General features: G+C 49.3%; 51 protein-coding genes, 3 tRNA genes and 1 pseudogene (1 of these 55 running past the window's edge). 49 read left to right on the plus strand and 6 right to left on the minus strand.

Annotated features, from left to right (window positions below; genetic code table 11):
- Positions 1-159: 159 nt before the first annotated feature.
- Positions 160-372: a hypothetical protein gene (locus tag PUQ60_RS04920; protein WP_273417120.1), complete on the minus strand. Its 213-nt coding sequence runs from the start codon at positions 370-372 to the stop codon at positions 160-162.
- 126 nt (positions 373-498) lie between these two features.
- On the opposite strand from PUQ60_RS04920, the gene PUQ60_RS04925 reads away from it, so the two are divergent.
- Positions 499-789 carry a phage holin family protein gene (locus PUQ60_RS04925; RefSeq protein WP_022359091.1) on the plus strand — a complete coding sequence of 97 codons (291 nt, stop codon included), beginning with the start codon at positions 499-501 and terminating at the stop codon, positions 787-789.
- Positions 790-1,171: 382 nt separating this feature from the next.
- Entirely contained in the window at positions 1,172-2,014 is an 843-nt protein-coding gene (locus PUQ60_RS04930) for a M15 family metallopeptidase (protein WP_273417121.1), read from the plus strand.
- Positions 2,015-2,095: 81 nt separating this feature from the next.
- On the opposite strand, the gene PUQ60_RS04935 is transcribed toward PUQ60_RS04930, so the two are convergent.
- Positions 2,096-2,166 (minus strand) — tRNA-Gly (locus PUQ60_RS04935).
- 328 nt (positions 2,167-2,494) lie between these two features.
- Here PUQ60_RS04935 and trkA point away from each other — a divergent pair.
- The 4 genes from trkA to PUQ60_RS04955 all read left to right on the plus strand — a co-directional run bounded on the left by trkA (position 2,495) and on the right by PUQ60_RS04955 (position 6,027).
- Positions 2,495-3,853 carry a Trk system potassium transporter TrkA gene (gene trkA / locus PUQ60_RS04940; protein WP_273417122.1) on the plus strand — a complete coding sequence of 453 codons (1,359 nt, stop codon included), beginning with the start codon at positions 2,495-2,497 and terminating at the stop codon, positions 3,851-3,853.
- A gap of 9 nt (positions 3,854-3,862) precedes the next feature.
- Complete coding sequence (locus PUQ60_RS04945) at positions 3,863-5,302, plus strand: TrkH family potassium uptake protein (protein ID WP_273417123.1); 1,440 nt, start codon at positions 3,863-3,865, stop codon at positions 5,300-5,302.
- 15 nt (positions 5,303-5,317) lie between these two features.
- Positions 5,318-5,608, plus strand: a complete 291-nt coding sequence (locus tag PUQ60_RS04950) for a hypothetical protein (protein WP_022359095.1) — start codon at positions 5,318-5,320, stop codon at positions 5,606-5,608.
- 194 nt (positions 5,609-5,802) lie between these two features.
- Entirely contained in the window at positions 5,803-6,027 is a 225-nt protein-coding gene (locus tag PUQ60_RS04955) for a hypothetical protein (RefSeq protein ID WP_022359096.1), read from the plus strand.
- A gap of 113 nt (positions 6,028-6,140) precedes the next feature.
- On the opposite strand, the gene PUQ60_RS04960 is transcribed toward PUQ60_RS04955, so the two are convergent.
- Positions 6,141-6,214: transfer RNA gene (locus PUQ60_RS04960), tRNA-Pro, on the minus strand.
- A 332-nt stretch (positions 6,215-6,546) separates the two neighbouring features.
- On the opposite strand from PUQ60_RS04960, the gene PUQ60_RS04965 reads away from it, so the two are divergent.
- From PUQ60_RS04965 to sigE, 24 genes are all read left to right on the plus strand, one after another.
- On the plus strand, positions 6,547-7,323 hold the full coding sequence (locus tag PUQ60_RS04965; protein ID WP_022360199.1) for an HAD family hydrolase: 777 nt from the start codon (positions 6,547-6,549) through the stop codon (positions 7,321-7,323).
- A gap of 242 nt (positions 7,324-7,565) precedes the next feature.
- The gene (gene asnA / locus PUQ60_RS04970) at positions 7,566-8,576 is read left to right on the plus strand and encodes an aspartate--ammonia ligase (RefSeq protein ID WP_022360200.1); all 1,011 of its coding nucleotides are present in this window, start codon (positions 7,566-7,568) and stop codon (positions 8,574-8,576) included.
- 96 nt (positions 8,577-8,672) lie between these two features.
- Positions 8,673-10,094, plus strand: a complete 1,422-nt coding sequence (gene lpdA / locus PUQ60_RS04975; RefSeq protein ID WP_273380807.1) for a dihydrolipoyl dehydrogenase — start codon at positions 8,673-8,675, stop codon at positions 10,092-10,094.
- 25 nt (positions 10,095-10,119) lie between these two features.
- Entirely contained in the window at positions 10,120-11,916 is a 1,797-nt protein-coding gene (locus tag PUQ60_RS04980) for an aminopeptidase P family N-terminal domain-containing protein (protein WP_273380809.1), read from the plus strand.
- 122 nt (positions 11,917-12,038) lie between these two features.
- Positions 12,039-13,316 carry a peptidoglycan-binding protein gene (locus PUQ60_RS04985; RefSeq protein ID WP_273380811.1) on the plus strand — a complete coding sequence of 426 codons (1,278 nt, stop codon included), beginning with the start codon at positions 12,039-12,041 and terminating at the stop codon, positions 13,314-13,316.
- A 123-nt stretch (positions 13,317-13,439) separates the two neighbouring features.
- Positions 13,440-14,870 carry an MATE family efflux transporter gene (locus tag PUQ60_RS04990; RefSeq protein WP_273380813.1) on the plus strand — a complete coding sequence of 477 codons (1,431 nt, stop codon included), beginning with the start codon at positions 13,440-13,442 and terminating at the stop codon, positions 14,868-14,870.
- A 584-nt stretch (positions 14,871-15,454) separates the two neighbouring features.
- Entirely contained in the window at positions 15,455-17,053 is a 1,599-nt protein-coding gene (locus PUQ60_RS05000; RefSeq protein WP_273417124.1) for a GH25 family lysozyme, read from the plus strand.
- Between the two features lie 964 nt (positions 17,054-18,017).
- Positions 18,018-18,818 (plus strand): OadG family transporter subunit, encoded by an 801-nt coding sequence (locus tag PUQ60_RS05005; RefSeq protein WP_273380817.1) that lies wholly within the window; start codon positions 18,018-18,020, stop codon positions 18,816-18,818.
- Positions 18,819-18,846: 28 nt separating this feature from the next.
- The gene (locus PUQ60_RS05010) at positions 18,847-19,203 is read left to right on the plus strand and encodes an acetyl-CoA carboxylase biotin carboxyl carrier protein subunit (RefSeq protein ID WP_273380819.1); all 357 of its coding nucleotides are present in this window, start codon (positions 18,847-18,849) and stop codon (positions 19,201-19,203) included.
- Positions 19,204-19,266: 63 nt separating this feature from the next.
- Positions 19,267-20,418: a sodium ion-translocating decarboxylase subunit beta gene (locus tag PUQ60_RS05015; RefSeq protein WP_022360208.1), complete on the plus strand. Its 1,152-nt coding sequence runs from the start codon at positions 19,267-19,269 to the stop codon at positions 20,416-20,418.
- A gap of 242 nt (positions 20,419-20,660) precedes the next feature.
- The gene (locus PUQ60_RS05020) at positions 20,661-20,846 is read left to right on the plus strand and encodes an aspartyl-phosphate phosphatase Spo0E family protein (RefSeq protein ID WP_022360209.1); all 186 of its coding nucleotides are present in this window, start codon (positions 20,661-20,663) and stop codon (positions 20,844-20,846) included.
- A 230-nt stretch (positions 20,847-21,076) separates the two neighbouring features.
- Positions 21,077-21,502 (plus strand): division/cell wall cluster transcriptional repressor MraZ, encoded by a 426-nt coding sequence (gene mraZ, locus PUQ60_RS05025; RefSeq protein WP_273401181.1) that lies wholly within the window; start codon positions 21,077-21,079, stop codon positions 21,500-21,502.
- Positions 21,499-22,437, plus strand: coding sequence for a 16S rRNA (cytosine(1402)-N(4))-methyltransferase RsmH (gene rsmH, locus PUQ60_RS05030; protein ID WP_022360211.1), 939 nt, complete (start codon positions 21,499-21,501; stop codon positions 22,435-22,437). Before mraZ ends, rsmH begins: the two co-directional genes overlap by 4 nt.
- A gap of 91 nt (positions 22,438-22,528) precedes the next feature.
- Positions 22,529-23,008 carry a cell division protein FtsL gene (locus tag PUQ60_RS05035; RefSeq protein WP_273401182.1) on the plus strand — a complete coding sequence of 160 codons (480 nt, stop codon included), beginning with the start codon at positions 22,529-22,531 and terminating at the stop codon, positions 23,006-23,008.
- Entirely contained in the window at positions 22,986-25,157 is a 2,172-nt protein-coding gene (locus PUQ60_RS05040; protein ID WP_273417125.1) for a penicillin-binding protein 2, read from the plus strand. The genes PUQ60_RS05035 and PUQ60_RS05040 overlap by 23 nt, the downstream gene beginning before the upstream one ends.
- Positions 25,158-25,261: 104 nt before the next feature.
- On the plus strand, positions 25,262-27,043 hold the full coding sequence (locus PUQ60_RS05045; protein WP_337955615.1) for a penicillin-binding transpeptidase domain-containing protein: 1,782 nt from the start codon (positions 25,262-25,264) through the stop codon (positions 27,041-27,043).
- 88 nt (positions 27,044-27,131) lie between these two features.
- Positions 27,132-28,088, plus strand: a complete 957-nt coding sequence (gene mraY, locus PUQ60_RS05050; RefSeq protein WP_273380414.1) for a phospho-N-acetylmuramoyl-pentapeptide-transferase — start codon at positions 27,132-27,134, stop codon at positions 28,086-28,088.
- 10 nt (positions 28,089-28,098) lie between these two features.
- Entirely contained in the window at positions 28,099-29,448 is a 1,350-nt protein-coding gene (gene murD, locus PUQ60_RS05055; protein WP_106999726.1) for a UDP-N-acetylmuramoyl-L-alanine--D-glutamate ligase, read from the plus strand.
- A 277-nt stretch (positions 29,449-29,725) separates the two neighbouring features.
- Positions 29,726-30,880: a putative peptidoglycan glycosyltransferase FtsW gene (locus PUQ60_RS05060; RefSeq protein WP_022360217.1), complete on the plus strand. Its 1,155-nt coding sequence runs from the start codon at positions 29,726-29,728 to the stop codon at positions 30,878-30,880.
- A 106-nt stretch (positions 30,881-30,986) separates the two neighbouring features.
- Positions 30,987-32,270, plus strand: a complete 1,284-nt coding sequence (gene murA / locus PUQ60_RS05065) for a UDP-N-acetylglucosamine 1-carboxyvinyltransferase (RefSeq protein WP_273380418.1) — start codon at positions 30,987-30,989, stop codon at positions 32,268-32,270.
- Positions 32,242-33,015: a cell division protein FtsQ gene (locus PUQ60_RS05070; RefSeq protein ID WP_233430135.1), complete on the plus strand. Its 774-nt coding sequence runs from the start codon at positions 32,242-32,244 to the stop codon at positions 33,013-33,015. Before murA ends, PUQ60_RS05070 begins: the two co-directional genes overlap by 29 nt.
- Positions 33,016-33,248: 233 nt before the next feature.
- A complete protein-coding gene (gene ftsZ / locus PUQ60_RS05075) occupies positions 33,249-34,475 on the plus strand; it encodes a cell division protein FtsZ (protein ID WP_022360220.1) in 1,227 nt (408 codons plus the stop codon).
- 282 nt (positions 34,476-34,757) lie between these two features.
- Positions 34,758-35,546: a sigma-E processing peptidase SpoIIGA gene (locus tag PUQ60_RS05080; protein WP_273380422.1), complete on the plus strand. Its 789-nt coding sequence runs from the start codon at positions 34,758-34,760 to the stop codon at positions 35,544-35,546.
- A 55-nt stretch (positions 35,547-35,601) separates the two neighbouring features.
- On the plus strand, positions 35,602-36,360 hold the full coding sequence (gene sigE, locus PUQ60_RS05085) for an RNA polymerase sporulation sigma factor SigE (RefSeq protein WP_273380424.1): 759 nt from the start codon (positions 35,602-35,604) through the stop codon (positions 36,358-36,360).
- On the opposite strand, the gene PUQ60_RS05090 is transcribed toward sigE, so the two are convergent.
- Positions 36,314-37,381: an acyltransferase family protein gene (locus tag PUQ60_RS05090; protein ID WP_273380426.1), complete on the minus strand. Its 1,068-nt coding sequence runs from the start codon at positions 37,379-37,381 to the stop codon at positions 36,314-36,316. The two genes, sigE and PUQ60_RS05090, sit on opposite strands and share 47 nt — an antisense overlap.
- 242 nt (positions 37,382-37,623) lie before the next feature.
- Between PUQ60_RS05090 and sigG the strand changes: the two genes are divergently transcribed.
- Both sigG and PUQ60_RS05100 read left to right on the plus strand, forming a co-directional pair.
- On the plus strand, positions 37,624-38,400 hold the full coding sequence (gene sigG / locus PUQ60_RS05095; protein ID WP_106999731.1) for an RNA polymerase sporulation sigma factor SigG: 777 nt from the start codon (positions 37,624-37,626) through the stop codon (positions 38,398-38,400).
- A gap of 284 nt (positions 38,401-38,684) precedes the next feature.
- The gene (locus PUQ60_RS05100; protein WP_022360225.1) at positions 38,685-39,473 is read left to right on the plus strand and encodes an SseB family protein; all 789 of its coding nucleotides are present in this window, start codon (positions 38,685-38,687) and stop codon (positions 39,471-39,473) included.
- 119 nt (positions 39,474-39,592) lie between these two features.
- Here the strand turns inward: PUQ60_RS05100 and PUQ60_RS05105 are convergent, their stop codons facing one another.
- On the minus strand, positions 39,593-40,366 hold the full coding sequence (locus tag PUQ60_RS05105; protein ID WP_106999733.1) for a type III pantothenate kinase: 774 nt from the start codon (positions 40,364-40,366) through the stop codon (positions 39,593-39,595).
- A 309-nt stretch (positions 40,367-40,675) separates the two neighbouring features.
- On the opposite strand from PUQ60_RS05105, the gene PUQ60_RS05110 reads away from it, so the two are divergent.
- From PUQ60_RS05110 to PUQ60_RS05180, 15 genes and pseudogenes are all read left to right on the plus strand, one after another.
- Positions 40,676-42,265: a peptide chain release factor 3 gene (locus PUQ60_RS05110; RefSeq protein WP_106999734.1), complete on the plus strand. Its 1,590-nt coding sequence runs from the start codon at positions 40,676-40,678 to the stop codon at positions 42,263-42,265.
- A gap of 247 nt (positions 42,266-42,512) precedes the next feature.
- Positions 42,513-42,962, plus strand: a complete 450-nt coding sequence (locus PUQ60_RS05115; protein WP_022360228.1) for a GatB/YqeY domain-containing protein — start codon at positions 42,513-42,515, stop codon at positions 42,960-42,962.
- A gap of 32 nt (positions 42,963-42,994) precedes the next feature.
- The gene (gene pepV / locus PUQ60_RS05120) at positions 42,995-44,398 is read left to right on the plus strand and encodes a dipeptidase PepV (protein WP_022360229.1); all 1,404 of its coding nucleotides are present in this window, start codon (positions 42,995-42,997) and stop codon (positions 44,396-44,398) included.
- Between the two features lie 154 nt (positions 44,399-44,552).
- Complete coding sequence (locus tag PUQ60_RS05125; RefSeq protein WP_273381504.1) at positions 44,553-45,545, plus strand: FAD-binding protein; 993 nt, start codon at positions 44,553-44,555, stop codon at positions 45,543-45,545.
- A gap of 364 nt (positions 45,546-45,909) precedes the next feature.
- On the plus strand, positions 45,910-47,208 hold the full coding sequence (locus PUQ60_RS05130) for a dicarboxylate/amino acid:cation symporter (RefSeq protein WP_022360231.1): 1,299 nt from the start codon (positions 45,910-45,912) through the stop codon (positions 47,206-47,208).
- 250 nt (positions 47,209-47,458) lie between these two features.
- Positions 47,459-48,475 (plus strand): aminopeptidase, encoded by a 1,017-nt coding sequence (locus PUQ60_RS05135; protein ID WP_118524346.1) that lies wholly within the window; start codon positions 47,459-47,461, stop codon positions 48,473-48,475.
- A gap of 507 nt (positions 48,476-48,982) precedes the next feature.
- Positions 48,983-49,999: an aminopeptidase gene (locus PUQ60_RS05140; RefSeq protein ID WP_118524346.1), complete on the plus strand. Its 1,017-nt coding sequence runs from the start codon at positions 48,983-48,985 to the stop codon at positions 49,997-49,999.
- A gap of 526 nt (positions 50,000-50,525) precedes the next feature.
- Positions 50,526-51,512 (plus strand): LysR family transcriptional regulator, encoded by a 987-nt coding sequence (locus PUQ60_RS05145; protein WP_273381507.1) that lies wholly within the window; start codon positions 50,526-50,528, stop codon positions 51,510-51,512.
- Positions 51,513-51,812: 300 nt separating this feature from the next.
- Positions 51,813-52,664 carry a 4-hydroxy-3-methylbut-2-enyl diphosphate reductase gene (gene ispH, locus PUQ60_RS05150; RefSeq protein WP_273401120.1) on the plus strand — a complete coding sequence of 284 codons (852 nt, stop codon included), beginning with the start codon at positions 51,813-51,815 and terminating at the stop codon, positions 52,662-52,664.
- Positions 52,645-53,727 carry a 30S ribosomal protein S1 gene (gene rpsA, locus PUQ60_RS05155; protein ID WP_022360427.1) on the plus strand — a complete coding sequence of 361 codons (1,083 nt, stop codon included), beginning with the start codon at positions 52,645-52,647 and terminating at the stop codon, positions 53,725-53,727. The genes ispH and rpsA overlap by 20 nt, the downstream gene beginning before the upstream one ends.
- A gap of 106 nt (positions 53,728-53,833) precedes the next feature.
- Positions 53,834-53,926, plus strand: a pseudogene (locus PUQ60_RS05160) (EamA family transporter); the annotation flags it as partial.
- A gap of 291 nt (positions 53,927-54,217) precedes the next feature.
- A complete protein-coding gene (locus PUQ60_RS05165; protein WP_022360428.1) occupies positions 54,218-54,532 on the plus strand; it encodes a PadR family transcriptional regulator in 315 nt (104 codons plus the stop codon).
- A 13-nt stretch (positions 54,533-54,545) separates the two neighbouring features.
- Positions 54,546-55,367, plus strand: coding sequence for a DUF1700 domain-containing protein (locus PUQ60_RS05170; RefSeq protein ID WP_273380518.1), 822 nt, complete (start codon positions 54,546-54,548; stop codon positions 55,365-55,367).
- A gap of 12 nt (positions 55,368-55,379) precedes the next feature.
- Complete coding sequence (locus tag PUQ60_RS05175) at positions 55,380-55,640, plus strand: hypothetical protein (protein WP_022360430.1); 261 nt, start codon at positions 55,380-55,382, stop codon at positions 55,638-55,640.
- Between the two features lie 54 nt (positions 55,641-55,694).
- A complete protein-coding gene (locus PUQ60_RS05180; protein WP_022360431.1) occupies positions 55,695-55,889 on the plus strand; it encodes a small, acid-soluble spore protein, alpha/beta type in 195 nt (64 codons plus the stop codon).
- A 75-nt stretch (positions 55,890-55,964) separates the two neighbouring features.
- On the opposite strand, the gene PUQ60_RS05185 is transcribed toward PUQ60_RS05180, so the two are convergent.
- Positions 55,965-56,047: transfer RNA gene (locus PUQ60_RS05185), tRNA-Leu, on the minus strand.
- Positions 56,048-56,254: 207 nt separating this feature from the next.
- Between PUQ60_RS05185 and PUQ60_RS05190 the strand changes: the two genes are divergently transcribed.
- Both PUQ60_RS05190 and polA read left to right on the plus strand, forming a co-directional pair.
- Positions 56,255-56,593: a zf-HC2 domain-containing protein gene (locus PUQ60_RS05190; protein ID WP_022360432.1), complete on the plus strand. Its 339-nt coding sequence runs from the start codon at positions 56,255-56,257 to the stop codon at positions 56,591-56,593.
- 37 nt (positions 56,594-56,630) lie between these two features.
- A protein-coding gene (gene polA / locus PUQ60_RS05195; RefSeq protein ID WP_273380520.1) for a DNA polymerase I crosses the window boundary here: on the plus strand, positions 56,631-57,671 show its start. The gene runs 1,632 nt beyond the window's last position; only the first 1,041 of its 2,673 coding nucleotides appear in the window; the start codon lies at positions 56,631-56,633; its stop codon lies beyond the right edge, outside the window.

The following is a 57,671-nucleotide window of genomic DNA, read 5'->3' on the forward strand; positions in this document are numbered from 1 at the left end:
GTAGAACCTCCTGTGTTTATGCAGATTTGAGAAAGCTTTATGTAGAAGTAAACAATTTAAAAGCGGCATAAATGCAGGCAGATATACAGCGGACTACCTGTAATGTGGAAACCAGCCGTATCCGGCATGGAAAAAGTGCGTATCCGCACGAATTCTAAGTTACTGGCGTATCCGCCGATATTTAGTCTTGCCGTTTAAAACGGCTGAGAAGCACGTGACTTTAGCCATGTGAGGTTCACTGGCGTTGAGCATATTGTTAATACCTTTTTCCGTTTCTGCAAGCTGCTTTTTCAAAAGAGGCAGATCGGTGCTTTCTTTCTTCTGCAACTCCATCAGCGTATCAATCAGTCGTTTCATGACTTCATCATTCATAATTGCTTTCATACAGTAATTGAGCGTACATATAAATTAGAGGAGACCGAGGCAGTGATGCAGGAACAGATCCGGGTGGCAAACCATCGGATCGCAGATTTGGAAAAGCAGATGGAGGGATAAGGTATGCAGATTAAAGATTATGTAAAGCCGGAATTACTTGTGGTAGCAGTAGTGCTGTACTTTATTGGGATGTGGCTGAAGCAGAGCGAGACAGTGAAAGACAAATACATCCCACTCATTAATGGGCTGATTGGCGTTGCGATTTGTGCCATCTATGTGTTCGCCACCTGTGCCTGCGGCAGTGGTCAGGATATCGCGCTGGCAGTTTTCACGGCACTTACACAGGGCGTCCTTGTGGCGGGATTGTCTACGTATGTAAACCAGATTTTTAAGCAGTCAGGAAAAGAAGAGTAGAAGGAGGTGATCCGACTATCTCCCGCGGCAGTTCGGGGCATGGCTGCCGTTGCGGCATCGCAACAATAGGGGAAAATCGACGAAAGCCGATAGAATGAAAGAAATTTATATGCCATAATGTCAAAGTTACCGCCTCCGAAACTGGTGACAGGAAGGAGGTGCCTGCGGTGGAAATACTATTATCTCCTATTGTTCCCGTCGTGAAATTAGGAATAAAAACCCCCAAGGAGTCGCGATCCTTGGGGGTTTTGTCGTTGCCTGTGATGGGCAACTACTATCTTTTAGCCTATCGGCATTATAGCATATGCGAAAATTCTTTGCAAGATACCCCGGAAAACAAAATGTCATATTTTTCATATCATAAAGAAAAGAGGACAAATCTATGAGAGATATCACATTATGTCATCCACGTCTCCAGGCGCTGACTGCGCAGCTCGTTGATAAGTGTGTCGGTGCAGGTTTTCCGATTAAAATCGGGGAATCTTTCCGGAGCGTCGCCGAACAGGACGCTTTGTATGCACAGGGGCGGACTCAGCCGGGCAGTATTGTCACGAATGCTAGGGGCAGCAGCTATAGCAGCCAGCACCAATGGGGCATTGCAGCGGATTTCTACCGGGCAGATGGAAAAGGCGCCTATAATGAGTCTGGAGATTATTTTAAGAAAGTCGGAGAGCTTGCCAAAAATCTGGGGCTTGGATGGGGCGGCGATTGGAAAAGCATCGTAGACAAGCCACACGTATATTTGCCGGATTGGGGCAGCGGTACTGGGATTTTGAAACAGAAATATGGGACATTTGAGGCGTTTAAAAAGACCTGGGCGGCGGAGAACAGCACGGTACCAGAACAGTCAAAAACGGTGATCACCGATCTTAAAGAAATTAAGAGCGGCATACGCGGGTTGAGAGTCACTGCGTCCTCACTTATCATACGAACAACTCCAAAAGGTACAGACACAGGCAAGCGCTACACCAAGGATCAGCGTGTGCAGCCAATTAATAAATGTTTTGCCGACGGCGATCCGTGGCTCCAGACTGCGGACGGCTGGGTGTCTGGCAAGTATCTTACTGGCTGGGTGTGCCAGGACGGGCGCTGGTGGTATCTGCTGAGTGGGTACACCTACCGGCACGATGCAGTCTGCCAGATTGACGGACAGGCGTATGCGTTTGATTGGGATGGCTGGATGATTACCGCAGATCGGATAGCAGAGGACGGACATATACGATAAAATATGATGAAAAACACCAAAAACCCTTGTAAATAAAGGAAAAATCCAGCATTTACAAGGGTTTCCGCATCCATCAAAAAAAGCAGATAACGGGAATCGAACCCGCCTTTCCAGCTTGGGAAGCTAGCGTTCTACCGATGAACCATATCTGCAAATATATATTAAGTATACTGTTTTTTCTGAAAAAGTCAAGAAATTTATCTTGCCAAAAAGGGAGGAAAGTTACTGTACACGGGTAGGCACTTTTGGGACCGAAAGAGACAAATATATTCAAAACCCCCACAAAATGCCCTCTTAACACAATTTATATTTCAAAAACTCGCAGAAGGTGTTATAATAATTCCGTATGGATTAGGGCGCGGTTTTCAGGCACCCTTTTTCCGTCATAGGAAAGTGTTAAGGCACATTTTTTATTTTGTATATAAAATAGAGATTTTCTGTATCGGTATGGCGGATAAACAGAAAATAACGGAGGAAACTATGGATATAATCATTATCGGATGCGGCAAGGTTGGTACGACGCTGGCGGAGCAGCTTGTCCGGGAGGATTACAATGTGGTGATGATCGATACGTCTGCGGAGCGGATGCAGCGGGTGTCAGATGATATCGATGCGATCAAGCTGGTGGGAAATGGTGCCAGCATTTCCATGCAGATCGAGGCAGGTGTGCAGACGGCGGACATGCTGATTGCCGTGACAGGGTCGGATGAGATGAACCTTCTCTGCTGCCTGATTGCGAGAAAAGTGGGGCATTGCCACACGATTGCGCGTGTGCGGAATCCGATTTACAGCAATGAGCTTACCTTTATCAAGCAGCAGCTGGGAATTTCCATGATTATCAACCCGGAATATGCGGCGGCGACGGAGATTTCGAGAATTCTGCGCTTCCCGTCAGCGATTAAGATCGATCCATTTGCCAAGGGAAAGGTAGAGCTTCTGAAATTTAAGGTAAAACCGGAGTTTAAGCTGGACGGGCTTTCGGTCATGGATATTGACAGCCAATTCCGCTGCGATGTCCTGATCGGCGGTGTTGAGCGCGGCGATGAGGTAGCGATCCCGGATGGTAAATTTGTGATTAAAAACGGGGATATGGTGTCGATTATCGCCTCCCCGGCAAATTCGGCAGAATTTTTCCGCAAGATCGGCATCCAGACAAACCAGGTCAGAAATACGCTGATTGTCGGAGGCGGTACGATTGCTTATTATCTGGCGAAACTTTTGGCGGCGATGAAGATCCGGGTTAAAATTGTGGAGAAAGATAAAGCGCGCTGCGAGGTTCTGACAGAGCTTCTGGACGATGCGTTGATCCTCAACGGCGACGGAACGGATCGGCAGCTTCTTCTGGAAGAGGGGCTGATGACGGCGGAGGCATTTGTCACCTTGACGAATATGGATGAGGAAAATGTTTTCCTTGCGCTGTATGCGAAGGAAAATTCCAGCGCGAAGCTGGTGACGAAGGTTAACCGGATCGCCTTTGACGAGCTGATCAGCAAGTTGGACCTGGGAAGTCTGATTTATCCGAAATACATCACGGCGGACTACATTTTACAGTATGTGCGCGCGATGCAGAATACGATCGGCAGCAATGTGGAGACGTTGTATCATATTCTCGACGGTCGGGCGGAGGCACTGGAGTTTGTGATCCGCGAGGAGTCGGAAGTGACGGGCATTCCGCTGATGAATTTGAATCTCAAGAGCAACCTGCTGATCGGATGCATCAACCGCGGCGGCAATATCAAGATCGCGCGTGGACAGGACTGCATCCAGCAGGGCGATACAGTGATTGTCCTGACGAGCCAGAAAGGTCTGCGGGATATCCGTGACATCCTGAGAAAGTAGGCGGCATAGATGAATTATTCGATTGTATTTTATATCATAGGCTGGATCCTGAATTTTGAGGCGGCTTTTATGGCGCTTCCGACGGCAGTGGCACTGATTTACCGTGAGTCGGAGGTATGGTGCTTTCTGGCAACGATGGCAGTATGCCTGATGGTTGGTATGCTTCTGGTACGCCGAAAACCGAAAAATCAGATCTTTTATGTGGCGGAGAGCTTTGTGGCGGTTTCTCTAAGCTGGGTTTTACTCAGTGTGATGGGAGCAGCGCCGTTTGTATTAAGCGGCTATATTCCGAATCCGATCGACGCCCTGTTTGAGACGGTATCGGGCTTTACGACGACCGGTGCAAGTATTCTGAGCAGTGTGGAGCAGCTGCCGAACTGCTTATTATTCTGGCGGAGTTTTACGCACTGGATTGGCGGTATGGGCGTTCTGGTATTCCTTCTGAGTGTCCTGCCGATGGTGGGCGGTTCCCATATGAATTTGATGAAGGCGGAGAGCCCAGGACCGATCGTGAGCCGTCTCGTTCCGAAGGTCCAGATGACGGCGAAGCTGTTATACCAGATTTACCTGGGAATGACGATCCTCGAGGCTGTGATTCTGATTCTTGGGAAAATGCCGATTTTCGACGCGATCACGATCACGGTCGGAACAGCAGGTACGGGTGGTTTTGCAATCCGGAATGATAGTCTGGCGAGCTACACGGCATTTCAGAAAAATGTCGTGACGGTGTTTATGATTCTGTTCGGAGTGAATTTTAACTTTTACTTCTTCCTGCTGATGCGAAAAATAGGACAGGCCTTTAAAATGCAGGAGGTGCGGGCATATTTTCTAATCATTGCATCGGCGGTTGGCATCATTACAGTCAATACGGTATCACTCTGCGGCAATGCACTGCAGGCATTCCAGGATGCGGCATTCCAGGTCGGTTCGGTTATCACGACGACCGGTTACGCCACGGTGGATTTTGATAAATGGCCGCAGCTTTCAAGAACGATTATGGTACTGTTGATGTTTATCGGCGCCTGCGCGGGCAGTACAGGCGGCGGTATCAAGGTGTCGCGCGTCTTGATTCTGCTTAAATCGGTAAAAAAGGAACTGAAGCAGTACCTGCATCCGAGTGCAGTGGAGAAGATCAAAATGGATGGAAAGATCGTAGAGCATGAGGTTGTGCGCTCGACGAATGTGTTTATGGTTGCGTATGTGCTCATTTTTGCGGTATCTGTTCTATTGATTTCTCTGGATGAATACGATCTGGTGACGAATTTTACGGCGGTTACGGCTACGTTTAATAATATCGGACCGGGTCTGGCATTGGTCGGACCGACCGGAAACTTTGGATTTTTCAGTAATTTCTCAAAAGTGGTTTTAATCTTTGATATGCTGGCAGGACGTCTGGAGATTTTTCCGCTACTTCTGCTGTTTTCAAGGGAAACCTGGAAACGGTTCTAGGGGAGGAGAATACGGATGGATATACTGTTCTTTTTAACGGGGTGTCTGGGACTGGCAGAGACAATTGATTTGTTCTGCGGCAAAGATTTCCTGATTTTTATATCGGATTCGATCGATCCGAAGAAATATAACCTGAAAAAGGTGTATGCGGTTGAAAAATGGCTGTTTGCGATTGATACGCTGTCGCTGTTTGGCATGGCGTTTCATCTGGGCGGCGGTACGGGCGATCTGGTGCTGGCGGCAGTTGTGCTGGTGACACTGTTCGCACATGTGTATGTGTTTAAGAGCCGGAACTTCCGGGTGTAAGTAGATAAAAGTGGGCGTGATGTGTCTGGCATGCGCCCATTTTTGCTGCCATGATGCAGAGAAAATGGCTGGTGGCTTGTTTTGGGACAGATGCTTGAAACGGCTGACAGTGTGGCTTCCGGGGAAGTGGGACACACTTTGCGTTGACAGGCATATGATATAGTATCAATGAAAAATGAAAAGGAGATTATCATATGTGTTGGTCTTGGGGTAATGGTTGTGGACACTGCGGAGGATGCGGCGGCTGCGGAAACAATGGATGGGGCTGGAATAGCTGTGGAAATAACGGAAGAAATTCCTATCGGAGAGGTTTCAACGATGGTTATGCCATCGGCTACCGGGATGGCTACGATGCAGGAAGAGACAGCCAGTCTGGCTGCGGCTGCAGTAATAATGGCGGCTGTGGCTGCGGAAATTAGAGATGGAGATTCAGCTTGCATGAGGTGTGAACTGAGAGGAAGAAAGCCGGGCGGTGAGAGCTGCCCGGCTTTCTTCCCTTCCGTTATTAAGAACTCTAAGAATACGCTAAAAATCGGGGCAACAGGATTTGAACCTGCGACCTCTCGGCCCCCAGCCGAGCGCGCTACCAAGCTACGCCATACCCCGAAAATAAATCATAGCTGCACTTTGCCAAATTTTCAGCTGACATATACCGCCATTTGTTGAAGTATTATATGCGTATCATTATATCAAAATTACATCAAAAATCAACCATGACTTCTAAATTTTCGCTGCCGGATGTTTGCTTTTTGATGTAATTTTGATGGTTGAGTGGAATTTTACGGATTAATGGAATGGATCAACAGAATGAATATTTTCCCAATATTGACTCCAAATTTGAAAAATGGTATGATGAAAACGTGGATAATTAAAAGAAAAGGTCATAGCAGAGTCTTCGGCTGTGACCTTTTGTAGTAACCAACCCCAAGGAGAACATCATGATAAGTTTTGACCTAGACATGACCCTCTTAGACCACCGGACGGATCAGATCACACCGAGTGCGCTGGAGGCGATTGAAAAGCTGCGCCCGAAGTACAAGATTGTGCTGGCAACGGGGCGCGATATGGATAATTATTACAGTACATCGTACCGGGACATCGTCCGCCCGGATGCGATTGTACATATGAACGGGACGAAGATCACAGTGGGAGATAAGCTGCTGTTTGAGCACATCTTTGATCCGGAACTCCTACGCCGGGTGCTGAGTTTCTGCGATGAAAAGGGCTTCGGAATCGGCATGACGGTGGGGGATGAAGATTACTATATCCATCCGGAGATCATTGCGGCGAATGATATCCGCTTCTGGGGAAGCTGCGGGCGGCAGTTCCAGGATCCGTGGAAGATGCTCACGATGCCGGTCCGGACACTGGCGTTTGTCGGCAGCCGTGAACAGGTGAAGGAGATGGAACGGGAATTTCCGACCCTGAAATTGCCGATGTTTGCGAGCGGACATGGCGCGGATGTGGTCGAGAAAGGCAATTCCAAGGCGGACGGACTCCGCAGGCTGGCGGTGTATTTTGGAGAAAAAGAAGATCTCTCCGATACAGTGGCATTTGGCGACAGCATGAATGATATTGAGGTTGTGCAGGAAGCCGGCATCGGCGTGGCGATGGGAAATGCAGTGGATGCGCTTAAAAAAGTAGCGGATTACGTGACGGCACCGATCGGGGAAGATGGAATTTATAAAGCGTGCGAACACCTTCATTTATTTTAAAGAAGTTATTTTCCTATTTTACCTGTTCCCATTTTCCTATATAAATGATATAATAGCTACCAAACGGTTATTGTCCACAGGTGAGTTTCTTTGAGTAGAAATTTCATGCAGTACAATAACAAGAAATGACTTAAAAGGCGCGTGCCTGCAAGCTTTGACTAAAAGGATGAACTGCGGCTGCAGAAATCGGCAGTGCGGCAGGGAACCGGACACGCACCGGGAAAAAAGAGAGGATGTAACAGATGGAACATTTAATTACTCCGGCTGGTTATAAACCGGTATTGGATTTGAGAGAAACACAGGTTGCTATCAAGGAAATCAAGGACTTTTTTCAGAGAGAACTGGCAAAACAGCTCAATCTGACCCGTGTGTCCGCACCGCTTTTTGTACTGCCGGAATCTGGTCTGAACGATAACTTAAACGGCGTAGAGCGCCCGGTATCCTTTGGAATTCTGGAGCAGAAAGATCGGAAGGCTGAGATTGTACATTCTCTCGCCAAATGGAAACGTCAGGCATTAAAAGAGTATGGATTTCAGGAAGGTGAAGGTCTTTACACCGACATGAGCGCGATCCGTCGTGATGAGGATACAGACAATATCCATTCCATTTATGTGGATCAGTGGGACTGGGAGAAGATCATCAGTAAAAAAGATCGTACCCGTGAGACACTGGAATCCATTGTCCGTTCGGTTTACAAGGCACTGAAAGTGACCGAGGACTATATGGCATATGAGTATGAGTACATTGGACGTTATCTTCCGGAAAATATCACATTTGTGACGACCCAGGAGCTGGAAGATATGTATCCGGATTGCACACCGAAGGAGCGCGAGTACAAGATTGCGAAGCTGCACGGTGCGGTATTTATTGAGCAGATTGGTGACAAGATGAAATCCGGTGAGAAGCACGATGGTCGTGCCCCGGACTATGATGACTGGAAATTAAACGGCGATATTCTGGTATATTATCCAGTTCTGGATATCGGGCTGGAGCTTTCTTCCATGGGTATCCGTGTTGATGAGGATTCCCTGAAAGAGCAGCTGGTAAAGGCGGGATGTGAGGAACGCGCGGAGCTGCCATTCCAGAAAGCAGTTCTGGAGGGAGAGCTTCCGTATACAGTCGGCGGCGGTATCGGTCAGTCCCGTATCTGTATGTTCTTCCTGCGGAAAGCACATATCGGAGAGGTGCAGGCGTCGATCTGGCCGGACGGTGTGCGCGCAGAGGCAGAGGCTCACAACATTCATCTGCTGTAAAAATAAAATTGATGAAAAGCTGCCCGGGAAAGTGATTTTCTGCGGCAGTTTTTTGTGTAATGGGAAGCCCATAGAATGAGAGGATAGGATATTTATATGGCGGATCATATCTATGATTTAATTATTATTGGTGCGGGACCGGCGGGATATACGGCAGCGCTGCGTGCGGCGGCGATGGGGATGGATGCAGTCCTGATCGAGAAAAAAGCGCTGGGCGGCTCATGCGTCAATACCGGCTGTATTCCTGCCAAGGCGCTTCTGCAGGCGACGGCAGTCTACCGGGATATGTTGAAAGCATTCCGGTTTGGCATTGTGGCGGAGAAAGTCAGCTTTGACTGGCGGCAGATGCAGATTTATAAAAATGAGTCCGTGGAATCATTCCGCTCAATGATTCAGGGAATGTTAGAAAAAGCGGAGGTGGAGATGATTCACGGCGATGCGCGCCTGCATGCGGATAATGTGGTGCGTGTGACGACCTCCAAAGGCGCATTGACGCTGAAAGGAAAAAATGTGATTCTGGCAACCGGTTCCAGCCCTGTGATTCCGGATATCCCGGGAATTGATCTGCCGCAGGTTATGACAAGCCGTGATATTCTGCGGATGGATGACTGGAATTTTGACTGTCTGACGGTCATCGGCGGCGGTGTCATCGGTGTGGAGATCGCGACGATCTTCGCGGCGCTTGGTTCCCGCGTGACGCTTTTGGAGCAGGCAAACCGTCTGCTGGAGTCGATGGATCCGATGATTTCCGAGCAGATGGAAGCAAATCTGCGTTCTAAGGGGATTGAAGTCCACTGCAATGTACAGGTCATGGAGATCAAGGATCGCGGCAACGACACGGTGTCGGTCAATTACCGTTGTGAGCGCGGCTGGAAGGAAAGCCCGGCGGACCGCGTGCTGGTGGCAGTCGGCAGACGCCCGAATATGTCGAAGGTTCTGTCGGACGATTGTCAGGTACAGCTGGAAAATGGGCGTCCGCTCATCAAGGGAACTTACCGCACGACGCAGGAAAATGTCTATGCGATCGGCGATACCGTGGCGCGGAAACGTCTTGCCCATGTGGCAGCGTCCCATGCGGCTTATCTGGTCGAAAACCTGGCGGGACGCGGACACCGGATGCAGCTTTCGGTCGTGCCGAACGGTATGTATGTCGTGCTTCCGGTTGTGCCGACCTGTATTTATACGGAGCCGGAGATTGCGGCGGTTGGATTTACGGAAAATGACGCCCGCCTTTATAATATGAAGATCAAGTGCGGTGTGGCATATATGACGGAAAATGGAAAAGCGCTTCTGGCGAGAAACAGCCGCGGTTTTGTGCGCCTGATTTTTGAGGCGTATACCAACACGCTGATCGGGGCGCAGATCATGTGTGCGCGTGCGACGGACATGATCGGAGAGATGGCAACGGCGATCGCCAACGGTCTTACGGCATATCAGCTCTCGACGGCGATGCGCGCGCATCCGACGTACAGTGAGGCGATCACGGAGGCGATCAAAGATGCGTTGAAAAATGGATAATAGAGAAACAACAGGAGGCAGAAAAATGGGACGTGAGGTTCGGGCGAGAATTGAACAGCTTCGCGAGAAGATGGCGGAGCGTGGAATGGACGCATATCTGATTCCGACATCGGATTTCCATGGCTCGGAATACGTGAGCGGGTATTTCAAATGCCGGAAATATATGACAGGCTTTACCGGTTCGGCGGGAACGGCGGTCATTACGATGGAGGACGCAGGTCTCTGGACGGATGGCAGATATTTTGTGCAGGCGGCAGCAGAGCTTTCCGGCAGCGGGGTGGAACTTTACCGCTCCGGTCAGGAGGGCGTGCCGACGACGCTGGAATTTTTGAAAAAACATATGCCGGAACAGGGTGTTCTGGGTTTTGACGGCAGAGTGGTCGATACGGCAGAGGGCGAGCGCATCGCGAAAGCACTGTCCGGGAAAAAGGTACGCATTTCGGAGGGTGAGGATCTGGTTGGAAGCATCTGGGACGACCGCCCGGCGCTTCCGATGAACCCGGTCTGGATTCTGGAAGAGAAGTATGCGGGAAAACCGGCGGAGGAGAAGATTGCAGATCTGCGCGGGGAGATGAAAAAGCGTCAGGCGACGGTGCATCTGCTGACGAGTCTTGATGATATCGCGTGGCTTTTAAATATCCGGGGTGATGACATTGTACATACGCCGGTTGTATTGTCCTACTTGATTGTAACAAAACAGGAATTATTCCTCTTTATTCATGAGAAGACGCTGAACGAAGAAGTACGTGCCTATTTGCATGGACTGGGCGTTCGGATCATGCCATATGAGGCGGTATACCAGATTGCATCCGCATTCCGCTATGAGCGAGTTTTATTGGAAAAGTCGAAGCTCAATTACCGTCTGTTCCGGTGCCTGGATGCGAGCGTGAAAGTGATCGAGGCGATGAATCCGACGGCAGCGGCCAAAGCAGTCAAAAATCCAGTGGAACAGGAAAATATGCGCCGTGTGCATGTGCAGGACGGTCTGGTATTGACCCGTTTCCTGCGCTGGGTGAAGGAACATGCAGGCGAAAAAGGACTGGACGAGTGGATCGCAGGGGAATATCTGGATAAGCTGCGCCTGGAACAAAAAAACTGCCTGGATATGAGCTTTACGACGATCTCTGCGTGGGGACCGAACGCGGCGATGTGCCATTATACGGCGTCTGAGACAGAGAAGAGTAGTGTACCGAAGAAGGGGCTGTATCTGGTCGATTCCGGCGGACAGTATTATGAGGGAACGACGGATGTGACGCGTACCATCGCGGTCGGACCGATCACGCAGGAAGAAAAACGCTGCTGTACGCTGGTGGCGTGCTCGATGCTGCGTCTGCTGGATGCGAAGTTTATGTATGGCTGCCGCGGTATCAATCTGGACTATATTGCGCGCGAACTCCTGTGGAAAAACGGCATGGATTTCAATCACGGAACAGGGCATGGCGTCGGCTATCTGGGCTGTGTGCATGAGCGCCCGAATTCCATCCGATGGAGGCTGCTCACATCGCCCGCTGAAAATGCGGTTCTGGAGGAAGGTATGGTTACCTCTGATGAGCCGGGTCTTTATCTGGAAGGAAAATTTGGCATCCGGACGGAGAATCTGATGCTCTGTGTGAAGGATGTGAAGAATGAATTTGGTCAGTTCATGAAATTTGAAAATCTGACCTGGGTTCCGATCGATCTGGACACGATCGACGTATCGCTGATGGAAGCGCGCGACCGCGAGCTTTTGAACGCGTACCATAAGGGCGTGTATGAGAAGCTGTCTCCGTATATGACGGAGGAAGAGAAGGTGTGGCTGGCAGAGGCGACGAGAGCGATTTAGAGGAGAAAAATAAGGAAGATACGGCAGCAAAATATTAAAAAATCGGATAAAAACCGGCATAGATAAAAGATGCTGGATATAAACTGTAAATGACCATGTAAAATAAATGCGAGGCTGGATGCATGCGCTATCATTCTTTCGACCGTGTCCGAATTTGTGAGACAACCGGAATGCAGGATGGCTATCTGCGGATCGATGTGGTAAACAGTGAAAATAATTTCCCAATTGAGGGAGCAGAGGTTTCGGTCAGTTATGGTGATTCCGGACAGACGCAGGAAGTGCTTAGAACCAATTTATCCGGGCAGACGGAGGAGATTGCGGTAGCAGCGCCTCCTGTGTCGCTTTCACTGGAAGAACAGAACCGGGAAAAGCCGTATGCGGATTATACGGTGGAAGTGCGGGCAGCGGGCTATGAGCCGGTAAAGGTAAAGGGAACGGAGGTGCTGGCGGGCGTGACGGCAGTCCAGCCGATCCGGATGATTCCGCTTCCGGATCAGACCGGAGCGGAGGAGAATATACAGATTCCGGATCATACCCTATATGGTTCCTATCCGCCCAAGATTGCCGAAGATGAGGTAAAACCGGTGCAGGAGAGCGGCGAGATCGTGCTGAGCCGCGTGGTGGTACCGCAGACGATCGTCGTGCATGACGGCGTACCGACCAATGCCTCCGCAAAAGATTACTATGTGGCATACCGGGATTATATCAAAAACGTGGCGTCGAGCGAGATCTACGCGACCTGGCCGCGCAGCACGATCGTCGCCAATGTGCTTGCGATCATGTCATTTACACTGAATCGGGTGTATACGGAGTGGTATCGGAACCAGGGCTACGATTTTACAATCACTTCCTCGACGGCATTCGATCACAAGTGGATTTACGGGCGTGATATTTTCGAGCCGATCTCAGAGGTGGTGGACGACATTTTTGACAACTATCTGTCCCGCCCCGGCGTGCGGCAGCCGATTCTGACACAGTACTGCGACGGGCGGCGGGTGTCCTGCCCGGGCTGGATGACCCAGTGGGGTTCGTGCAGTCTGGGAGAACAGGGATACAGCGCGATCGAGATATTGCGGCGTTTCTATGGAAATAGTATTTACATCAACACTGCGGAACAGATATCAGGAATCCCGATCTCCTATCCGGGGGAACCGCTTAAGGTGGGGTCCAGCGGCGATAAGGTGCGGCAGCTGCAGCAGCAGCTTGACGCGGTGGCGACTGTGTATACAGCGATCCCGCGAGTTACGCCGGACGGGATCTACGGATCCGAAACGGAGGCGTCCGTACGGGCGTTTCAGTCGGTGTTTGGACTTCCGCAGACGGGCGTGGTCGATTTTGCTACCTGGTACAAGATTTCTCATATCTATGTGGGGATCTCGCGGATTGCGGAGCTGAATTGAGTTGGAAATGGGATTTGCGGGAGAAGAATAACGAAAAGGCATATGAATTCATATAGGTGAAATATCTGTGAGCAGGATGCATACAGGAAACAGAGACAAAGAACATAAGAGGGGGTGGATTGGATGAAAGATACCAGACGGGAAGAGGAAGTCAGACAAACCGGGGGGACTGGCCGGGCAAATGCGATCACAGAGGGAGTGATCTGGAAACAGCTTCTGCTATTTTTCTTCCCGATTTTATTTGGAACTTTTTTTCAGCAGCTCTATAATACGGCAGATGCGGTGGTAGTAGGCCGTTTTGTCGGAAAGGAAGCGCTGGCGGCGGTCGGCGGAAGCACATCGATGCTTACGAACCTGCTGGTTGGCTTTTTTGTAGGACTTTCTTCGGGTGCGACAGTTATCATCGCCCAGTTTTACGGGGCGGGACGCGGTCAGCGGGTCAGCGAGGCAGTCCACACGGCGATTGCCTTTTCGCTGCTGTGCGGTATCCTCATGACGGTTGGCGGACTCCTTTTTTCCGACACGGCGCTTCGCCTGATGGGGACGCCGGAGGATATCATGGACAATGCAAGCGGGTATCTGCACATTTATTTTGTCGGAATCACGGCGAACCTCTTATATAATATGGGTGCCGGAATCCTGCGGGCGATCGGTGATTCCAAAAGACCGTTCTATTTCCTTGTGATCAGCTGTTTTACAAACATTGCGCTCGATCTGTTGTTTGTAGTAGGACTTCGGATGGGCGTGCGTGGTGCGGCGGTGGCGACGATCCTTTCCCAGGTGGTCAGCGCGTGTCTGGTATTGGGAACGCTGATGCGTGCGGATGGCTCGTACCGGTTTGAGATCCGGAAAACGCGGATTACACCGGTGATTCTGGTGCGGATCATCCGGATTGGGTTTCCGGCTGGACTCCAGTCGGTTATGTATTCCTTTTCCAACCTCGTGATCCAGAGCAGCGTCAATGCACTGGGAACAGACACGGTGGCGGCGTGGGCTGCATATGGAAAGATCGACAGCACTTACTGGATGATCATTAATGCGCTGGGGATCTCCATCACGACCTTTGTCGGACAAAATTACGGCGCGGGGCGGCTGGACCGTGTGAAACGCAGCGTGTACGTCTGCCTGGGAATTTCCTGTATTATCACGGTGGGGCTGAGCACGATTCTGTATCTGACGGGCGGCTATATTTATCTGTTGTTCACAACGGATGCGGAGGTAATCGCGATCGGCATGAAGATTCTTCACTTCCTGGTGCCGGCATTTGTGACATACCTCTGTATTGAGATTTATTCCGGCGCACTGCGCGGTGTGGGAGACTGCTGGATTCCGATGATTATGACGGCGCTGGGCGTGTGCGTCCTGCGGGTTGTCTGGATCCTGATCGCTGTTCCGATCCGCCCGGATATCCTGACAGTGGTATTCAGCTATCCGCTGACCTGGACGATCACAACGGTTCTCTTTAATATTTATTATTATTTTTTCAGTGCGCTGAAAAAATGGAATGTGCCGCTTCCGTGGAAGAAAAAGAGGCGGGAGCTTCATAACTTGTAAATGGGTTACTGTGAATAGTTACATAAATGGTTTTGAAAATAATTGACAAAATGGGTTGGTACTGGACTTTTTTCAGAAAGCATCGGTATTTTCCGCGCTGCAGGTGTATCTGGACTTTATCAACCTGTTTTTGTATATTATCCGCCTGATGAACCGGAATCGGAAATAGGAAAAAATCTTTCAGGAGAACGGAAGTTCCTTTGCAAGAATAAAGATAAGTGGAATTTTGCGGAAAACTGAATATGCAAAAATGAAATGCCGGAACGGGGGAAAGCTTTGTTCCGGCATTATTGTGTTTTTCTGCTTGAAAATCCTGTTTTTGGCATGGACGGCTTCATTCTTTTAGCAGAAAGGGAAGCATTCTGTAATAAATTTGACAGATTTTATTTAAAGTTTCTCTATTGAAGTGGATGGGGAGTATCTGTTAAACTAGGTTATAATAGGAAAAGTTCTGCTGTTGGTTACACAGTGTGTGGATGAACCATATTTGTTTCGCATATGCCCCCGCCGGATCAGGCGGGGAAATGTATATAAATGGTGAACAGACAACAGGGATAAAAGGATAATCAAGGAGGTTTTTTGGCATGAATCGGAATAGAGTGAACAAAAAAAGGATGGGGCGCGCGCGTGTGCTTTCACGGGCAGCGGCTGGCATGCTGGCAGCAGCGCTGTGCTTTCAGCCGATGACAGCGCTGGCAGGACCGGCGGGAGATTCTTCTCTTACATCGTCATCCTCGAATGCGGGGCCGGGCGGTGGTTCGGGCAGCTCCAATTCGGGAAGTACAGGCAGCTCTGGCGGTTCGACTGCTGTTTCCAATGGAAGTGTGAGCGCGGTCACATCAGGGCTTGGCGTGTACCGGGTGACGGAGAATGAGGGGATCGGTGCGATTGCGCGCGGCGTGGATGTGTCTTACTGGCAGCAGAATGTAAATTGGAGCCAGGTGTCATCGGATAATGTACAGTTTGCGATGCTGGCAACCCGGTTCCGCGGTAATGTGGATCCGTTTTTCGCTATGAACGCGGCAAATGCGAGCCAGGCAGGGCTGCGGCTGGGCGCGTACATTTATTCGTATGCGACTTCGGTCGAAATGGCGCAGCAGGAGGCGGATTTTGTCCTGAATCTTATCAAGGATTATCCTATCTCCTTCCCGGTTGTCTTTGATGCCGAGGATGCTAATACGCTGGGAACCCTGACGCAGTCTCAGGTCAGCGATGTGATCAACGCGTTCTGTAAGCGGATTCAGGATGCAGGATATTATCCGATGGTCTATGCAAATGAATACTGGATTGCCAATAAGATCGATATGTCGAAGATTTCGTATGATATATGGGTGGCAAAATACCAGCAGAAGTATACATATTCAAAGACCTCGATGTGGCAGGCGTCCAACACCGGTTCGGTCAAGGGCGTGAACGGCAATGTGGATATTGATTATCTGTATAAAGATTATACGCAGATCATTCCGGGCAATACCTGGCGGACGATCGCGGGAAACCGTTACTATTATCAGAACCATGTGATGCAGAAAGCGGCGTGGATCAACGATGGTCAGAATTGGTACTATATGAATGCGGCGGGCAATCCGTCCACAGGATGGCTGGAGCTTTCGGGCAAAAAGTATTATTTGGAGGCGGACGGTCATATGATTACCGGCTGGAAGACGCTGGACGGCGGCTGGCGTTACTTTGACGCATCCGGCGAACAGGCGACGGGCTGGCGTGCGGTCGATGGAAGCTGGTATTTCATGGCGGACAATGGTCTGATGCAGACCGGCTGGCTGGAGACGGGCGGCAAGAAATATTATCTGAACGCATCCGGCGCGATGCAGGCGGGCTGGCAGAACCTGGGCGGAAGCTGGTATTACTTTGACGGCTCCGGCGCCATGACGACGGGCTGGCAGGCAGTCGGCGGAAAGTGGTATTACATGAATGAGTCCGGCGTGATGCAGACCGGCTGGCTGGATCTTGGCGGTAAGAAATATTACCTGGATGCCAGCGGCGCGATGTACGCAGGTATTACGTTCGAGATGGATGGAAATACCTGGCAGGCAGCGGCAGACGGAAGCTGCACGGTAGTTCTGCCGGAGGAGAATGCGGCGGGAAATGGCGGTTCGACGGACGGACAGACTCCGATAACCGGAAGCCAGTCACCGGTGCAGCCGTCCGGTCCGGCAGGGGTATAATATAAATATGATTTGAACCAGTACCCAGATATTGGAGCTGATTCAGTTAAAAAAATGAAAAAGTAAACAAATTCGAACGGAAATAACTTGCTTTTTTGCCGACCTCATTATACAATGTTAAACAGGCAAAAAAATGGACTTGCTTATGGGATGGAGGAAACCAGCATAAGTAATCTGGCATAACATGACGTTTCAAACTGCTATATCAACTGTATGTGCAAGATAAGCTGCGGCTGTTCCGGTGCGGATTTGACGAAAGATGCGAGGCTCTTCTGGCTGCAAATTAGGAAGAGCCTCGGTATACGTTATATCGGCAAAAGCGCAGAATCGGGATGGCGGGCACAGAAGTAGTGCGAAAGCGGGGGCGATTGTCAGCAGGAAACTGTGAAAGCAGTGGTTCGCAGGCAGGCAGCTGCGCTAAGACGCAGGCAGGGAAAGGTCGGAGAATGCAGATTCCGGATTTAGTACTGCATGGAAGCAGCGTGTTTTTACATATTGTATAATGATTATATAATCAGAACCGTCGGCGGAGTTGTAGTGCTAAAAAAGGGATGTCAGTGCGGCTGGCTGCCGGAATCATTTCCGGAAACAGGGATGAGGGCAGTGTTTGTCATCAGTCAGGCACCGGACAGCGCTTATGTGAGAATCGAATAACAAGTCAGTGGTACAGATGTTTATGTATGCATGGCTATTAAAGTCGGATTCGCATAGACGGAAGTGCATGCCATTTATGTATGCAGAGGAGATTGTACAATCCTCTGCTGCCGCAGCGTGTCAGATGGAGAATTCCCGGAGTGGATGACAAGCTCTGGAAATTTTGCAAAAACACCTGCAAACACAGATAGGTGGGAAGTATCACGGATGGCGCCATGAAAGAAACATGGATGCTGTCAGGATATGATTCACGAAGAAAGAGGGACGTCCGTCAAAGCATGGAACGATCTAATTACGAGGTGACACATTTATGAAACAGAATATGAAAAGAATGCTGCTTGTACTTTGCATGGCAGTCTGCTTTTTCGCTCTGTCCGCCTGTGGTAGCGCTTCTGAAGAAGCGGTAGAGCCGATTTCTCCGGAGATCGAGCAGACCATGAGCGATGGCGCTAAGAGCTATCTGGAGCAGTTCGCCAGCTACAGTGACGAAGATCTGGCAGCACAGCTGAAACAGGCTGAGAAGCAGAAAAACACAGTCATTGAGTCTGCAATTTCTTCTTGGACCAGTTCTAAGGACGATTTAGGCAAGATGGGTGAGGTTCAGAGCGTGACCGTAGAGCGCGCCGATGATGACAGCTACACAGCAGTTGTTCAGGCTTCCTTTGAGAAGAGAAACTTGACTTTCTCCCTGACCGCTGAGGAGAGCGTAAGCAGCTACGGCGGTACTTCTCTGGTACCGACCGAGTTATCCTTTGTTGTAAACTACAGCTTCGGTGAGAAGATGGAGAAGGCAGCATTAAATACCCTGATGGGTATGGGTACCGTATTCCTGGTACTGATTTTCATCAGCTTAATTATCAGCAGCTTCAAGAAGGTTAACGAGATTGAGGCAAATGTAAAGGCTAAAAAAGCAGGAGCAGAGGCACCGGCAGCAGCACCGGCACCTGTACAGACTGCAGCACCGGCAGCAGCGCCGGCACGTACCGCAGCACCAGCAGCAGGCAATGCGGCAAACGATGGAGAACTGGTAGCAGTTATCACTGCAGCGATCGCAGCAGCAACCGGCGTACCGGCAGACAGCGTAAACATCCGCTCCATTACACGTAAATAATCATCGATAAAATCTGGAGGAATTTAAAATGAAGAATTATACTATCACCGTAAATGGTACAGCATATCAGGTAACCGTAGAAGAAGGATTTGCAGGCGCAGCAGCTCCGGCTCCAGCAGTAGCTCCAGCTCCAGCAGCAGCTCCGGCTCCAGCAGCAGCACCGGCAGCAGGCGGCGTAACCATCACATCCCCGATGCCAGGTAAGATCCTTGGTATTAAGGCAGCAGCTGGCACAGCTGTAAAACGTGGTCAGGTTATCCTGCTTCTGGAAGCTATGAAGATGGAGAACGAGATCGTAGCTCCTCAGGACGGTACCGTTGCCAGTGTTAATGTTGCAGTAGGCGATATGGTAGAACCGGGCGCAGTTCTTGCTACATTAAACTAATCTAATTTTTATAAAACTGGCTGAAAAAATACGGGATATGTTATTCCGTTTGGAGGAATTAATATGGAATATATAACAACTACATTGTCCAATCTTCTTCAGCAGACAGCATTCTTAAACCTGACATTTGGAAACATCGTTATGATTTTCGTAGCGCTGATTTTCCTGTATCTGGCAATCGGAAAAGGATTCGAGCCGTTACTGCTTCTTCCTATTTCCTTTGGTATGCTGCTTGTAAATATCTATCCGGATATTATGAGATCGATTGAAGACTCATCGAACGGAGTTGGTGGACTTTTACATTACTTTTATTTACTGGATGAGTGGAGTATCTTACCATCCCTCATCTTCATGGGTGTCGGTGCGATGACAGACTTCGGTCCGCTGATCGCTAACCCGAAGAGCTTCCTGCTCGGTGCAGCTGCTCAGTTCGGTATTTACGGCGCTTACTTCATGGCTATCTTCATGGGATTCAACGATAAGGCTGCGGCTGCTATCTCCATCATCGGTGGTGCAGACGGCCCGACCTCTATCTTCCTGGCTGGTAAACTTGGTCAGACAGGTCTGATGGGACCGATTGCCGTAGCAGCTTACTCCTACATGGCTCTGGTTCCGATTATCCAGCCGCCGATCATGAAACTCCTTACCACCAAAGAGGAGAGAGAGATCCGTATGGAGCAGCTTCGTCCGGTATCCAAACTGGAGAAGATTCTGTTCCCGGTTGTTGTTACAATCGTTGTCTGCATGATTCTGCCGACAACTGCTCCGCTGGTTGGTATGCTTATGCTTGGTAACCTGTTCCGTGAGTCTGGTGTTGTTAAGCAGCTGACAGAGACTGCTTCCAACGCCCTGATGTACATCGTCGTTATCTTCCTGGGTACTTCCGTAGGTGCTACTACCAGTGCAGAGGCTTTCTTAAACCTGGATACCATCAAGATCGTAGTTCTGGGTCTGATTGCATTCGCTCTGGGTACTGCAGCAGGTGTTATCTTCGGTAAGATTATGTGCAAGGTAACTCATGGTAAGGTAAACCCGCTGATCGGTTCCGCAGGTGTATCTGCAGTTCCGATGGCAGCACGTGTATCCCAGAAGGTTGGTTCTGAGGCAGATCCGAGCAACTTCCTTCTGATGCACGCAATGGGACCGAACGTAGCTGGTGTTATCGGTACTGCCGTAGCAGCAGGTACATTCATGGCTATCTTTGGCGTGAAATAGGATAGAGCAGATTTATTCTGAATAATGTATTTATATAGTAGGGTGGGATTCTTCGGGATCCTGCCCTATTGTTATATGCAAACGTCGGTTGCTGTTCACGGGTAGGCACTTTTGGAACCGAAACGTCGTTTTTTGTCGAATTTAATCGGTCGAAATAGTTTGCTTTTTGCTGGTGGAAGACGTAAAATGACAGTGAAGTAAGGAGGAATGGCACTAGAGAATAGAAAAGGAGAATGCACAGGATGGCGGATATGAGAGAAGAATTAGTTCAAAAGATTGAACGGGCAAGACAGCAGCTGAATCAAAATATTGACACAAAGGCAGCATATGACATAATTTATCACTACAGTGTGGAGCTTGACAAACTCTTAAATCAGTATATCGGGCTGGAGACGGAGACTGAAAGAGGGCTGGAGACGGCGCTATAAAATAAGAGTGGAAATAGAAACAAATATAGATAAGTACAGAAAACTCAGGTACATGTGTTCGGAAAAAGAACCGGTGCCTGAGTTTTCTGATTTTTTTTCGATTTAGACCTTGCCATTTTGATGGGCATGTACTAAAATAAACATAACAAGTGGTAGAAAGTGGTGAAAAGTGGAACGAAATGGATTTTCGGGACACAAAAGTGGTACACATCGGATGACGGGTGATTGATATGTTCATGGGAGAATACAATCATACAATCGATGCGAAGGGACGTTTGATCGTTCCGTCGAAGTTCAGGGAACAGCTTGGAGACGAATTTGTGGTGACAAAGGGGTTGGATGGCTGTCTTTTTGTGTACGATAACACCGAGTGGAAAAAGTTCGAAGAGAAGTTACAGGCACTCCCACTTACCAATCAGAATGCCAGAAAATTCTCCCGTTTCTTTCTGGCAGGTGCCTCGGCGTGTGAGGTGGATCGTCAGGGACGAATCCTGCTTCCTTCGGTTCTGCGGGATTTTGCAGGACTCGAGAAGGAGGTTGTCCTGGTCGGCGTCGGAAGCCGGATCGAGATCTGGAACAAGGCGATCTGGGCGGAGAAGAATGTCTATGATGACATGGAAGAGATTGCAGAAAATATGGAAGGCCTTGGCATATGATATTTAATCACAAATCAGTATTATTAAATGAGACGGTTGACAGTCTCTGTGTAAAGCCCCAGGGTATCTATGTGGATGGGACACTGGGAGGCGGCGGTCACGCGAGCGAGGTGGCGGCACGGCTGGGAGACGGCGGACGCCTGATCGGGATTGATCAGGATGCGGATGCGATTGCGGCTGCGTCAGAACGTCTGGCTCCCTTTGGAGATAAGATAACCGTTGTGCGGAGCAATTATGAGCGGATTGCACAGGTGTTAGATGAGCTGGAGATTCCGCAGGTGGATGGAATTTATCTGGATCTGGGTGTTTCTTCCTTCCAGCTTGACACAGCGGAACGGGGATTTACCTATCGCGAGGACGATGCGCCGCTGGATATGCGGATGGATCAGAGAAATGAGCAGACCGCGAAGGACATCGTCAATACCTACAGTGAGATGGAACTGTACCGGATCATCCGGGACTACGGTGAGGATCGGTTTGCGAAGAATATTGCAAAACACATTGTACAGGCACGACAGAAAAAAGAGATTGAGACGACAGGCGAGTTGACGGAGATCATCCGGGCATCGATTCCGGCAAAGGTCCGGGCGACCGGCGGTCATCCGGCAAAGCGTACGTTTCAGGCGATCCGGATCGAGTTAAACCGGGAACTGGATGTGCTGGAAGATTCGATCGATACGATGATTGAGCGCCTGGCACCGGGCGGACGGCTTTCGATCATTACGTTCCATTCCCTGGAAGATAGAATCGTAAAGAACCGTTTCCGGACGAATGAAAATCCATGCATCTGCCCGCCGGATTTTCCGGTCTGTGTTTGTGGACGCAAAAGCCGCGGTAGGGTGATTACAAGAAAACCGATTCTTCCGACCGATCAGGAGATGGAAGAAAATCCGCGTTCCAAGAGCGCAAAGCTCCGGGTATTTGAAAAATCATAAACAAAAGCATAACTGCACCGCAGAACAGAGATCGTTTCAGGTGCGGGGGAGATAAAAGAGAGAAAAAGCGAAAGAGCAGGGAGGGAACGTTATGTCTGTCAGAGGGAGACAACATGTATCGGCCTCCACGTATGTGGACGGTAATACCGTGCGAAAAGTTCAGAGAACCGTGGAGATAAGACCAGAAAGAGATGAGAGAGAGGAGTACCGGCATAAACACGCCGTGCGCCGCAACCAGGAAAAGGCGCTTTACATGAACGGACCGTATGTGCTGGCGCTGACCATCGCTGCGCTGATCACGCTGGTTTTATGTATGAATTATCTGCATAAGCAGGCGTCGATCACGACCCGTATCAACCACATTGAGGATCTGGAGCTGAAACTGGAGAACCTGAAGTCCGAGAACGATGCACTTCAGACCCGGATTGACACGTATGTGGATCTGGATCATGTATATAAAGTGGCGACCGAAGAGCTCGGCATGGTATATGCAAATAAGGATCAGATTCTTTTATATGACAAGACGGAAAGCGAGTATGTAAGACAGTATGAGGACATCCCAAAACACTAACGGCAGACAGACCTTTCGGAAATATATGCAGGAAAAGCTGGCAATTACCGTCCTGGTAATTATGCTGGCTTTGTTTGCATTGGTGCTGGTGCTTTATAATCTGGTAAAAAGTAAGGGCGAGTCGTACAATCAGATAGTCCTGAGCCATCAGGACTATGAGAGCCGCACGATTCCCTACAAGCGCGGCAATATTATCGACCGGAACGGGACGTATCTGGCGATTAGCGAGAAAGTTTACAATTTGGTCGTCGATCCGAAGCAGATTCTGGATACGGAGGAGAACTACCAGTATCTCGATGCCACGCTGGACGCGCTGGTGGAGTGCTTCGGTTACAAGCGGGACGAGCTGCAGGCGATGATCGAGGAGAAAAAAGACAGCCAGTATGTGATCTATGCGAAACAGCTTCCAGCGGAAGACAAAGAGAAGTTTGAGACTTATGAGAAGGACAAGAACAAGGAATACCGGGCGCTGCCGACGGAGGAAGGCGGCAACCAGCGTATCACGGGCGTATGGTTCGAGGAAGAATATAAGAGAACGTATCCGTACAATGAGCTGGCATGCAATGTGGTCGGTTTTGCCCTCAAGGATGGCAATGCATCCGGCGGTGTTGAACAGTATTATAATGATATCCTGAACGGTGTGAGCGGTCGTGAGTATGGTTATTTAAACGGCGATTCGAACGTCGAGCGAACAGTAAAACCGGCGCAGAACGGAAAGACGCTGGAGTTGACGATCGACGTCAACATCCAGAAGATTGTCCAGAAATATCTGGATGAGTGGCAGGCGGGCATTGGAAGTAATCTGGCGGCGGCGATCGTCATGGATCCGAACAGCGGTGAGATCCTGGCGATGGATACAACGACCCGTTACAATCTGAATGATCCGTACAATTTAAGTACCTACTATACGGATGAGGAAATCCAGGCGATGGATGAAAAGGCGAAGTCCGAGGCGTGGTATAAAATGTGGAGAAACTTCTGCGTGAGCGACTCCTATGAGCCAGGTTCTCCACAGAAAGCATTTACGGTAGCCGGGGCGATCGAGGAAGGCGCGATTTCCGGAAACGAGGTCTTTGAGTGCGGCGGAAAACTGCATTTCGGAGACTGGGATATCCGGTGTGTTGCCCGAGCCGGTCACGGACCGCTGACGATCACACAGGGATTGATGAAATCCTGCAACGTCGTTATGATGCGTATTGTATCACTGGAGGGAAAAGAGAAGTTTGTCCAGTATCAGAAGATTTTCGGATTTGGCGAGAAGACAGGCATCGACCTTCCGGGCGAGGCGTCAGGTCTGATTTATCAGGCATCCAATATGGATCCGGCTTCTCTGGCGACCAACGCATTTGGACAGAACTATAACTGTACGATGGTGCAGATGGCAGCCGGATATGCGTCCTTAATCAACGGCGGTTCCTATTATGAGCCGCATGTGGTAAAAGAGATTCTGAACGACGAAGGATCCGTTGTCAAATCCGTTTCTCCAAATCTGGTGCGAGAGACGGTTTCGGAATCGACCTCGAACTTCATTAATAATGCGCTTTACCAGACAGTATCAGGTGATGGCGGTACCGCGGGCGCGGCGGCAGTTGCCGGTTACGAAGTGGCTGGTAAGACAGGTACGGCGCAGAAGCAGCCGCGTGCGGAGAAGAATTATCTGGTTTCCTTTATCGGATATGCACCGGCATACAATCCGCAGGTACTCTGCTATGTGGTAGTAGATACCCCGCATCTGCCGGGCGAACAGCAGGCACATTCGACTTTTGCCAGCGAGATTTTCAGCAAGATCATGGCGGAAGTCCTTCCATATAAGAATGTATTCCCGGCAGGCGGCGCGGCACAGGATCTCGAGACCAATCTTTCCGGCCAGGAAGAAGGCATTATAAGCGGCACAGTGACCGAGGATCCGAATGCAGCTGAAACACCGGCAGAGACGACTCCGGCTCCGGAGGGCGGCTGGGCGAACTACGATGAGGAATTTATCGATTCCGGAGACGAGTACAGCTATCCGGATACGATGGGAAATGGGCAGGATGAATCGGCGGCGGTTGGAAACGGTGAAACGGCTGGAACGGGCAGAGACACCGGAACAGCGGATAATGCCGGAGAAACGGCAGCTTCCCAGGAAGCGCAGGCAGCGGGAGATTAAGAATTGTGCCTGTCGGGAAGACTTATCTATCCTGCGTGGAAAATACAGAATAAAGAAACGGTTCTTATGATATACTGTAGCAATGAGATCAGACAGGAAGCAGTATGAATCGGAACCGGACGCATCACAGAGGAAGAACTGTCTTTTTGTGCGCCGCCATCTGCCTGTGCATGGCAGGATTGGCGGGGAGACTGTTCTTCCTCATGCTGTATAAAGCGGATTATTACAGCCAGATGGCGGAGGAGCTGCATCGGCGGGAGCGCAGTATCAAAGCGCCGCGCGGGCGGATCCTTGACCGGAACGGAACGGTGATCGCCGATAACCGGACTGTATGTACTATCTCAGTGATTCATAATCAGGTAAAAGATCCGGAGACAGTTATCCGGGTTTTAAGCGAAGAACTGGGACTTCCGGAGGCGGAGGTGCGGAAAAAAACGGAAAAACGATCTTCCAGGGAGGTGATCAAGTCCAATGTAGAGAAAACGCGGGGCGATGCGATCCGGGAAATGCGCCTGGAGGGAGTCAAGGTGGATGAGGACTATAAACGATATTATCCATATGGACGTCTGGCATCGAAAGTGCTGGGATTCACCGGGGGAGATAATCAGGGGATCATCGGTCTGGAAGTACAGTATGAGAAGTATTTAAAGGGCACGGATGGCAAGATCCTGACGCTCACGGACGCGGCGGGGATCGAGCTGGAAAATGAGGCGGAGGATCGCATCGAGCCGGAGGCAGGGCGGGATCTGCAGGCGAGTCTGGATGTCAATATCCAGATGTACGCGGAACAGGCGGCGTACCAGACGATGCAGAAAAAGAATGCGAACCGCGTCTCGATCATCGTGATGAACCCGAAGAACGGGGAAATCTATGCAATGGTAAATGCACCGGAGTTTTCATTGAATGAGCCGTTTGAGCTGGTGACAGATGGAAAAAGCGAAGCTTCAGAAACAGAAGAAGACATATCCTGGAAGAATGAAGTGCAGTCACACGCAGCATCAGCGCAAAATAAACAAGCTCTCCTCAATCAGATGTGGCGCAATCCCTGTTTAAATGATACATACGAACCGGGGTCTACATTCAAAATCGTGACTGCCGCTGCGGGACTGGAGGCGGGCGTGGTCAACCTGACTGACCAGTTTTCCTGCCCGGGATTCCGGATCGTGGAAGATCGGAAGATTCGGTGTCACAAGGTGGGCGGACACGGCGGGGAGACGTTTTTACAGGGAATGATGAATTCCTGCAATCCTGTTCTGATCGATGTCGGGCAGCGGCTGGGACCGGAGCGGTACTATCAGTATTTTAAGCAGTTTGGTCTGCTGGGAAAGACTGGGATTGATCTGCCGGGTGAGGCGGGGACGATCATGCACCAGCCGGATCAGATCGGACCGGTGGAGCTGGCGACCGTCTCTTTTGGGCAGTCGTTTCAGATCACGCCGATCCAGCTCATTACAACGGCATCCTCCCTGATCAACGGGGGCACGCGCATCACACCGCACATCGGTATCCGTGCCGTGCGGGCAGATGGTCAGGCAGTCCATGTGTTTGCCTATCCAAAAGGGGAGAGAATCTTATCGGAGCAGACGAGTGAGACGTTGCGTTATATTCTGGAACAGGTGGTGGCGGAGGGGAGTGGAAAAAACGCCCGGATCGAGGGCTACCGGATCGGCGGAAAGACGGCAACCTCGGAGAAACTTCCAAGGAGCCGGAAAAAATATATTTCCTCATTTTTAGGGTTTGCACCGGCGGACGATCCGCAGGTGATCGCGCTCATCACCATCGATGAACCGGAAGGAATCTACTATGGCGGGACGATTGCCGCCCCGGTGATCCGCGATCTGTTTGAGGTCATTTTGCCGTATCTGGGGGTGGAGAAAAGAGGTTGATTATTCCCCTAAAAAGACGTATACTATTGAGGTGTATAAATTGAGGAACTATCTCTGTATACATAGGAAGATAAGTTAGAGGTGTGACATGGTAAATGAAACAATACTGGCGGTTATCATCGCATTTGTGGTCAGCGCAGTGCTGTGCCCGATCGTGATACCGTTTCTCAACAGGTTGAAATTCGGACAGCAGGTGCGCGATGACGGACCGCAGACGCATCTGAAAAAGCAGGGAACCCCGACGATGGGCGGTCTGGTAATTCTTTCCAGCATCATCATTACGTCTCTGCTCTATATCCGGGATTATCCGAAGATCATTCCGGTGCTGTTTATGACTGTTGGATTCGGCGTGGTTGGATTTCTGGACGATTACATCAAGATCGTGATGAAACGTTCGGAGGGCTTAAATCCGATCCAGAAGCTGATCGGACAGTTTGTGATCACAGGTATTTTTGCCTATTATATTGTAACCTCACCGGACATCGGAACAGGGATGCTGATTCCATTTACCGGCAAGTATTTACAGCTTCCGGTCTGGCTGTTTGTACCGGCACTGTTCTTCATCATTCTGGGAACTGACAATGGCGTGAACTTCACAGATGGTCTGGACGGTCTGTGCACCAGTGTGACGATTCTGGTAGCAACGTTCTTTACGATCGTGGCGATCGGGGAGAACAGCGGCATTAGCCCGATTACCGGCGCAGTAGTTGGAAGTCTTCTGGGCTTTCTTCTGTTCAATGTCTATCCGGCGCGTGTGTTCATGGGCGATACCGGTTCACTGGCACTTGGCGGTTTTGTTGCTTCCAGTGCCTTTATGATGCAGATGCCGATCTTTATCGCGATCGTGGGTCTGATTTATCTGGTGGAAGTATTATCTGTTATTATTCAGGTAACCTATTTTAAGAAGACGGGCGGAAAGCGTTTTTTCAAGATGGCGCCGATCCATCACCATTTCGAGCTCTGCGGATGGTCTGAGACCAGAGTCGTAGGCGTATTTTCGATTATTACGGCAATCCTTTGCCTTATAGCATACTTAGGATTATAGGAGGAAGATTATGAGTCAGAAAGTATTAGTAGCAGGAACAGGTATCAGCGGTATTGCAGCTGCAAAGCTCCTTCTCTCAAAAGGCGGGGAGGTAGTGCTTTACGATGGCAATGAAAAACTGGATCCAGAGGAGCTGAAAAAGAAATTTGACGAAGGCGCGACGATCACGTTCGTCCTCGGAGAGCTGAAAAAGACGGATTTGTTAGGCGTGGAGCTGGCAATTTTAAGCCCAGGCATCCCGACCGATGCACCGTTTGTAGAGATGATTCGTGAAACCGGTATTCCGATCTGGGGCGAGATGCAGCTTGCATATCACTGTGCCAAAGGACGTATGGCAGCCATTACCGGCACGAACGGAAAGACAACGACGACTTCCCTGACCGGCGAGATCATGAAGTCTTTCTATGACAGCGTATTTGTAGTTGGAAATATCGGTGAGCCGTTTGCATTCCATGCATTGGAGACAACGGATGAGACCGTAACTGTTGCAGAGGTATCGAGCTTCATGCTGGAGACCATGACTGATTTCCACCCGAATGTAAGCGCTATTTTAAATATTACCCCGGATCATCTGGATCGTCATAAGACGATGGAATGCTACATCGAGACGAAAGAGAGCATTACCAAGAACCAGAAAGAGGGCGATGTCTGCGTCCTGAACTATGAGGATCCGGTACTGCGTGAATTTGGTGAGACTTTAAAAGACATCAAGGTGGTATATTTTTCCAGTCTGCGTACCCTGAAACAAGGTTTCTACCTGAAAGAGGATGAGATTGTATACAATGACGGCGAGAAAGAGACCGTGATTGTCAATATCCACGATCTGAAGCTACTTGGCCGTCATAACCATGAAAATGTTATGGCAGCGGTTGCTATCAGTATGAACATGGGCGTTCCGCTGGAGAAGATCCAGAAGGTGATCAAGGAATTCAAGGCAGTTGAACACCGCATTGAGTTCGTAACCGAGCGTTTTGGTGTCAAATACTACAACGATTCCAAGGGAACCAACCCGGATGCAGCGATGCAGGCGATCAAGGCGATGCCGGGACCGACCTTATTAATCGCAGGCGGATATGATAAGCATTCCGAGTTTGACGAGTGGATCGAGAGCTTTGGCGGAAAGGTACGCTATCTGGTGCTGATCGGCCAGACCCGCGACAAGATTGCCGAGTGTGCAAAACGCCACGGCTTCAATGATATCATGTACGCGGAAGATCTGCAGGAGGCTGTACAGGTATGTGCATCCTACGCAAATCCAGGCGATAACGTCCTGCTTTCACCGGCATGTGCAAGCTGGGGGCAGTTCAAGAACTTTGAAGAGCGCGGACGCAAATTCAAAGAGTTTGTGAGAAATTTGTAATACCAAGGTTCAAAGGTCGGAAATCCGACGCAAGATTGCTTGCAGGAGGAATTGTGACTTTTGAGAATTGCGGAGTGCAAAGCACGCAGCAATTCGGTATTGGAAGAATAAAGGTTACTGGGCACGTATGCGTGAACAGTAACGAATAAAGGCTTAATGTATTTAAGGGGGCTGTCGCAGCCGGCATTTGTCTGCGGCAGCCCTGATTTGAAGGAAAAACTGCCGTTTACAGGCAGAATTTCGAAACTGTAACAACAAAAAGCAGGGGAGTGGAAGTATGCCGGAACCGGGAAAAATTAAAAAGAAAAAACCACATCGGTTTTATGATTACAGTCTGCTGTTTACCATCATTTTCCTGACGGTATTCGGACTGATCATGATTTACAGCGCGAGCTCCTATAAGGCGCAGCTTGATTACGGCAATCCGGGATATTTTATGCTTCGTCAGGCGGGCATCGCGGGTGTCAGCTTTGTTGCGATGTATATCGTCTCCAAGATAGATTATCACTGGTTTGCGCGGTTTGCAATGCTGGGATATATCGCTTCATACGTGACGCTGCTTCTGACGCGTTTTACACCTCTGGGCGTGGCATCGCATGGTAAGAAGCGCTGGCTGCGCCTGGGACCGCTCCAGTTCCAGCCGACCGAGATTGTCAAGATTTCCCTGATTCTGCTTCTGGCGGTTCTGATTGCCAATCTGGGCGTGCGGATCAACCAGCTGCGGGCAGTCGGATTTATCGTGGCGCTGTCGGCGCCGCTGGCACTTTTAGTTACGGCGAACAACTTAAGTTCTGGTATCATCATCTGCGGCATCGTGTTTGTGATGCTGTTTGTGGCGTGCAAGATCAAATGGCCGTTTTTTCTCTGCATCGGAGGTGGCGTCGGACTTCTGGCGGTCGCCCCCTATATAGGGCATCTGCTGGTAAAGCTCCATATCCTGAAGGATTATCAGCTGGGACGAATCAATGTCTGGGTCAACCCGGTGCAGTATGCACGTTCCGGCGGTTATCAGGTGCTCCAGGGCCTGTACGCGATCGGTTCCGGCGGTCTGTTTGGAAAGGGACTGGGCGAGAGTCTCCAGAAGCTCGGCTTCGTGCCGGAGGCGCAGAATGATATGATTTTTTCGATTATCTGTGAGGAATTAGGTCTGTTTGGCGCGATTTCGGTCATTCTGATTTTCATGTTTATGATTTACCGCTTCATGGTAATTGCTGGAAATGCACCGGATCTGATGGGTGCGATGATCGTGATCGGCGTGATGGCACACATCGCGATTCAGGTTATCTTAAATATCGCGGTTGTTACGAATACGATCCCGAACACGGGTGTTACGCTGCCGTTTATCAGTTACGGAGGTACGTCCGTCATGTTCCTGATGCTGGAGATGGGGATGGTGTTAAGCGTCTCGAACCAGATTAAGCTGGAGCAGTAGGAATATTTGGCGGAGTTACATATTCACCTCGGGAAATGTAGAAAATGAGAACCATTTTCTCTCGTTGGCATATAATAATACATAGATGCCGGTGGGAGGGGATTGTTTGGCTTTCATCGAGATTCACGGACCGTGCCGGATTCAGGGCGGACTCACGGTGCAGGGGTCGAAAAATGCAGTTTTGCCGATAATGGCGGCGTCGGTGTTAAACCGCGGAATTACCGTGCTTGAAAATGTCCCCAGAATACAGGATGTGTTCTGTATGATGGGGATTCTTGATTCTCTGGGATGCCGGTGTGCGTTGCACGGAAACCGTCTGGAAATCGATACTTCAAAGATGAATGGCTGGCGGATCGAGCAGAAAGCGATGGGGAAAATGCGCTCGTCCATTATGCTTTTGGGAGCGCTCCTGGGACGCTTTTGCGAGGCGGGGGTCTACAGCCCCGGCGGATGTATGATCGGAAAACGTCCAATCGACTGGCATTTGCGGGCACTCCGTGCGCTGGGCGCGGAAATACAGGAACCGGAGTCGGACGGCTTCCTGCATGCACAGACAACGGGACTTCGCGGGGCAGAGATTATTTTTCCGTTTCCGAGTGTCGGCGCGGTGGAAAATGCCCTGTTTGCCGCTGTGGCAGCGGTGGGGCGGACGGTTCTGCGGGGATGCGCGCGGGAACCGGAGATTGGACAGCTGTGCCATTTTCTAAATGGTATGGGGGCATCGATCCGGGGGATCGGGACGGATGCGCTGATCATAGAAGGCGGATTGCCGCTCCATGACAGCCGGTTTGTGATCGGCGGCGACCGGATCGTAGCCGGGACCTATCTTCTTGCCGCTGCGTCCTGCAGCGGTGAGGTGATCGTGGACGGCGTGCAGACACAGGAGCTGCGTGCATTGACCGGGGTGCTGGAGCATATGGGCGTTTCGCTTTATCAGGAACCGGAACTTATATATGTACACAGCGGACAGCGCCTGCGGGCGGTATCGGTGAAAACTGGACCGTATCCGGCGTTTCCGACCGATCTGCAGCCGTTTTTGATGGCGGCGCTGTCACGGGCGGATGGAACCAGTATGCTGCGGGAGACGGTATTTGAAAACCGGTTTGGCACAGCGGCGGAGCTTCAAAAAATGGGGGCGAACATCGAATGCAGCGGGAACATTGCCCGGATTGACGGAGTGGAAACCTTGCGGGGAGCTTTGGTGCGTGCCCGTGATCTGCGGGGCGGCGCAGCCCTGACGGTGGCAGCCCTGGGGGCGGACGGATGGACCAGAGTATCAGAATGTGAACATATTGAGCGGGGATATGAAGATATTTGCCGGGACTTGCGGGCATTAGGAGCAGAGATCCGGCGCCGGGAGGATGATGGAGATAGAGAAGATACAGATTGAAAAAAAGACAGAGGAAAAGGTATGGCGCCGCCGTGGAAAAAAACATATCTGGATCACGGCGGCAGCACTTCTTGTGGCAGCCGCGTTTTTTGTCGGTCTGTCGCTGCTTCAGATCAATACAATCCATGTCAGTGGAAACCGGCAATATACGGCAGAGCAGATAGAGGCGTCTATTTTCGATTCGCGGCTGAGCCGGAATCCGGTGTTCTGCTATCTGCAGTACCGCTTCCGGCCGCACAAGTCAATTCCGTTCGTGCAGGATTACAAGCTGGTGTTCCGCAGCCCGTCGGACGTGGAGGTGATCGTCTACGAGAAGAGTGTGGTTGGTTACGTTTCCTACATGAACAGCCGGATGTATTTTGACAAGGACGGCATCATTGTGGAGAGCACAAGCGAGACATTGCCGGGTGTGCCTAAGATTGCCGGACTTTCCTTTGGACATATCGTGCTGCATCAGCCGCTGCCGGTCGAGGATATCAGCGTTTTCAACGAGATTCTGAACCTGACGCAGGTGCTGTCGGTCAACGAGGTTGCGGTGGACGAGATCCGTTTTAATAAGGAAAAGGAAGCGACACTTCAAATCAGGAGCTTGAAGGTTGAGCTGGGAAGCAACAGTGAGATGAACGGGAAACTTTCGGAGCTGACGGATATTCTGCGGGATTATCCGGATCTGTCCGGAACCCTCTATCTGGACAGCTACGATGAATCGAATGCAAACCCGATGTACCGGTTTGATAAAAACTAGGAAGAATCGGCAAAATCGTGCTGCAGCTGCCAGCATATGGAAATTGTGACATTACTGGGCACGTATGCGTGAACAGTAACATTGTGACTGGTTTATTGAAAATTTATAAAAGAAACGATTGATTTTTTGCTGAAAATCAAATATAGTATTAGGTAGGCTAGATTTAAAAGACCCTAATTTTAGTATAAAAATGATAAAACCGGAACAGATGGGAAAATGAAGGAGGAAGTATCTTGTTAGAGATAAAGATAAATGAAGCAGAGAACTCTGCCAGAATTATAGTAGTAGGTGTCGGCGGAGCCGGTAACAACGCTGTCAACCGTATGATCGATGAAGATATTGCCGGTGTAGAATTTATCGGTATCAATACAGATAAGCAGGCACTGCAGTTCTGCAAGGCGTCCACAGCTATGCAGATTGGTGAGAAGCTGACCAAGGGACTTGGTGCAGGCGCAAAGCCGGAGATCGGTGAGAAAGCAGCTGAGGAAAGCCAGGAAGAACTGGCACAGGCTCTCAAGGGTGCAGATATGGTATTCGTTACCGCAGGTATGGGCGGCGGTACCGGTACAGGTGCAGCTCCGGTTATTGCACGTATCGCAAAAGATATGGGCATCCTGACGGTCGGCGTTGTCACAAAGCCGTTCCGTTTCGAGGCAAAGACCCGTATGAGCAACGCGCTCAATGGTATCGAAAAACTGAAAGCAGCTGTCGATACTCTGATCGTTATCCCGAATGATAAACTTCTTGAGATCGTAGACCGCCGTACCACGATGCCGGATGCACTGAAGAAAGCAGATGAGGTTCTTCAGCAGGCAGTACAGGGTATTACCGACCTGATTAATGTTCCGGGTCTTATCAATCTTGACTTTGCAGATGTTCAGACCGTTATGGTGGACAAGGGTATCGCTCATATCGGTATCGGTCATGCGAAGGGTGATGACAAAGCACTTGAGGCTGTTAAGCAGGCTGTATCCAGCCCGCTGCTTGAGACAACCATCGAGGGTGCAAGCCACGTTATCATCAATATTTCCGGCGATATCAGCCTGATCGAGGCAAATGACGCAGCCAGCTATGTACAGGAGCTTGCAGGCGACGATGCCAATATCATCTTCGGTGCGATGTACGATGAGAATGCACAGGATGAGGCGACGATCACTGTTATCGCGACTGGACTGGATTCCCACGGTGTGAACACACCGGTCGCAAAAGCGATGACTGAGTTCAAGACTCCGTTCAAGGCAAAGACGACTGGCAATACATACGCTCAGCCGGCAGCACAGACTGCAGCGGCAGCGCAGCCGACCTACAAGGCACCGACCTTCCGTGCACCATCTGCAGCAGCACCGGCACAGCCAGTCGCTCCGAAGGAAGCACCGCAGTCGGCACCGGCACAGCCGTTCCGCCCGATGCGCCAGGAAACACAGATCAATATTCCGGATTTTCTGAGAAATAAGAAATAATATAAAAGTGAGAGATGAGCTGCTCTTGCTTTAGTAAAAATACAAAATATATACAGAAGCAGTTGCTTTTGGAAGAGACACGCATTAGAAGTGAAAATTTCTGATGCGTGTTTTTTTTATCGTCGATTCAGACCTTCGACTTATGTCGAATCTATTCAAATTTCACGTTTTTCCCCCGATTTTTGGCGATCAAAACAGGCGTTTTGCGCCCTCGGTTTGACAAATTTTGCGGAACTTTTTTCTTATAATATCCCGTGTCGGACAGAAAGGTGGGAAGAGACAGTGACCTATCGTGTGTATGCGGATGTCATCCTGCTGCAAAATCTGGCAGCGGATTTCCTGCTTCTGTCGGTGGTGAAGAATTGCCTGCGTCTGCCGGAACGCCGGTATGGGCGGTTGGCAGGGAGTCTTCTGGGAGCCGTGTATGCGTTAGGAATGGTGTTAGCTCCGGTTCCGCTGGGATATGCCGGGCGGATGCTCCTAAGCGCCACGATGAGTGTGCTGATGTCATGGACGGCATTTTCCATCCGTAGGAAGTCGGAGGCGGCAGAAGCCGCGATCGGGCTTTACATAGCATCTATGCTGGCGGCTGGCTGCATGGAACTGGTTCAGCCGCTTGGAATACAGGTGAATCTTCTGTTCTGGCTGTTTACCGCGGGGGGTAGTTTTCTGATTCCATCTGCGGTGTGGCGGTTTGGTATGCAGCGGTGTATGAAGCTGGAACACCAGTACGCGGTAACGCTTTTTAACAAAGGCAGGGAGCGGCATGTGCAGGCGATTCTCGACACAGGCAACCATCTGACGATGCCGCTTTCGGGGCGTCCGGTGCAGGTGCTGGATGCGTGTGCGGCAGAGAGATTTTTTTCCTGGGAGGACGGTGTCCAATACATCCCATTTCGGAGTGTCGGAAAGGGCGGCGGCGTGATTCCGGCATATCAGGCGGAGCGGATGGAAGTGTCCAGTCAGGGCGGTATGCGGGTGATTGAGAAGCCGTGGATTGCCATTTCACAGGAGGCGCTGTCGCAGAAGGGCGAGTATCAGATGCTGCTCAATGAAAAATATTGGTTGTGAAGAAAAACAGCCGTTATGGTCTGAACCATAGCGAACAACATAAGGGGGAAAGCGTATGTTTATAAAAGTTTCAGTTCCAGGTCAGTTCCGTTTAAAAATGATGCCGTCGTTCCGGTCATTTCTGATGCATCGGGACGGGGAAGTTCATTATATCGGGGGAACCGATATCCTTCCGGCACCGTTTGACAGTGTGCGGGAGGCGGAGGTTTTAAGAAAATTTGGAACCAGTGAGGATAAAGAGGCGCGTTCGGCGCTGATCGAACACAACCTGCGCCTGGTGGTCTACATAGCAAGAAAGTTTGACAACACCAGCGTGGGCGTGGAAGATCTGATTTCGATCGGGACGATCGGTCTCATCAAGGCGATCAACACGTTTGACGTGGATAAAAATATTAAGCTGGCGACCTATGCATCCCGTTGTATTGAAAATGAGATTCTGATGTATCTCCGGAGAAATAATAAGACGAAGCTCGAGGTTTCGATCGATGAGCCGTTGAATGTGGACTGGGATGGAAATGAATTGCTTCTGTCGGATATTTTGGGAACGGATGAGGATATTATTTACCGGGATCTGGAGGATGAGACAGAGCGGAAACTGTTGAATGCGGCGATCGACCGCCTGAATCCGCGGGAACAGAAAATCGTGAAGCTGCGCTTTGGTCTGGGGAGAGAACAGGAAAATGAAATGACCCAGAAGGAGGTTGCCGACCTTCTGGGTATCTCGCAGTCATACATATCGAGGCTGGAAAAGAAGATTATGAAACGCCTTAAGAAAGAAATTTCGCAGCAATGCGGTCTATACACCAGCCGATAAGTGCTGGAAGAAACAGACCGATCAGGATGTAAAACGGACCCATTTCATAGCGGAAGGAGACTGGGAAGTTGGAAAGCGTTTCCGGTATTTCCTTCAAAATGAAGCGGGCATAGGCAAAATCGATCAGCTTGAACAGCGTGAAATGAATCGCCATAATGTCAAAGGAATGGCGTCCTAAAAAGGCAAGGACCTTTGCCAGCGGTCTGATGCGCTCGGACAGGTCGGAGAGCGAAAGGACGAAGTAAATTCCAATGATGGAGATCGGATAAAATAAGACGCCCGGAATGTGCATGCTTGCCAGATCGATGAAAATGTGAAGATTTGTGTTCGTCAGGTGCAGAAGCAGGGCGCTTATCAGGCAGCCGTACCAGACCGTATAGTGGCGGAAATTGGAGAAAAACTGCTGCATCAGCCAGGCGATGAGATAGACCGGAACAACGAGCAGTGCCGCCTGCAGATTGTAAGGGAGCGGGCAGCTTCTCATATTTAAGAAGACACCAGCAAGGCCAATCAGGATGCATGCAAATGCACATACAGGAAGCTTGACATTATCTTTCCGGGTGAAGCGGGCAGCTGCGCGTCCAAACCAGACGCATCCGGCAAAGAGTCCGGAGGACACCAGCCAGACCGGCAGAAACCAGAGGGCACCCTGAACCTGTTCCGGGGAGTTGAAGGAAAGACTGCTCATCCATGCCGTAAGCATTCTGGTGTGGTTGTAAAGTTCCTGGCCTGCATAGAGCCTGTGCGTCACAAAAAAGTTGTGGAGCAGGACAAAAAACAGCGTGTAGAACATATACCTGGGCCATGCACCGGCGAGACGGGAGCCGAAGTAGAGAAACGGCGTATCCCCGTATTTCGTTTCATTATAAAAATAGCCTGTGATAAAGAAGAACAGTGCCAGGTGGAACAGATAGACGAACGCACCGGCGAAATATCCGGTATGCCCCAGCACGATCGCAATAATGCCCCATCCCTTTACGATATCCCAGTAGAGGGAACGGGCTTTTTTTTGTGTGTTCATGAATGGATCTCCTTGTGGTTGAATTCTATTTTCTATAAATAATATTGATCGTAAAACCCCTGAAAATATATTTTACTATGGAACGGCAGAAAAGGCAAGAAATTGGAATGAGTGAAAACGGTTCTCATTTGTCCGGGTATAAATGAGCTTTGAATTGTCCATTCTAATGTATAGGTGACAAAACAAAAATCAAAACGATTCAACCGTTTGCGTTGATCGTCCATCATACGGAGGGAATGGAAATGCCGGTCTATAAAGTGGAAATCTGCGGGGTCAATACATCCAAGCTGCCTCTTTTAAGTAATGAGGAGAAAGAAGAACTGTTTCGCCGGATTCTAAAGGGCGATCGGGAGGCAAGAGAACAGTATATAAAGGGGAATCTGCGGCTGGTGCTCAGTGTAATACAGCGCTTTTCGGGCAGCCGGGAAAATGTGGACGATCTGTTCCAGATTGGCTGTATCGGCCTCATCAAGGCGATTGATAATTTTGATATTACCCAGAATGTCCGTTTTTCGACGTATGCGGTTCCGATGATTCTGGGGGAGGTAAAACGGTATTTGAGGGATAACAATTCAATCCGGGTCAGCCGGTCGCTCCGCGATACGGCATACAAAGCGATCTATACCCGTGAAAATCTGCTGAAAAAGCAGTCAAAGGAGCCGACACTCTGTGAGATTGCCAAAGAATTGGGAGTCAGCAAAGAGGAGATTGCGTATGCGCTCGATGCTATCCAGAGCCCGGTCAGCCTGTACGAACCGGTCTATACGGACGGCGGCGATCCGCTCTACGTGATGGATCAGCTCAGTGACAAGAAAAATTCAGAGGAACATTGGGTCGAGGATCTGTCGCTGGGGGAGGCGATGCAGCGCCTGCCGGACCGGGAACGCCGCATTATTGATATGCGCTTTTTTGAGGGAAAGACCCAGACAGAGGTTGCCGAAGAAATTCATATTTCGCAGGCGCAGGTGTCACGGCTGGAGAAGAGTGCGTTAAAAAGCATGAAGCATTATTTGAGCTGAATGTTGATAGGGATTGTGTTATAGAGATTGTGTGAGATTCTTCTGATTGATTGTTTGGCGGCTCTGTGTTAAAATATAGAGGATATAGTCTGCAAAAAGAATCTGAAAATCAAGCAGATGACTGTTATCTGAACTGGGGTTGAGCGGAGTATTCCATCTGATATAGTGATAAAGGCAGCTTGGCGATGCGACACTCAGGCAGTCATGGACAGCAGACAGAGTAGAAAAGACAGGCGCAGGCGGATTGAGTCTCGCGCATGATAAAAAGAGCCGGAGGAATTCAAATGGAGAAATTACGTGAGCTGATGAAAGAACATCAGGATAAAGCAGATAAAAAAGTGATGGGAGAGGTTCTGGAGCTGCTTCAGAGAGAGCCGGGACTGTTTGTTGTGACTGTCCATGCGACGAAAAACTTCTTCCTGGGTGCAGAGAACGGCAAGGCGGCTGCTTTCCTTTACACCAGCCGCGAGTATGCAGATGAGTTCGTGAAAGGGCTGGAGATGGTCGGCGTAGAGACGAAGGTACTGGAGATCCGCCCATTACAGCGTATTTCCTTTTTCAACGACCTCTACCGCAGCGGTTTTGAGGCAGTTGTGATCGACAAGGGACAGGAAAATCATATGTCCATGTCGCTGTTCAGCATCATCGAGAAACCAAAGGATACATCCGAGATCGTGATGAACCCGTCCCTGGTCCGTTCTGCAAATCAGTTCTATCAGGCACTGGTACAGCATCAGGCATTCCCACAGATGCAGGATCTGATGTGCAAAGAGCTTTACGGTGCGCGTCTGCTGGTTCCGGTTGCTGACCCGCAGAAGACGACGGCAGTGCCGGTTCTGACCACCGGAAAGGGTGTACGCTATTACCCGGCATTTACGGATTTAGTAGAATTTGGCAAATTTGACCGTAAACACCAGTTTGGAGCAATGGAAGTCCGCTTCCGCGATCTGAAAAAATATCTGGATTACGTGAATGGAATCGTGGTAAATCCGTTTGGATTTGCACTCCGTCTGGACGGCGAGAAGCTGGATCGGATTGAGAAAGAGAATATGAAGCTGAAGGTTGTAAAATAAATGCTGCTGTGACCGTGACCGGTAATAAATAGATGTCAGCATAATAAACTGTGATGAAAAGGCTGTCTCCCATCAGAATGTATCATATAGATGCATCTGCCGAGAGACAGCCTTTTTGATTATTCGGTTCTCCTGTTTTTTTCATATAAATGTAGTAATCCCTTCATCAACAGCGCCCCATCATACGTGATCGTATGCGAACAGAGCGGCAGGACAATCTTGGAGATGCCGCCGGTGGCGATGATGGAAGTTTTCTCTCCGAGTTCTTCCTCGATGCGATCCAGCATACCGTCGATCATCGCGGCATTGCCAAATATGACGCCGCTTCTCATGCAGTCTATGGTATTTTTGCCAATGACACGGCGCGGCGTATCGAGGCTGATGCGCGGCAGCTGGGCAGTGCTGGCGCTCATGCTGTCGAGGGAAACGCGAAGTCCCGGCAGGATCGCGCCGCCGACATAGCGTCCGTTTTTGTCGATGACAGACATGGTCGTAGCGGTTCCCATTTCGATGATGATGATTGGCGGTTCATGCTCTGCAAGGGCACCGACTGCGTTTACGATCATATCGCTGCCGACGGATTTCGGATTGTCCATCAGGATGTTTAAGCCGGTTTTCATGCCGGAACCGACCAGCATTGCGTTTAGTCCCGTTATTTTACGGATGGCGGCAAGAATCGTCCGGTTAAGCGGCGGAACGACCGAGGAGACGATCGCACCATCAAGCTGATCTGGGGCGATATGGTAAATTTCAAGAATACTTTTCAGCGCCACGGCATATTCCAGATTCGGTTTTCCGATGGTGGTCGTGATGCGTTCTACAAAATACGTTTTTTTTGCGTCGATCACGCCGATAATAATGTTGGTGTTTCCAACGTCGATAGCTAGAATCATAAAATAACTCCTTTATATCTCCTGCATCTCTACAATAATCAACAGCTCTTATAAAATGTTGATTGTATAGTTATCGCAACGGTTTCATATGTTCAACTGTTACTATTTATTATATATCCACGTTAATAGTATGATTATATGTTTTTTAAAGAAAAGGATCAAGAAGAAGATGAAAAATGTTTTTAAGATCTGTTACCGATCGCGCGTGAGTGAACCATAACTTGGACTTGCGTATTCGTTTAAAATAATATAGAATAAATACGTTTAGACAAAGTTGAAGAATGGTAGTAAGTTTGGAGGAAGATTTTTTTGGAAAATATAGCGGAGCAGATCAAAAAACGGCGTACATTCGCCATTATTTCCCACCCGGATGCTGGTAAGACAACCCTGACGGAGAAGTTTCTTCTCTACGGAGGCGCGATCAACCTGGCTGGTACGGTCAAGGGAAGAAAAGCAGCCAAGCACGCGGTTTCTGACTGGATGGAGATAGAGAAGGAGAGAGGTATTTCGGTTACCTCTTCCGTATTACAGTTTAATTATGAGGGATTCTGCATCAATATCCTGGATACACCAGGACATCAGGATTTCTCGGAGGATACCTACCGTACTCTGATGGCAGCCGATTCGGCGGTCATGGTCATCGATGGTTCTAAGGGTGTCGAGGCGCAGACGATCAAGCTTTTCAAGGTTTGCGTTATGCGCCACATCCCGATTTTTACCTTTATCAACAAGATGGACCGCGAGGCGCGCGATCCGTTTGAGTTGATGGATGAGATCGAGAGCGTGCTCGGCATCCGTACCTGCCCGGTCAACTGGCCGATCGGCTGCGGTAAGAATTTTAAGGGCGTGTATGACCGTGCCACAAAGAAGATCACAACTTTCACAGCAGCAATGGGCGGACAGAAGGAGGTCGCATCTCAGGAGTTCTCGTTAGAGGGCGATGAGGTTAACTCCATCATCGGTCCAGACTACCATCGGCAGCTGATGGATGATATCGAGCTTCTGGACGGTGCATGCGATGAGCTGGATATGGAGCGTGTCAGCCGCGGAAATTTATCCCCGGTATTCTTTGGTTCGGCTCTGACAAACTTTGGTGTAGAGACATTCCTGGAGCATTTCCTGAAAATGACAACCTCGCCGCTGCCGAGAAATACGACAACCGGCATGGTGGATCCGTTCTCTCCGAATTTCAGCGCGTTTGTCTTCAAGATTCAGGCAAATATGAACAAGGCGCACCGCGACCGTATCGCATTTATGCGTATCTGTTCCGGCAAATTTGAGGCAGGCATGGAAGTAACGCATGTGCAGGGCGGACGCAAGATCCGTCTCTCCCAGCCACAGCAGATGATGGCGCAGGATCGAAAGATCGTCGAGGAGGCATATGCGGGCGATATCATCGGTGTATTCGATCCGGGTATTTTCTCGATCGGTGATACACTCTGTACAGGTGAAAAGGTAGAATTTGAAGGCATTCCTACGTTCGCACCGGAACATTTTGCACGCGTGCGCCAGATGGACACGATGAAGCGCAAGCAGTTCATCAAGGGCATCAGCCAGATCGCCCAGGAAGGTGCGATCCAGATCTTCCAGGAGTTCAACACAGGTATGGAAGAGATCATCGTCGGCGTAGTCGGCGTCCTCCAGTTCGAGGTACTGACCTACCGTCTGGAAAATGAGTACAATGTAGAAGTCAAGCTGGAAAAGCTTCCATACGAGTACATCCGCTGGGTAGAAAACGCTGACGAGATCGACGTTGCCAAGATTCAGGGAACTTCGGATATGAAGCGGATCAAAGACCTCAAAGACAATCCACTGCTTCTGTTTGTCAACAGCTGGAGTGTGGGAATGGTAGAAGAGCGGAATCCGAAGCTTAAATTAAGCGAGTTTGGGCGTAACTAAAGCCATGCAGCGGAAAGCACCGTTTCAGCGAATGGAAAATTTATTTTTCAGGCGCTGAAAGGGGGATTTCTGCTATACGGCGCAGCCGGACAGGGGTGTGAAACCGCAGGTTTTACACCCCTGGGCATGGTAAAACAAGAGAGAGTCCCTATCGCACCACTGGGCATGGTGAAACAAGAGAGGGTTCCCATCGTCCCGCCTGGGCATGGTGAAAATATAGAAAAAATCAGAAAAGGAGACATTTCATATGAGCAGAGTAGATGTAGTACGTGCAGCCATGGTAGAAGCCATGAAAGCAAAAGACAAAGCAAGAAAAGATTCCTTATCCATGCTGTTATCCGCACTGAAAAATGCGGAGATCGACAAGCGTTCTCCGCTGACTGAGGAAGAGGCGGACGCAGTTGTAAAGAAAGAGATCAAGCAGACGAAGGAGACTCTGGAACTGGCTCCGGCAGATCGTGCGGATATCCGTGAGGAGGCACAGGCACGTCTGGCAGTTTATCAGGAATTTGCACCGGAGGATCTGACCGAAGAGCAGATCGCAGAGGTGATCAAAAGTGTTCTGGCAGAGCTTGGCATTGAAAATCCGGCACCGTCTGACAAGGGCAAAATCATGAAAACCCTGATGCCGAAGGTAAAGGGCAAGGCAGACGGAAAGGTAGTGAACCAGGTACTGGCTGGAATTCTGTCCAAATAATAACAAAAGGAAAAGAACGAGGCGGAAGATTTATGTATAAAAAGAAAATCGAGCAGTATATCGAGGCGCACAAGCAGGAGATGTTAGATGACATATGCACGCTGTGCAGCATCAACAGCGAGCGTTCGGCATACCAGGAGGGCGATCCGTTCGGCGAAGGTCCGAGCCGCGCACTGGCACAGGCACTCAAAATGGCGGAAGAGTATGGATTTTCCATCAACAATTACGATAATTATGTAGGAACCGCCGATTTAAACGACGGTGAGCACCAGCTAGATATTCTGGCACACCTGGATGTTGTCCCAGCAGGCGAGGGCTGGACTGTGACACAGCCGTTTGAACCGATTGTAAAAGACGGAAAGTTGTACGGACGCGGCACGGCGGATGACAAGGGACCGGCGGTGGCAGCTCTGTATGCGATGCGTGCGGTCAAAGAACTGGGAATCCCGGTGACAAAAAATGTCCGTCTGATTCTGGGAACAGATGAGGAGTGCGGCAGCAGCGATATTGAACATTATTATAAAGTGGAGAAGGAAGCGCCGATGACATTTTCACCGGATGCTTCGTTCCCGGTTATCAATATCGAAAAAGGACGTTTCCCGGGGCATGTGACAGCTTCTTTTGAGGTATCGACGGAGAATGCGCGGATCCTGTCCATCGAGGCTGGCATCAAGATCAATGTTGTTCCGGGCAAGGCGCATGCGACAATTACAGGACTGACCGAGGAAGAGGTACGTCCGATGGCAGAGGGCGTGACGAAGGAGACTGGCGTACAGTTTGAGCTTCAGGCAGAGGAAGATGCGATCGTGATCACCGCAATCGGTGAGGGCGCACACGCCTCGACACCGGAGGAAGGCAAAAATGCGCTGGCATCCCTGCTTCTGCTTCTGGATCGCCTGCCATTTGCATCCTGCGGACAGACGAAGCTGATTCACAGTCTGACTGAGTGCTTCCCGTGGAATGATACCGAGGGCAAGGCGCTTGGCGTGGCGATGCAGGCAGAAGGATCCGGAGCGCTGTCTCTGGCATTCACGATGCTTACGATGACGGAGACACGGATGGAAGCGTACTTTGACGGACGTTTCCCGATCGGCGGCAATGATGACAACCTGTTGAAACCGGTGGAGGCAAAACTTGCGTCCCACGGCATGAAGTTAGAGTCCCCGCAGCTGCGAGAACCGCATTTTGTAGACGGCAATTCCGAGTTTGTCAGAACACTTCTGAATGCTTATGAGCTTTATACCGGCAACAAGGGCGAGTGCAACTACACCGGCGGCGGCACATATGTGCATGACTTGAAAAACGGCGTTGCATTTGGCGCGTCGATGCCGGGTGTGGACAACCGGATGCACGGGGCAGATGAATTTGCCTATGTGAGTGATCTGGTGGCAAGCGCGAAGATTTTTGCACAGGTGATTGCGGATTTGTGTAAGTAACAGAAAATTTCGTTTTTTCCGCCGTAAGAATTAAAGAAACCTTAATTGATTCGCCGCAGGTTCTATGTTAGACTGAAATCCACAAACGAGAGGTACTGTGCATGTTTGAAGACAGCTGCAGGAACTCCGGCGAGAGGGAAAGGAGAGAACGATTATGAAAAAATCATTCCATACAGTTAAAAAGGCAGGGATTCTGACGGCGGCAGCGGTTCTGGGAACAGCGGCACTGGCGGGATGCGGCAGTAAGGCAGATACAACAGAGAGTGCAGCGGCAAGCGAGGAAGCAACCGAAGCGGTCGGAGAGGCAGAAGCATCGGATGCACAGCTTGTCATCGCAGGCGGAGACAGCGCCGGATTGATCGCGGCGGTTCAGGCGGCAGCCGAGGGCATGGATCCGTCGAAGATCCTGATTCTGGCACCGGGCGAAGAGCTGGCGGCAGATATGGCGGAGATGGCGCCGTATGTCAATGCAGCCAATACAGATGAGCAGTTCCAGGCGAATCTTACGGATGATTTTGAGATTTATCTGTCCGATATTATGACGGCAGGAAATAATACGAACAATTCGGATATGGCGGCAGATGTATCGGAGAACAGCGAAGAGGCGAAAGACTGGCTTGCCGACACACTGGGAATGGAGTACGGCGATCTGACACAGGAGGCAGGTTCCACGGTAGCCCGCAGTTTCCCGGCAAAAGAGGGAAATCTGAACGAGCTTGTACAGGAAGCGCTGCTTAAAAAAGTCGAAGAGCTGAAGATTCCAGTTGAATATAAGACAGAATTAAAGAGCGTCGCTTACGATGAAGAAGGTGCGCTTGACCGCATCACTGTGACGGTGGACGGCAAGGATCAGGAAATTGACTGCCTGGCACTGGTAGCGACCGATGTCTCCCTGATTCCGGTTTTTGAGGAATCTCAGGTATATGAGGCAGATGGAAAGGCAGCTGCCTTGGTTGTCAGCAACAATGCGGAACAGCTAAACAAAGATAGCGGCGAGCTGATCAATGGTCTTTATGCAGCAGGTCCGATCCTGTCAGCGGCAGTAGACGGTGAAGGTGTGCTCTCCGGCAATGAGCTGACCGAGGCGGTTATGTTTGGTTCGACTGCAGGAACAGAAGCAGCGGTTTATGTTTCGGATAACCAGTAAAAGCTAAAATGGTTCACATATAATGCCATTTCTAAAAAAGCAGATGATGCAGACGAAATAAAATAGAAACCTTTAAGAAGAGGTTCAAGCAAGAAGCGGGTAAAAGCAAAAAAACTTTTACCCGCTTTTAGTATTTTACAGAAAACAGCACGGAACTGATTTGCAAAAATAAAATTGTTTTTATTGTGGAGACAATACCCAAAAAGTAAGTCAGAACTAACTCTGTATCACTGAATTATTATAACTTATTCGTGATTCGATATATTTGTTTATAATAATCTGGCTTTTTGATACTATATAGTCAAACCTCATGAGGAGCGAGAAACAAGAAACAGAAAACCATTACATAAGGGGGTATTACAACATGGCGGGGAAAACAAAAAATGGGGCGGAGAAAAAAGAGACTCCGTTGTACGTGAAAATATTCATTGCATTGTTTGCAGGTATCGCGTTTGGTTACGTCTTAAATTTTATGGGCGGCGTAGAGAATGAGATCATTAACGGATATGTCCTTCCGTTCTTCCAGTTCATCGGAGATTTGTTTATCAAGTTGATCAAGATGATTGTCGTTCCGCTGGTGTTCTTCTGTATCATCGACGCGGCGCTTTCGCTGGGCGATATCAAGAAACTTCGAAGCATCGGTGTTAAAACCATCATCTGGTTTTTAGCAACTGGCGGTATTTCAGCAACCATCGGTCTGATACTTGCCAATATCATCAAACCGGGACGTGGCTTGCAGCTGGGAACGGCAGAGACAGCAATGGAAGTGAAAGAACTTCCGGGTATCTACCAGACACTGCTCGACTTAATCCCGTCCAACCCATTCCAGGCACTGACAAGCGGCGAGATGATGCAGATTATCGTCTTCTCCCTGTTCCTTGGATTTGCCATCATCAGCATCGGCAAGGAAGCGCAGCAGTTATGTGACATTATCAGCCTCTGTTCACGGACGATGTTTAAGGTTATCGATATGATTCTTGGAATCATCCCTTACGGTGTATTCAGTTTGATGACTGTAGCACTTGCGAAATATGGCGTTGCCATCTTCGGACCGGTTCTGAAATTCATCTTAACTGATTATCTTGCCTGCATCATCATGAGTACTGTTGGATACGGCATTTTCCTTACCGTGATTGGAAAGGTAAATCCGATGAAATTCTGGCGCAAAGCGTTTGAACCTTGGATGATCGCATTTAGTACCTGTACTTCTTCAGCAGCTCTTCCGGTATCAATGGAAGTAGCACCGAAGAAGATGGGCGTTCCGAGAGATATTGCGAGTTTCGTACTTCCACTTGGATGTACCGCTCAGATGAACGGAACGTGTGCATACTTTGGTATCGTTGTTCTCTTTGCCGCACAGCTGTACGGCGTAGAGTTAAGTATTCAGCAGCAGATTATGCTGGTTGTACAGGCAACATTCTTAAGCGTTGGCTGTGCAGCAACTCCGCAGATTGGTCTGGTTATCAGCTTAACCCTGATGACGCAGATGGGACTTCCGCTGGATGCATACGCACTGGTAGCTGGAATCTATCGTATTATCGACCAGATTCACACATCTACTAACTCTGTAGGCGACCTGGTAGCGTCTGTCTGCATTTCTCAGATGGAGGGTGAACTGGATCACGAGATTTTCAATCAGGAAGAAGCCAAAAAGGCAGCTTGAGTTTTAGAAAGAGACATCCCGGATTCGTATGAAATGTGGAATATATCTGGGCAGTAGTTATGTATGAAACCCGGAAAGCGGGGAAACGACAAATTTGTGCAGAACGTGAATCAAAGATGGAATATGGAACCCCCGGTTCTGAAAAGTCCACGTTTTCTGGATAAAAAGGAAAAAAACAGAAATAATTCCCACTTGCAAAGGTGAAAAAATTTAAGGGAACCAGACAAAACAAGAAAAGGAGATTAAAACTATGAGTGATAACAGAATTATCGAATGTATGGAACGTGCACAGTATCTTCTTGGCAACCTGATGGCTGTTAAACCGGGCGAGGAAGTTTTGATTGTCGTTGACCCTCAAACCGACGAGAGAATGACTCAGGCGATGGCAGCAGCCGCTTTAAACTGCGGCGCTGAGTACGGCGTATACATGATGCCGATTCGTGGAAAAGACAAAGCAACCATTTTCCCGAAGTCACTGGAGCTTGGCATGGATGCATGCGACGTATTTGTCGGCATGACCACCGCATCCGGTGCAGCTATCTACAATAACCATCTGAAAGAGCTCATCAACCAGAAGAAACTCCGTGAGGTTTCCATCTGCTTAAGAAGTATCGATAACTTCACACGAGGCGGCGCTCTGGCAGACTACGAAGCAGTTTACGCAGATGGCGAGAAGCTGCAGGCTATCTGGAGAGGTCATAAGATGGCTCACATCACCACACCGGCTGGTACCGACCTGTACATGGAAATGAATCAGATGGAGCCGATCATCGAATGTGGTATCGCGAGAAATCCGGGCGATGCAATGGCTTGGTCTGACGGCGAGGTTTCCTTAGGACCGGTGATCGACACAACCCATGGCAAACTGGTAATTGATGGACCTATCTGCTACTATGGATGCCCAACCACACCGGTTGAGTTAAGAATCGAAAAAGGGCGTATCGTAGAGGTAGTTGGCGGCGATCCGAAGATTTGTAAAGAAATCCGCCGTCAGATCGCAGAAGTTAAAGATTCCGACAACATTGCAGAGATCGGACTTGGACTTAACCCGGCTTGTATGTTCAACGGAGACTTTGAGGAAGAGAAGAAGGCAAGAGGAACCTGCCACATCGCAATGGGCAACGGCTTCTACTATGGACAGCCGGCACGTTCGACCGTACATATCGACATGGTACAGTACAATCCGACCGTTATCTTCGACGAGGGAACACCAGAAGAGGTTCTGATTGTAAAAGACGGCAAGGTTGTTTGTTTGGGCGACAAATAAAACTATTGCATCCAACTAGACAGTTCACCCCAATTATAACCATATAAATATACCTTACTGTTTTGTATGACGCCAGGAATCCCCGTTCAGCCAGTGTATCGGCTGAACGGGGATTCCTGGTATTTTTAAGTCTGATTTGGATGTGAAGCACCGCCTCCCGAGCAAGAAAAACAGGTGACATTGAGCCGGTATGGAACTGCGGCTGGATGGCAAGCAAGCCGATGCAGGCGTGCTGTACGGCAGTACCGTATTCTACGCAATTTTCAGCGCACTGGGAATGCTTCCAGCAGGATGGTAAACCCCTTATCACGAAATATTTATAACATATTCGCAAATGGGTATATTTGTTTATAAGTGTGTGCGGGTTTGATAGTATATAGTCAAACCTCATGAGGAACAGAAAAACTAAATAAACAGCTATGAAACAGAGAACAATGACAGGCAGATAGCTTAAATCGGCTGGATGCGGAAACTGTCAAATAATAAAAAAAGCGAGGAGAATGAACTATGAGTGATAACAGAATTATCGAATGTATGGAGCGTGCACAGTATCTTCTTGGCAACCTGATGGCTGTTAAACCGGGCGAGGAAGTTTTGATTGTCGTTGACCCTCAAACCGACGAGAGAATGACTCAGGCGATGGCAGCAGCCGCTTTAAACTGCGGCGCTGAGTACGGCGTATACATGATGCCGATTCGTGGAAAAGACAAAGCAACCATTTTCCCGAAGTCACTGGAGCTTGGCATGGATGCATGCGACGTATTTGTCGGCATGACCACCGCATCCGGTGCAGCTATCTACAATAACCATCTGAAAGAGCTCATCAACCAGAAGAAACTCCGTGAGGTTTCCATCTGCTTAAGAAGTATCGATAACTTCACACGAGGCGGCGCTCTGGCAGACTACGAAGCAGTTTACGCAGATGGCGAGAAGCTGCAGGCTATCTGGAGAGGTCATAAGATGGCTCACATCACCACACCGGCTGGTACCGACCTGTACATGGAAATGAATCAGATGGAGCCGATCATCGAATGTGGTATCGCGAGAAATCCGGGCGATGCAATGGCTTGGTCTGACGGCGAGGTTTCCTTAGGACCGGTGATCGACACAACCCATGGCAAACTGGTAATTGATGGACCTATCTGCTACTATGGATGCCCAACCACACCGGTTGAGTTAAGAATCGAAAAAGGGCGTATCGTAGAGGTAGTTGGCGGCGATCCGAAGATTTGTAAAGAAATCCGCCGTCAGATCGCAGAAGTTAAAGATTCCGACAACATTGCAGAGATCGGACTTGGACTTAACCCGGCTTGTATGTTCAACGGAGACTTTGAGGAAGAGAAGAAGGCAAGAGGAACCTGCCACATCGCAATGGGCAACGGCTTCTACTATGGACAGCCGGCACGTTCGACCGTACATATCGACATGGTACAGTACAATCCGACCGTTATCTTCGACGAGGGAACACCGGAAGAGGTTCTGATCGTAAAAGACGGCAAGGTTGTTTGTTTGGGCGACAAATAATATGGCTATATATTAAGAAGTATCAAGAACGAATTGTCAATGAAAGACTGCATGAATTGTGGCTGTGATTTCCCCTTGAGCAGCCGCAATATAAAACATCAGAAATTTGTAAAAGCTTAGGAATTGAATAAACCTCCATATTAAAAATGGAAGCTGTGGACGCAGGTTAGCTGCCTTAGATATGCAGAGCGCAGGCGTTCGCAGCTTCTTTTGAGTGCTGATTCACGCACCTGGAAGTTTTTTGAAATAAGCTGGATTCTGCCTGAAAAACGACAAACAGACGGAAAATACAGTTTATTTGTTTGCAGATATAGAAATCTTATGATAAAATAATAACAATGAAAAATAACTGTTAGATATGGCGGTTATATTCGTTTATAGCAGATTTTAGCATAGAGATATGGGAAAGTGGATCAGCCATATTTAAGTGCAGAGCCATGGCAAAATTCGTTACGGGTCATGTGTGCAAGAATCGTAACATCATTTAAGCAAAGCAGGATGGAAAATGGACAGGGGGAATTGACAAATGCTGAATGAAATGAAGTACGTGTATGAGGTTTACAAAGAAAAGAGTTTTTCCAAAGCGGCGAAGAAGCTTTTTATCAGCCAGCCAGCACTCAGCAACATGGTGCGGAAGGCAGAGAAAGAGATGGGAGCGCCGATTTTTGATCGCAGTACGATTCCGCTGACGGTGACGAAGGAGGGCGCGTATTACATCCGTACCGTTGAAAAGATTCTTTTTCTGGAACGGAATCTGGAACGGTATTTTCAAGATATTGCGGGGCTTCAGGGCGGCACGCTGGCGCTCGGCGGTGCATCTTATTTCTGCTCGTTTGTGTATCCGGATCTGATTGCCCGTTTTCAGACAAAATATCCGCAGGTTACGATTGACCTAACAGAAGGAAATACGCGGGAGCTGAAAGCGGGGTTGGAAAATGAGTCGCTGGATCTGGTGTTGGAGACGGCGATGGAGAAGGACGATACTTCGATCAAACGGTATTTATTCCGGAAAGAAAATCTGATTCTGGCAGTTCCGGAAAGTTTTCCGGTTAACCGGAAGCTGCAGCCATACCGACTGTCCAGGCAGGAGATTCTGTCCAAGTCCTTTTTAAAACCGGAGGTGGAGGCGGTTCCGTTAAAGGAATTTAAGGATGTGCCGTTTATCACGATGAAACCGGGCAATGATATGTATAAACGAGGCGCGAAAATGTGCCGCAACAGCGGTTTTACGATGAAAACTGTGATGATGGTGGATCAGGTGCTGACTTCTTTAAATATCGTCTCCAACGGGGTTGGAGCGATGTTTGTGCGTTCTGATATTGTACAGTGGCGTCCGGAGGACCCGAGGCTGGTCTATTATAAGCTGGACGACCCGCTGTCTGAGCGGGAGATCACATTTTCGGTCAAGCGGGGGCGTTATGTGACGGCGGCGATGCGTGAGTTTATGCGTCTGGCAGGCATCCGGTCGGATGATCCGGACACCGATCCGGCTGCCGGGAGGCAAAAGGAGTAACGGCAATTTCCGAAGACAGGGACTGAATGCGGCGTAAATTCCAAAATGCGGTTGTAAAATCAGTTAATCGTGTAAATTTTATATAATTTTACGTCGATTTAGACTTTACCAGCAGTCTAAAGTATGATAAACTATAACAATGAGGGTAAATGAGTTGCCGATTAAAGGCGGAAGAATTTCTATTCTGGAGAATTCGCGGGATGCTATGAGAGACAGGAGCAAAGGTGGATTTTATGAAGGAGACAGAGGGGATTTATTTATCCAAGACGATGAGGAATAGGAGGAATGGCGGGCAGGAACATGGAAATCACAGTTGCGAAGACGGCTGGCTTCTGCTTTGGCGTGAAGCGGGCAGTCGAGAAGGTATATGATCAGATAGCGACGGGGAAGAAGCAGATCTATACCTACGGTCCCATCATCCACAATGAAGAGGTGGTGCAGGATCTGGAAGAGAAGGGCGTACAGGTCATCAATTCGAAGGAGGAACTGGAAGCCCTGAAAGAAGGCGTGGTCGTTATCCGTTCCCACGGCGTAGGCAGGGAGATTTATGAACTCCTGGAACGCCAGGGACTGGAGCTTGTGGACGCGACCTGTCCATTTGTCAAAAAGATCCACAAGATTGTCCGGGAACAGTGCGAAGCCGGACGCCGCGTGATTATCGTGGGAAATGAGCACCACCCGGAGGTCGAGGGTATCAAGGGCTGGGGAAATGAGTATACTCTGGCAGTCGAGTCACTGGAGGAATTTGAAAATCTGGCACTCAGACCGGATGAAAAGCTCTGTATCGTGGCGCAGACGACATTTAACTACAATAAATTTCAAGATTTAGTTGAAAAAATTTCAAAAACGTATTATGATATACTTGTTTTAAATACGATTTGCAATGCAACACAGGAGAGACAGGTTGAGGCGAGGCAGATAGCTTCACAGGTGGATGTTATGATTGTTATCGGAGGACGAAACAGTTCTAACACACAAAAGTTGTATGAGATTTGCCGCAGGGAATGTAAACACACTTACTACATTCAGACACTGGAAGATTTCAAGCCTGAGATAACAGGTACTGTGCGCAGCGTAGGTATTACAGCCGGGGCATCGACCCCAAATCAAATTATCGAGGAGGTTCATACTAATGTCAGAATTAAGTTTTGAACAAATGTTTGAAGAATCATCATTCAAGAGATTACGTACAGGAGAGGCTGTTACCGGTCAGGTTATCGGTGTCAAGGAAGACGAAATCATTCTCAGCATCGCTGGAAGCAAATCCGAAGGCATCATCACAAGAAGCGAATTCACCAATGAGCCGGGCGTAGATCTTAGAACCAAAGTTCAGGTCGGCGACGAACTGGAAGCAAAAGTTCTGAAAGTAAACGACGGAGAGGGCATGGCTGCTTTATCTTACAAGAGACTGGCTGCTGATAAGGGTCTGAAACGTCTGAAAGAAGCTTTCGAGAACAAGGAAGTTCTGAAAGAGAAAGTTACACAGGTTATGGAGAAAGGCCTCGTAGTAGAGGTTGAGGGAACCCGTGTATTCATTCCGGCAAGCATGGTTTCTGATACTTATGATAAAGACTTATCCAAGTACGCAGGTCAGGAGATTGAGTTCGTAGTTACCGAGTTCAATCCGAGCGGAAGAAGAAGCCGTATCATCGGCGACCGCAAGCAGATCCTGCTTGAGAAGAAAGCTGCTATGCAGAAAGAATTATTCGAGAAGATCGCTGTTGGTCAGACCGTAGAAGGTGTTGTTAAGAATGTAACTGATTTCGGTGCATTTATCGACCTTGGCGGCGCTGACGGTCTGCTTCACATCTCTGAGATGTCCTGGGGCAGAGTTGAGAACCCGAAGAAGGTTTTCAAAGTAGGCGATAAAGTAAAAGCTCTGATCAAAGATATCAACGGCGAGAAGATCGCTCTGAGCTTAAAGTTCCCGGAGAGCAATCCGTGGGCAAACGCAGCTGAGAAATATGCTGTAGGCAACGTAGTAGAAGGCAAGGTAGCACGTATGACTGATTTCGGCGCATTCGTTGAGCTGGAGCCAGGTGTAGATGCACTTCTTCACGTATCCCAGATTTCCAGAGAGCATGTTGACAAACCATCCGACGTACTGAGCGTAGGACAGGTTATCACTGCTAAGGTAGTTGATTTCAACGAGGCAGACCGCAAGATCAGCCTGAGCATGAAAGCTCTTGAGAATCAGGAAGCAGAAGAAAATTAATCAAACGGTTGATGCCAGTTTCTCATCGGACAGATAGTGCGTCAGACGGAGGATGAAAGAATCATCAGGCTGTCACTTCCACAGGAAGAATGTGGAGGTGGCAGCCGTTTTTGTGATGGCGTGGGGCATGGTATTCTTGACCGAAACGCAGTTGGGTATTTCTGGGATTGGAAGAAAGAGCTGGCTGTTTCTGGTGCTGTAGAAAGCTATTTGGTGATTTTATTAAGATAAAAATGAAAACAGGCAGTATGGCGTATGTGATGGAACATAGGTTGTACGGTCTGTTTTTTGCGTGATGAGGAGCGGGATACGGCGTGGTGAAGGGGTGTGGGAGCAGAAAGATGGATTGGAGTGAGTCATAAGGATATTTGGAAAAATATTGACAAAGAAGGCACACTGATATATAATTCAGATACAATATTATATAATATATAATATTAAACAAGAAAAAATATTATATTTTGAATTAATGTATCTTAGGAGGGATAAGATGGTTTTTAATACAGGAGCTGCGCTTCTGGATGCGATCGTCCTTTCGGTTGTATCAAAATCTGCAGAAGGAACATATGGGTATAAGATCACGCAGGATGTCCGTCAGGCAATCGAAATATCGGAGTCCACGCTTTATCCGGTGTTGCGGCGGCTTCAGAAGGATGACTGCCTGGAAACATATGACCGGGCGATCGACGGCAGAAACCGACGGTATTACAAAATAACGGAGGCGGGACGGATTCAGCTGAATCTTTACCGGGGTGAGTGGAACGTGTATGCAGGAAAAATTTCAGAGATACTGAAAGAGGGATAAGGAGAGGCAGATCATGAAAAAAGAAGTATTTTTAGAGAGACTGGAAGCGCTCTTGCAGGATATTCCGGAAGAAGAAAAACGGGATGCGATTGACTATTACCGCGATTATCTGGAGGAAGCGGGACCGGAGAAGGAAGAAGAGGTACTTGCAGAATTTCAGAGTCCGGAGCATATTGCCGAGGTAATCCGGACGGAGCTGCAGAGTGAATGGAGTGGCGGCGAATTTACAGACCGGGGATACAATGACAGCCGGTTTGAAGAAAAGCGGACGACTTTATCCAGAAGCGGTGGGGCAGAACAGGGAGAACGAGAAAAAGAAGCAGGATTTCAGGCTGGAACCGAGGATGACCCATTCCGGGGATTTCGGGATGAGGAAACGGGAGAAAATGCGGCATTCAATGAGAATCAAAGAAGCCGTCTGAGCGAGATGCTGCACTGCTTAAAAGAAAAAATAACCGGTTCCAAGATTGGAATGGTTGTGGCAGTTCTGGTAGTGCTTGCAGTTCTTCCGTTTATCTTTTCGTGGGTGACGGGAACCGTGGGAGGTGTTTTTGGGCTGGCGGTCGCACTGGCAGCGATACTTGTGGTGCTGGGACTGATGACGGTGCTGGTATTTGTTGGCGGAATTATGCTGTTCGTTCTGGGTGCAGCGAGTCTGTTTGAACATTTTGCGATGGGACTGATGTTCATCGGATTGGGTATTGCGGCAGAGGGCAGCTGTCTGCTTCTGATATGTGGTTGTGTCCTGTTTTACGGTGTGTTCCTACCGTGGGCAGTCAAGGAAATCATTCGGCTTTGCCGTCAGGCGGCAGGTTATCTGTCAGCCAGGGCATAGGAGGATAGGAAAATGAAAAAATGGATGAAAAAAATGGCAATCATAGGCGCCATCCTCTTTGTGGGTGGAATCGGCGTGACATCGATCGGGGCTGCCATCGGAGGCGCAGCTGCCGGGCTGGATTTTCTGATCGATCAGGAAAAAAATTTTCAGGATAAATATAACTGGGGAGATTCGGAGGAGATATGGGATGATACGGAGCAGCTGCCGGAAGAGATCGACGAGCCGGATGAGATGGAAGAGCAGCTGGACATAGAAAAACAATGCGAATAGTTTTCCAGAAAATGGACATACTCTGAGTACACAAGGTGGAAAGGAGTATTTTTTATGGATGAAAATAAGGTGGATTTTGAGAAAATGACCCCGGCAGAGCGGCTGAAATATGAGGTGGCGGAAGAAATTGGGCTGGCAGACAAGGTACGGCAGTATGGCTGGAGAAGCCTGACTGCCAAGGAGAGCGGGCGGATTGGCGGTCTGATGACGAAGAAAAGGCGGGAGATGAAACAGAATAAGAAAGGCTGATAGATATTTGCTTGAAAACACCAAAAGCCCTTGAAAATAAAGGAAAAATCCAATATTTTCAAGGGCTTTCAAATCTGCCGGCTGCGGGACTTGAACCCGCACGGTGTTGCCACCAATGGATTTTGAGTCCACCTCGTCTGCCATTCCGACAAGCCGGCTGTCTATCGACGCTTTTTATCTTACCAAAATTGGAGACAGATTGCAACTGTTTTTTTGTTTGTTTTGAAATTAAGAAGCGAAGCATTCGCGGGGGCTTGCGTGTTTCATTAAAATAAGGTATGATTAGGTTCAAATGGTTTTATGAACGCGTCATGCGTGAATGATAATTCATATGGAATGACAGACTGGAAAAGGAGGTGGCGTCTGTGACCTGTCGGGAAGCGGAGCGTCTTGTGACGCCGTATATCCAGGATAAACTGAGCGGGGATGAGCTGGAAGCGTTTCTGGAACATCTGGAACATTGCCGCAACTGTCAGGAAGAATTGGAAATTTATTTTATGGTGGATGTCGGACTGAAACAGCTGGACACCGGATCGGGTACTTTTGATATCATGGGCGCACTGCAGAAGCGGATCGCTGAGTCATATGCCCGCGTGCGCCGGATGTGGCGCTTCCGGAAAATGGAGTATGCGGTCAATACGCTGGGCGTGATGGCGGTATTGGTGACGGTGATGCTGCAGGTCAGGATTTGGCTGGCACCATAGAAAAAGCAACAAGTGATAGAACAGGAGACGGAAACAGATGGGCAAATTAGTGCTGATAGATGGTCATAGTATACTCAACCGGGCATTTTACGGGGTGCCGGAGTTGACAAATTCGAAGGGACTCCACACCAATGCAGTGTACGGATTTTTAAATATCATGTTCCGGGTGATCGAAGATGAGGGGGCAGACTATCTGGCAGTGGCATTTGACTTGAAAGAGCCGACATTCCGTCACAAAATGTATGCGGCATACAAGGGAACGAGAAAACCGATGCCGCAGGAGCTGCATGAGCAGGTTCCGGTGATGAAGGAAGTGCTGACAGCGATGGGCGTGCCGATTCTTACCAAGGCGGGGTATGAGGCAGACGATATTCTGGGAACGATCGCGAAACGCTGTGCGGCGGAGGGCGTGGAGGTTTCTATCGTATCAGGAGATCGTGACCTGCTGCAGCTTGCAGATACGCACATTAAGATTCGGATGCCGCGTACTTCGAAAGGTACGACGGAGATACGCGACTATTACCCGGAGGATGTGAAGGCGGAGTATCAGGTGACGCCGATCGAATTTATTGATGTAAAGGCGCTGATGGGCGATACTTCGGATAATATTCCGGGCGTGCCATCGATCGGTGAAAAGACGGCAACCAGCCTGATTACCACCTACGGAAGCATTGAGAATGCGTATGCACACATTGATGAAGTAAAGCCGCCGCGCGCACAGAAAGCGCTTCGGGAGCATTATGACATGGCGCAGATGAGCAAGGATCTGGCAACGATCCGCATCAATTGCGAGATTGGTTTTTCGCTGGAGGAGGCGAAGCTGGATTCGCTTTACACGCCGGAGGCATACCAGTATATGAAGCAGCTGGAATTTAAGTCCATTCTGCAGAAATTTGGTGAGGACGCTTTTGCGTCATCAGAAATGGAAAAATCTTTCCGTCTGGTAAATGATTTTGGCGAGGCACAGGTGATTTTTGACCGTGCACAGCGGGCAGAGGAGATCGGCGCGCAGCTGGTGATTGAAAAAGGAGAGGTTGTAGCACTGGCACTCTGCCTGGACGGGACATCGATCTATGCG

The sequence above is a fragment of the Clostridium sp. AF02-29 genome (genome assembly GCF_934835585.1).
GTDB classification, from domain to species: Bacteria; Bacillota; Clostridia; order Lachnospirales; family Lachnospiraceae; genus Otoolea; species Otoolea fessa.

Excerpts from the sequence above, each read along its gene's own strand:
- PUQ60_RS04930 (WP_273417121.1), top strand. The coding sequence starts at position 1,172 with ATGAGAGATATCACATTATGTCATCCACGTCTCCAGGCGCTGACTGCG.
- PUQ60_RS05140 (WP_118524346.1), top strand. The coding sequence starts at position 48,983 with ATGAGTGATAACAGAATTATCGAATGTATGGAGCGTGCACAGTATCTT.
- trkA (WP_273417122.1), top strand. The coding sequence starts at position 2,495 with ATGGATATAATCATTATCGGATGCGGCAAGGTTGGTACGACGCTGGCG.
- PUQ60_RS04920 (WP_273417120.1), bottom strand. The coding sequence starts at position 372 with ATGAATGATGAAGTCATGAAACGACTGATTGATACGCTGATGGAGTTG.
- rpsA (WP_022360427.1), top strand. The coding sequence starts at position 52,645 with ATGTCAGAATTAAGTTTTGAACAAATGTTTGAAGAATCATCATTCAAG.
- mraZ (WP_273401181.1), top strand. The coding sequence starts at position 21,077 with ATGTTCATGGGAGAATACAATCATACAATCGATGCGAAGGGACGTTTG.
- PUQ60_RS05180 (WP_022360431.1), top strand. The coding sequence starts at position 55,695 with ATGGATGAAAATAAGGTGGATTTTGAGAAAATGACCCCGGCAGAGCGG.
- mraY (WP_273380414.1), top strand. The coding sequence starts at position 27,132 with ATGGTAAATGAAACAATACTGGCGGTTATCATCGCATTTGTGGTCAGC.
- PUQ60_RS05130 (WP_022360231.1), top strand. The coding sequence starts at position 45,910 with ATGGCGGGGAAAACAAAAAATGGGGCGGAGAAAAAAGAGACTCCGTTG.
- pepV (WP_022360229.1), top strand. The coding sequence starts at position 42,995 with ATGTATAAAAAGAAAATCGAGCAGTATATCGAGGCGCACAAGCAGGAG.
- PUQ60_RS05105 (WP_106999733.1), bottom strand. The coding sequence starts at position 40,366 with ATGATTCTAGCTATCGACGTTGGAAACACCAACATTATTATCGGCGTG.
- PUQ60_RS05100 (WP_022360225.1), top strand. The coding sequence starts at position 38,685 with ATGGAGAAATTACGTGAGCTGATGAAAGAACATCAGGATAAAGCAGAT.
- murD (WP_106999726.1), top strand. The coding sequence starts at position 28,099 with ATGAGTCAGAAAGTATTAGTAGCAGGAACAGGTATCAGCGGTATTGCA.
- PUQ60_RS05020 (WP_022360209.1), top strand. The coding sequence starts at position 20,661 with ATGGCGGATATGAGAGAAGAATTAGTTCAAAAGATTGAACGGGCAAGA.
- PUQ60_RS05035 (WP_273401182.1), top strand. The coding sequence starts at position 22,529 with ATGTCTGTCAGAGGGAGACAACATGTATCGGCCTCCACGTATGTGGAC.
- PUQ60_RS05125 (WP_273381504.1), top strand. The coding sequence starts at position 44,553 with ATGAAAAAATCATTCCATACAGTTAAAAAGGCAGGGATTCTGACGGCG.
- PUQ60_RS05070 (WP_233430135.1), top strand. The coding sequence starts at position 32,242 with ATGATGGAGATAGAGAAGATACAGATTGAAAAAAAGACAGAGGAAAAG.
- lpdA (WP_273380807.1), top strand. The coding sequence starts at position 8,673 with ATGGCGGATCATATCTATGATTTAATTATTATTGGTGCGGGACCGGCG.
- PUQ60_RS05015 (WP_022360208.1), top strand. The coding sequence starts at position 19,267 with ATGGAATATATAACAACTACATTGTCCAATCTTCTTCAGCAGACAGCA.
- PUQ60_RS04925 (WP_022359091.1), top strand. The coding sequence starts at position 499 with ATGCAGATTAAAGATTATGTAAAGCCGGAATTACTTGTGGTAGCAGTA.
- PUQ60_RS04950 (WP_022359095.1), top strand. The coding sequence starts at position 5,318 with ATGGATATACTGTTCTTTTTAACGGGGTGTCTGGGACTGGCAGAGACA.
- PUQ60_RS05045 (WP_337955615.1), top strand. The coding sequence starts at position 25,262 with ATGAATCGGAACCGGACGCATCACAGAGGAAGAACTGTCTTTTTGTGC.
- PUQ60_RS04945 (WP_273417123.1), top strand. The coding sequence starts at position 3,863 with ATGAATTATTCGATTGTATTTTATATCATAGGCTGGATCCTGAATTTT.
- PUQ60_RS04980 (WP_273380809.1), top strand. The coding sequence starts at position 10,120 with ATGGGACGTGAGGTTCGGGCGAGAATTGAACAGCTTCGCGAGAAGATG.
- PUQ60_RS05165 (WP_022360428.1), top strand. The coding sequence starts at position 54,218 with ATGGTTTTTAATACAGGAGCTGCGCTTCTGGATGCGATCGTCCTTTCG.
- PUQ60_RS05135 (WP_118524346.1), top strand. The coding sequence starts at position 47,459 with ATGAGTGATAACAGAATTATCGAATGTATGGAACGTGCACAGTATCTT.
- PUQ60_RS05170 (WP_273380518.1), top strand. The coding sequence starts at position 54,546 with ATGAAAAAAGAAGTATTTTTAGAGAGACTGGAAGCGCTCTTGCAGGAT.
- PUQ60_RS05060 (WP_022360217.1), top strand. The coding sequence starts at position 29,726 with ATGCCGGAACCGGGAAAAATTAAAAAGAAAAAACCACATCGGTTTTAT.
- PUQ60_RS05000 (WP_273417124.1), top strand. The coding sequence starts at position 15,455 with ATGAATCGGAATAGAGTGAACAAAAAAAGGATGGGGCGCGCGCGTGTG.
- PUQ60_RS04990 (WP_273380813.1), top strand. The coding sequence starts at position 13,440 with ATGAAAGATACCAGACGGGAAGAGGAAGTCAGACAAACCGGGGGGACT.
- rsmH (WP_022360211.1), top strand. The coding sequence starts at position 21,499 with ATGATATTTAATCACAAATCAGTATTATTAAATGAGACGGTTGACAGT.
- PUQ60_RS04965 (WP_022360199.1), top strand. The coding sequence starts at position 6,547 with ATGATAAGTTTTGACCTAGACATGACCCTCTTAGACCACCGGACGGAT.
- PUQ60_RS04955 (WP_022359096.1), top strand. The coding sequence starts at position 5,803 with ATGTGTTGGTCTTGGGGTAATGGTTGTGGACACTGCGGAGGATGCGGC.
- PUQ60_RS05005 (WP_273380817.1), top strand. The coding sequence starts at position 18,018 with ATGAAACAGAATATGAAAAGAATGCTGCTTGTACTTTGCATGGCAGTC.
- PUQ60_RS05010 (WP_273380819.1), top strand. The coding sequence starts at position 18,847 with ATGAAGAATTATACTATCACCGTAAATGGTACAGCATATCAGGTAACC.
- PUQ60_RS05090 (WP_273380426.1), bottom strand. The coding sequence starts at position 37,381 with ATGAACACACAAAAAAAAGCCCGTTCCCTCTACTGGGATATCGTAAAG.
- sigG (WP_106999731.1), top strand. The coding sequence starts at position 37,624 with ATGCCGGTCTATAAAGTGGAAATCTGCGGGGTCAATACATCCAAGCTG.
- PUQ60_RS04985 (WP_273380811.1), top strand. The coding sequence starts at position 12,039 with ATGCGCTATCATTCTTTCGACCGTGTCCGAATTTGTGAGACAACCGGA.
- PUQ60_RS05040 (WP_273417125.1), top strand. The coding sequence starts at position 22,986 with ATGAGGACATCCCAAAACACTAACGGCAGACAGACCTTTCGGAAATAT.
- ispH (WP_273401120.1), top strand. The coding sequence starts at position 51,813 with ATGGAAATCACAGTTGCGAAGACGGCTGGCTTCTGCTTTGGCGTGAAG.
- PUQ60_RS05115 (WP_022360228.1), top strand. The coding sequence starts at position 42,513 with ATGAGCAGAGTAGATGTAGTACGTGCAGCCATGGTAGAAGCCATGAAA.
- PUQ60_RS05175 (WP_022360430.1), top strand. The coding sequence starts at position 55,380 with ATGAAAAAATGGATGAAAAAAATGGCAATCATAGGCGCCATCCTCTTT.
- sigE (WP_273380424.1), top strand. The coding sequence starts at position 35,602 with ATGTTTATAAAAGTTTCAGTTCCAGGTCAGTTCCGTTTAAAAATGATG.
- asnA (WP_022360200.1), top strand. The coding sequence starts at position 7,566 with ATGGAACATTTAATTACTCCGGCTGGTTATAAACCGGTATTGGATTTG.
- PUQ60_RS05145 (WP_273381507.1), top strand. The coding sequence starts at position 50,526 with ATGCTGAATGAAATGAAGTACGTGTATGAGGTTTACAAAGAAAAGAGT.